The 57,671-nt window shown below is 38.4% G+C and carries 57 protein-coding genes and 1 pseudogene (1 of these 58 running past the window's edge); 49 read left to right on the forward strand and 9 right to left on the reverse strand.

Annotation, left to right across the window (positions count from 1 at the left end; genetic code table 11):
• The first annotated feature begins 87 nt into the window (after positions 1-87).
• From dnaA to FM071_RS00030, 6 genes are all read left to right on the forward strand, one after another.
• Entirely contained in the window at positions 88-1,395 is a 1,308-nt protein-coding gene (dnaA, locus tag FM071_RS00005) for a chromosomal replication initiator protein DnaA (protein WP_193110924.1), read from the forward strand.
• A gap of 180 nt (positions 1,396-1,575) precedes the next feature.
• Complete coding sequence (gene dnaN, locus FM071_RS00010; protein WP_193110925.1) at positions 1,576-2,643, forward strand: DNA polymerase III subunit beta; 1,068 nt, start codon at positions 1,576-1,578, stop codon at positions 2,641-2,643.
• Between the two features lie 112 nt (positions 2,644-2,755).
• Positions 2,756-5,077, forward strand: a complete 2,322-nt coding sequence (gene gyrB, locus FM071_RS00015; protein WP_193110926.1) for a DNA topoisomerase (ATP-hydrolyzing) subunit B — start codon at positions 2,756-2,758, stop codon at positions 5,075-5,077.
• A complete protein-coding gene (locus FM071_RS00020) occupies positions 5,078-6,469 on the forward strand; it encodes an EAL domain-containing protein (protein ID WP_193110927.1) in 1,392 nt (463 codons plus the stop codon).
• A 10-nt stretch (positions 6,470-6,479) separates the two neighbouring features.
• Positions 6,480-6,863 carry a preQ(1) synthase gene (gene queF, locus FM071_RS00025; protein ID WP_193110928.1) on the forward strand — a complete coding sequence of 128 codons (384 nt, stop codon included), beginning with the start codon at positions 6,480-6,482 and terminating at the stop codon, positions 6,861-6,863.
• 12 nt (positions 6,864-6,875) lie between these two features.
• Complete coding sequence (locus FM071_RS00030) at positions 6,876-7,364, forward strand: hypothetical protein (protein WP_193110929.1); 489 nt, start codon at positions 6,876-6,878, stop codon at positions 7,362-7,364.
• On the opposite strand, the gene FM071_RS00035 is transcribed toward FM071_RS00030, so the two are convergent.
• Positions 7,338-8,591: a CCA tRNA nucleotidyltransferase gene (locus FM071_RS00035; protein ID WP_193110930.1), complete on the reverse strand. Its 1,254-nt coding sequence runs from the start codon at positions 8,589-8,591 to the stop codon at positions 7,338-7,340. The genes FM071_RS00030 and FM071_RS00035 overlap by 27 nt on opposite strands.
• Before the next feature lie 158 nt (positions 8,592-8,749).
• Here FM071_RS00035 and typA point away from each other — a divergent pair, with 158 nt between their 5' ends.
• Positions 8,750-10,558 carry a translational GTPase TypA gene (typA, locus tag FM071_RS00040; protein WP_193110931.1) on the forward strand — a complete coding sequence of 603 codons (1,809 nt, stop codon included), beginning with the start codon at positions 8,750-8,752 and terminating at the stop codon, positions 10,556-10,558.
• A gap of 52 nt (positions 10,559-10,610) precedes the next feature.
• Positions 10,611-10,868, forward strand: a complete 258-nt coding sequence (locus tag FM071_RS00045) for a hypothetical protein (RefSeq protein WP_193110932.1) — start codon at positions 10,611-10,613, stop codon at positions 10,866-10,868.
• Here the strand turns inward: FM071_RS00045 and FM071_RS00050 are convergent.
• A complete protein-coding gene (locus FM071_RS00050) occupies positions 10,816-11,808 on the reverse strand; it encodes a hydrolase (RefSeq protein WP_193110933.1) in 993 nt (330 codons plus the stop codon). The two genes, FM071_RS00045 and FM071_RS00050, sit on opposite strands and share 53 nt — an antisense overlap.
• A 72-nt stretch (positions 11,809-11,880) precedes the next feature.
• Here FM071_RS00050 and FM071_RS00055 point away from each other — a divergent pair, with 72 nt between their 5' ends.
• The 8 genes from FM071_RS00055 to FM071_RS00090 are packed head-to-tail and all read left to right on the forward strand — an operon-like array spanning position 11,881 to position 18,247.
• Positions 11,881-12,903, forward strand: a complete 1,023-nt coding sequence (locus FM071_RS00055; RefSeq protein WP_193110934.1) for a ribonucleotide-diphosphate reductase subunit beta — start codon at positions 11,881-11,883, stop codon at positions 12,901-12,903.
• Positions 12,890-13,633: a carbon-nitrogen hydrolase family protein gene (locus tag FM071_RS00060; RefSeq protein ID WP_193110935.1), complete on the forward strand. Its 744-nt coding sequence runs from the start codon at positions 12,890-12,892 to the stop codon at positions 13,631-13,633. Before FM071_RS00055 ends, FM071_RS00060 begins: the two co-directional genes overlap by 14 nt.
• The gene (locus tag FM071_RS00065; RefSeq protein ID WP_193110936.1) at positions 13,626-14,264 is read left to right on the forward strand and encodes a protein-L-isoaspartate(D-aspartate) O-methyltransferase; all 639 of its coding nucleotides are present in this window, start codon (positions 13,626-13,628) and stop codon (positions 14,262-14,264) included. The genes FM071_RS00060 and FM071_RS00065 overlap by 8 nt, the downstream gene beginning before the upstream one ends.
• A gap of 55 nt (positions 14,265-14,319) precedes the next feature.
• Entirely contained in the window at positions 14,320-15,153 is an 834-nt protein-coding gene (locus FM071_RS00070; RefSeq protein WP_193110937.1) for an FAD-dependent thymidylate synthase, read from the forward strand.
• An 8-nt stretch (positions 15,154-15,161) separates the two neighbouring features.
• The gene (locus FM071_RS00075; RefSeq protein ID WP_226960536.1) at positions 15,162-15,389 is read left to right on the forward strand and encodes a hypothetical protein; all 228 of its coding nucleotides are present in this window, start codon (positions 15,162-15,164) and stop codon (positions 15,387-15,389) included.
• Between the two features lie 35 nt (positions 15,390-15,424).
• On the forward strand, positions 15,425-15,955 hold the full coding sequence (locus FM071_RS00080; RefSeq protein ID WP_193110938.1) for a PhnA domain-containing protein: 531 nt from the start codon (positions 15,425-15,427) through the stop codon (positions 15,953-15,955).
• Entirely contained in the window at positions 15,955-17,022 is a 1,068-nt protein-coding gene (locus FM071_RS00085; RefSeq protein ID WP_193110939.1) for a deoxyguanosinetriphosphate triphosphohydrolase family protein, read from the forward strand. Before FM071_RS00080 ends, FM071_RS00085 begins: the two co-directional genes overlap by 1 nt.
• 4 nt (positions 17,023-17,026) lie before the next feature.
• Positions 17,027-18,247: a DUF481 domain-containing protein gene (locus FM071_RS00090; RefSeq protein WP_193110940.1), complete on the forward strand. Its 1,221-nt coding sequence runs from the start codon at positions 17,027-17,029 to the stop codon at positions 18,245-18,247.
• A 5-nt stretch (positions 18,248-18,252) separates the two neighbouring features.
• Here the strand turns inward: FM071_RS00090 and FM071_RS10825 are convergent, their stop codons facing one another.
• The 3 genes from FM071_RS10825 to FM071_RS00105 all read right to left on the reverse strand — a co-directional run bounded on the left by FM071_RS10825 (position 18,253) and on the right by FM071_RS00105 (position 19,945).
• Positions 18,253-19,386, reverse strand: coding sequence for a methyl-accepting chemotaxis protein (locus FM071_RS10825; protein WP_193110941.1), 1,134 nt, complete (start codon positions 19,384-19,386; stop codon positions 18,253-18,255).
• Between the two features lie 113 nt (positions 19,387-19,499).
• The gene (gene rpsU / locus FM071_RS00100) at positions 19,500-19,712 is read right to left on the reverse strand and encodes a 30S ribosomal protein S21 (RefSeq protein WP_151901446.1); all 213 of its coding nucleotides are present in this window, start codon (positions 19,710-19,712) and stop codon (positions 19,500-19,502) included.
• A 44-nt stretch (positions 19,713-19,756) separates the two neighbouring features.
• Complete coding sequence (locus FM071_RS00105) at positions 19,757-19,945, reverse strand: hypothetical protein (protein ID WP_193110942.1); 189 nt, start codon at positions 19,943-19,945, stop codon at positions 19,757-19,759.
• 146 nt (positions 19,946-20,091) lie between these two features.
• On the opposite strand from FM071_RS00105, the gene FM071_RS00110 reads away from it, so the two are divergent.
• The gene (locus tag FM071_RS00110; protein WP_193110943.1) at positions 20,092-20,307 is read left to right on the forward strand and encodes a hypothetical protein; all 216 of its coding nucleotides are present in this window, start codon (positions 20,092-20,094) and stop codon (positions 20,305-20,307) included.
• Here FM071_RS00110 and FM071_RS00115 read toward each other — a convergent pair.
• Complete coding sequence (locus tag FM071_RS00115; protein ID WP_193110944.1) at positions 20,285-20,587, reverse strand: ArsR/SmtB family transcription factor; 303 nt, start codon at positions 20,585-20,587, stop codon at positions 20,285-20,287. The two genes, FM071_RS00110 and FM071_RS00115, sit on opposite strands and share 23 nt — an antisense overlap.
• A gap of 69 nt (positions 20,588-20,656) precedes the next feature.
• On the opposite strand from FM071_RS00115, the gene FM071_RS00120 reads away from it, so the two are divergent.
• From FM071_RS00120 to FM071_RS00175, 12 genes are all read left to right on the forward strand, one after another.
• On the forward strand, positions 20,657-21,235 hold the full coding sequence (locus tag FM071_RS00120; protein ID WP_193110945.1) for a c-type cytochrome: 579 nt from the start codon (positions 20,657-20,659) through the stop codon (positions 21,233-21,235).
• Positions 21,236-21,242: 7 nt separating this feature from the next.
• Positions 21,243-22,388: an SO_0444 family Cu/Zn efflux transporter gene (locus tag FM071_RS00125; protein ID WP_193111976.1), complete on the forward strand. Its 1,146-nt coding sequence runs from the start codon at positions 21,243-21,245 to the stop codon at positions 22,386-22,388.
• 14 nt (positions 22,389-22,402) lie between these two features.
• On the forward strand, positions 22,403-22,714 hold the full coding sequence (locus tag FM071_RS00130; RefSeq protein WP_193110946.1) for a hypothetical protein: 312 nt from the start codon (positions 22,403-22,405) through the stop codon (positions 22,712-22,714).
• 70 nt (positions 22,715-22,784) lie between these two features.
• The gene (locus FM071_RS00135) at positions 22,785-23,165 is read left to right on the forward strand and encodes a DUF302 domain-containing protein (protein WP_193110947.1); all 381 of its coding nucleotides are present in this window, start codon (positions 22,785-22,787) and stop codon (positions 23,163-23,165) included.
• Between the two features lie 9 nt (positions 23,166-23,174).
• A complete protein-coding gene (locus tag FM071_RS00140; protein WP_193110948.1) occupies positions 23,175-24,350 on the forward strand; it encodes a TolC family protein in 1,176 nt (391 codons plus the stop codon).
• Positions 24,343-25,437: an efflux RND transporter periplasmic adaptor subunit gene (locus FM071_RS00145; protein ID WP_193110949.1), complete on the forward strand. Its 1,095-nt coding sequence runs from the start codon at positions 24,343-24,345 to the stop codon at positions 25,435-25,437. The genes FM071_RS00140 and FM071_RS00145 overlap by 8 nt, the downstream gene beginning before the upstream one ends.
• A gap of 9 nt (positions 25,438-25,446) precedes the next feature.
• Positions 25,447-28,503 (forward strand): efflux RND transporter permease subunit, encoded by a 3,057-nt coding sequence (locus FM071_RS00150; RefSeq protein ID WP_193110950.1) that lies wholly within the window; start codon positions 25,447-25,449, stop codon positions 28,501-28,503.
• A 166-nt stretch (positions 28,504-28,669) separates the two neighbouring features.
• Positions 28,670-29,173, forward strand: coding sequence for a hypothetical protein (locus tag FM071_RS00155; protein ID WP_193110951.1), 504 nt, complete (start codon positions 28,670-28,672; stop codon positions 29,171-29,173).
• Positions 29,174-29,250: 77 nt separating this feature from the next.
• On the forward strand, positions 29,251-30,111 hold the full coding sequence (locus tag FM071_RS00160) for a DUF3187 domain-containing protein (RefSeq protein WP_193110952.1): 861 nt from the start codon (positions 29,251-29,253) through the stop codon (positions 30,109-30,111).
• 9 nt (positions 30,112-30,120) lie between these two features.
• Positions 30,121-30,759: a response regulator transcription factor gene (locus FM071_RS00165; protein ID WP_193110953.1), complete on the forward strand. Its 639-nt coding sequence runs from the start codon at positions 30,121-30,123 to the stop codon at positions 30,757-30,759.
• The gene (locus FM071_RS00170; protein ID WP_193110955.1) at positions 30,746-31,795 is read left to right on the forward strand and encodes a sensor histidine kinase; all 1,050 of its coding nucleotides are present in this window, start codon (positions 30,746-30,748) and stop codon (positions 31,793-31,795) included. Before FM071_RS00165 ends, FM071_RS00170 begins: the two co-directional genes overlap by 14 nt.
• Positions 31,796-31,851: 56 nt before the next feature.
• On the forward strand, positions 31,852-32,523 hold the full coding sequence (locus FM071_RS00175; protein ID WP_193110956.1) for a hypothetical protein: 672 nt from the start codon (positions 31,852-31,854) through the stop codon (positions 32,521-32,523).
• Positions 32,524-32,587: 64 nt separating this feature from the next.
• Here the strand turns inward: FM071_RS00175 and FM071_RS00180 are convergent, their stop codons facing one another.
• Positions 32,588-33,385, reverse strand: coding sequence for a hypothetical protein (locus tag FM071_RS00180; RefSeq protein WP_193110958.1), 798 nt, complete (start codon positions 33,383-33,385; stop codon positions 32,588-32,590).
• A 115-nt stretch (positions 33,386-33,500) separates the two neighbouring features.
• Between FM071_RS00180 and FM071_RS10865 the strand changes: the two are divergent.
• The 4 genes and pseudogenes from FM071_RS10865 to FM071_RS00200 all read left to right on the forward strand — a co-directional run.
• Positions 33,501-33,683 (forward strand): annotated as a pseudogene (locus tag FM071_RS10865) (CHC2 zinc finger domain-containing protein); the annotation flags it as partial.
• 486 nt (positions 33,684-34,169) lie between these two features.
• Positions 34,170-36,302 carry a DNA primase gene (dnaG, locus tag FM071_RS10835; protein WP_430738970.1) on the forward strand — a complete coding sequence of 711 codons (2,133 nt, stop codon included), beginning with the start codon at positions 34,170-34,172 and terminating at the stop codon, positions 36,300-36,302.
• Positions 36,299-36,748, forward strand: a complete 450-nt coding sequence (locus FM071_RS00195) for a hypothetical protein (protein WP_193110960.1) — start codon at positions 36,299-36,301, stop codon at positions 36,746-36,748. Before dnaG ends, FM071_RS00195 begins: the two co-directional genes overlap by 4 nt.
• Positions 36,749-36,813: 65 nt before the next feature.
• Positions 36,814-37,233, forward strand: a complete 420-nt coding sequence (locus FM071_RS00200) for a hypothetical protein (protein WP_193110962.1) — start codon at positions 36,814-36,816, stop codon at positions 37,231-37,233.
• Here the strand turns inward: FM071_RS00200 and FM071_RS00205 are convergent.
• Positions 37,230-37,457: a hypothetical protein gene (locus FM071_RS00205; RefSeq protein ID WP_226960537.1), complete on the reverse strand. Its 228-nt coding sequence runs from the start codon at positions 37,455-37,457 to the stop codon at positions 37,230-37,232. The genes FM071_RS00200 and FM071_RS00205 overlap by 4 nt on opposite strands.
• Positions 37,458-37,554: 97 nt before the next feature.
• Here FM071_RS00205 and fliK point away from each other — a divergent pair, with 97 nt between their 5' ends.
• The 9 genes from fliK to FM071_RS00250 all read left to right on the forward strand — a co-directional run bounded on the left by fliK (position 37,555) and on the right by FM071_RS00250 (position 48,176).
• Positions 37,555-39,057 (forward strand): flagellar hook-length control protein FliK, encoded by a 1,503-nt coding sequence (gene fliK, locus FM071_RS00210; RefSeq protein ID WP_193110964.1) that lies wholly within the window; start codon positions 37,555-37,557, stop codon positions 39,055-39,057.
• Positions 39,058-39,067: 10 nt separating this feature from the next.
• Positions 39,068-39,733 (forward strand): FlgD immunoglobulin-like domain containing protein, encoded by a 666-nt coding sequence (locus FM071_RS00215; RefSeq protein ID WP_193110965.1) that lies wholly within the window; start codon positions 39,068-39,070, stop codon positions 39,731-39,733.
• Positions 39,734-39,744: 11 nt separating this feature from the next.
• Complete coding sequence (locus FM071_RS00220; protein WP_193110967.1) at positions 39,745-41,007, forward strand: flagellar hook-basal body complex protein; 1,263 nt, start codon at positions 39,745-39,747, stop codon at positions 41,005-41,007.
• Between the two features lie 82 nt (positions 41,008-41,089).
• Positions 41,090-43,231: a flagellar hook protein FlgE gene (flgE, locus tag FM071_RS00225; protein WP_193110969.1), complete on the forward strand. Its 2,142-nt coding sequence runs from the start codon at positions 41,090-41,092 to the stop codon at positions 43,229-43,231.
• Between the two features lie 53 nt (positions 43,232-43,284).
• Positions 43,285-44,448 carry a formate-dependent phosphoribosylglycinamide formyltransferase gene (gene purT / locus FM071_RS00230; RefSeq protein ID WP_193110970.1) on the forward strand — a complete coding sequence of 388 codons (1,164 nt, stop codon included), beginning with the start codon at positions 43,285-43,287 and terminating at the stop codon, positions 44,446-44,448.
• Positions 44,449-45,372 carry a D-2-hydroxyacid dehydrogenase gene (locus FM071_RS00235; protein WP_193110972.1) on the forward strand — a complete coding sequence of 308 codons (924 nt, stop codon included), beginning with the start codon at positions 44,449-44,451 and terminating at the stop codon, positions 45,370-45,372.
• Between the two features lie 6 nt (positions 45,373-45,378).
• Entirely contained in the window at positions 45,379-45,780 is a 402-nt protein-coding gene (locus FM071_RS00240) for a YqaA family protein (RefSeq protein ID WP_226960538.1), read from the forward strand.
• A 167-nt stretch (positions 45,781-45,947) separates the two neighbouring features.
• On the forward strand, positions 45,948-47,456 hold the full coding sequence (locus tag FM071_RS00245) for an FAD-dependent oxidoreductase (RefSeq protein ID WP_193110973.1): 1,509 nt from the start codon (positions 45,948-45,950) through the stop codon (positions 47,454-47,456).
• A 3-nt stretch (positions 47,457-47,459) separates the two neighbouring features.
• Complete coding sequence (locus tag FM071_RS00250; RefSeq protein ID WP_193110975.1) at positions 47,460-48,176, forward strand: succinate dehydrogenase/fumarate reductase iron-sulfur subunit; 717 nt, start codon at positions 47,460-47,462, stop codon at positions 48,174-48,176.
• A gap of 24 nt (positions 48,177-48,200) precedes the next feature.
• Here FM071_RS00250 and FM071_RS00255 read toward each other — a convergent pair whose 3' ends face one another.
• Positions 48,201-49,916, reverse strand: a complete 1,716-nt coding sequence (locus FM071_RS00255) for a nitrite/sulfite reductase (RefSeq protein WP_193110976.1) — start codon at positions 49,914-49,916, stop codon at positions 48,201-48,203.
• A 199-nt stretch (positions 49,917-50,115) separates the two neighbouring features.
• Between FM071_RS00255 and FM071_RS00260 the strand changes: the two genes are divergently transcribed.
• The 7 genes from FM071_RS00260 to FM071_RS00290 all read left to right on the forward strand — a co-directional run.
• Positions 50,116-52,011: a TonB-dependent receptor plug domain-containing protein gene (locus FM071_RS00260; protein WP_193110978.1), complete on the forward strand. Its 1,896-nt coding sequence runs from the start codon at positions 50,116-50,118 to the stop codon at positions 52,009-52,011.
• Positions 52,011-52,427: a hypothetical protein gene (locus FM071_RS00265; RefSeq protein WP_193110979.1), complete on the forward strand. Its 417-nt coding sequence runs from the start codon at positions 52,011-52,013 to the stop codon at positions 52,425-52,427. The genes FM071_RS00260 and FM071_RS00265 overlap by 1 nt, the downstream gene beginning before the upstream one ends.
• The gene (locus FM071_RS00270) at positions 52,424-54,319 is read left to right on the forward strand and encodes a putative bifunctional diguanylate cyclase/phosphodiesterase (RefSeq protein WP_193110981.1); all 1,896 of its coding nucleotides are present in this window, start codon (positions 52,424-52,426) and stop codon (positions 54,317-54,319) included. Before FM071_RS00265 ends, FM071_RS00270 begins: the two co-directional genes overlap by 4 nt.
• Positions 54,320-54,416: 97 nt before the next feature.
• Positions 54,417-54,914: a YajQ family cyclic di-GMP-binding protein gene (locus FM071_RS00275; RefSeq protein WP_193110983.1), complete on the forward strand. Its 498-nt coding sequence runs from the start codon at positions 54,417-54,419 to the stop codon at positions 54,912-54,914.
• Positions 54,915-54,926: 12 nt separating this feature from the next.
• Positions 54,927-55,565 (forward strand): DNA-binding protein, encoded by a 639-nt coding sequence (locus tag FM071_RS00280; RefSeq protein ID WP_193110984.1) that lies wholly within the window; start codon positions 54,927-54,929, stop codon positions 55,563-55,565.
• Positions 55,566-55,581: 16 nt separating this feature from the next.
• Complete coding sequence (locus FM071_RS00285) at positions 55,582-56,898, forward strand: NAD-binding protein (protein ID WP_193110986.1); 1,317 nt, start codon at positions 55,582-55,584, stop codon at positions 56,896-56,898.
• A protein-coding gene (locus tag FM071_RS00290; RefSeq protein ID WP_193110988.1) for a TrkH family potassium uptake protein crosses the window boundary here: on the forward strand, positions 56,888-57,671 show its 5' portion. 659 nt of this gene lie beyond the right edge of the window; only the first 784 of its 1,443 coding nucleotides appear in the window; it begins with the start codon at positions 56,888-56,890; the stop codon falls past the right edge of the window. Before FM071_RS00285 ends, FM071_RS00290 begins: the two co-directional genes overlap by 11 nt.

Below are 57,671 nucleotides of genomic sequence, written 5' to 3' on the forward strand. Positions count from 1 at the left end.
ACTTTTATAGTTATTCACATAAATTTAACCCTGTTTTATGCAAAACATTAGTATTATTCACATATAAAAGAAAAAATAAGGTTTTATGTGAATATAGGTCAAGAAGTTTTAGAAGCGCTCAAAGATGAGATTACTGAGATAGAATATAAACGTTATATCAGACATCTACAGTATGACAGTAAAAAATCTACAGGTGATTTGGCTCTTTTTTATGCCCCAAATGCACTGGTACTTAACTGGATCAAAAATAAATATACAGAAAAGATCGCCCATCTCTTTGAGATAAAGACAGGTTCAAAGGTCACTGTTCGTATCACACTGAAAAATACGACTGAAAGAAGAAAGAGTAAAAAAGTTGTAGAAGCAAAACAAAACTCTTCGCTTCTCAATCCTTCACACTCTTTTGATAACTTCATGGTAGGCGGCTCGAACCAGTTTGCCTATGCCGCTGTGAAAAGTGCCAGTGAAAACCCTGGGAAAGTATATAATCCTCTCTTTATCTATGGTGGCGTCGGTCTTGGAAAGACTCACCTCATGCAAGCAGCTGGAAACGTACTGCAAAACGAAGGGAAAGTCGTTATCTATACTACAGTCGAGCAGTTCTTAAATGACTTCATTCGTCATGTTCGTAACAAAACAATGGAACGTTTTCAAGAAAAATATAGAAAATGCGATGTCCTGCTTATCGATGATATTCAGTTTCTCTCAAATAAAGAGGGTATACAAGAGGAGTTCTTTCACACTTTTGAAGCACTCAAAGGCGCCGGCAAGCAGATCATACTCACAGCAGACAAACATCCTAAAAAGATAGGCGGTCTTGAAGCACGGCTCCAAAGCCGTTTTGAGTGGGGACTTGTTGCTGATATCCAACCGCCGGAACTTGAGACGAAAATAGCCATCATCAAGAAAAAATGTGAGATTAACAAAGTGAAACTTTCTGAAGATATCGTCAATTATATTGCAACGGTCATTGAGAGCAATGTCCGTGAGATAGAGGGGATACTTTCAAAACTTCATGCCTATTCACAACTGATGCATGTCGATATCGATCTCAAATTCACAAAGAATGTCCTCAAAGATCAAATGAATGAAAATCGTGAAAATCTCACAATGGATAAGATCACTCAGGTCGTTGCAAAGGATCTTAACATCAAACCAAGTGAAATTCGTTCAAAAGGAAGAAGTAAAAATATCGTTTATGCCCGTCGTATATCCATCTATATCTGCCGAGAGCTCACACAAAATACTATGCCCCAACTTGCTCAGTACTTTGGTATGAAAGACCATACAGCTATCAGTCATACTATTAAAAAAATCAATGATCTTATCAAAGATGATGAAGATTTTAGAGTAAAAATTGAAGAATTGAGCAATAAAATAACAGCATCTTCTTAGTTTTTTGTTAAAAAGTTTAAAAAAAAGATATAATTGTATAAGTGAATAGATGTGAAGTAAACCTTCATGCTTCATCACATCACAAAGTATGAGTTTCAAGAGGTTTATAGAGTGTTTTCACATATTCACTTACACCTACTACTACATACTGAAATTATTAAATAATATAGGGATTTTAAAATGAAGATTAATATATCTAAATCTGTCATAGAAAACATATTAGTCCATGCTGGACCTTTTCTAGAAAAAAAAGATACTTCACAAATCACATCACATGTCTATCTCAATGCTTCTCATTCAAAATTGACTGTTAAAGCCACAGATTATGAAATAGGTTTTTGTGTTACAACAGACAATGTCAATATTACCAAAGAAGGAAGTATCACTGCAAACGGTAAAAAATTTCTCGATATAGTCAGAATATTAAAAGAGGGAGATATAACTCTTGAAGTAATCAGAGATACACTTCATATATCTCAAGGAAGTTCCAACTTCAAACTGCCTACATTTTCATATAACGAATTTCCTGAATTTCCAAACTATGAAAATAAAGCACGAATATCTATAGATTCGCATACGCTCATAGAATCACTTAAAAAAATTACACCTGCCATTGATACAAATAACCCTAAATTTGAACTTAACGGTGCATTGATAGACATTAAAACCGATGTTATCAATTTTGCTGCTACAGATACAAGACGCTTAGCTGTAGTAACTGTGCAAAATCAAAGTGACAAAGAACTTTCCATCATCATTCCTAAAAAAGCGATCATTGAAATACAAAAACTTTTCTTTGACAATATCGAACTTTACTATGATGAAACAAATCTTATTATCCACTCTGAGCAATATACATTCTTTACAAAACTCATCAATGGTAAATTTCCTGAATATTCACGAATCATTCCAAAAGAGACAGCGCATAATCTGCTTCTTCCAAAAGCAGTAATGATAGATGCAATTAAACAGATAACGACAATATCTACAGATGTAAAAATCTCATTTTTAAATGACACTATTACTTTTGAAAGTTTAAGTGACGATAATATTGAAGCAAAAACAGAGATAACATTTACAACAAATTTCACAGAAAAATTTTCAATCGCCATCAATTCAAGATATCTCCTAGACTTTTTAAATTCTATTAACACTTCAGAGTTTACAATAGGACTCAATGAAGGGAATCTTCCATTTATTCTTCGTGATGAAAACTTCATTACAGTTGTCATGCCAATAGTCATTTAAGACTGTTGGACCCTCTTTTTTAAACCAATTTTATAAATCAAAACTTATTTTTATATTTATTTAGATAGAATATCTCTAATTATGCCGTGATGGCAATAAATGGAGTCTATTAATGGAACAAAATTACGGTGCTAGTAATATTAAAGTCCTCAAAGGTTTAGAGGCAGTTCGTAAACGTCCTGGTATGTATATTGGAGATACGGGACATCGCGGTCTCCACCACTTAGTTTATGAAGTCATTGACAACTCAATAGATGAAGCGATGGCAGGGTATTGTAATACTATTACAGTAACACTTACAAAACGGGGTACCTGTATTGTAAGTGATAATGGTCGCGGTATTCCTACTGATATGCACCCGACAGAAAACATGAGCGCGGCAACCGTTGTTTTAACCGTTCTTCATGCCGGTGGTAAATTTGATAAAGATACTTATAAAGTTTCCGGAGGACTCCATGGGGTTGGTGTTTCAGTTGTAAATGCACTCTCAGCTGATCTGCATATGACTATTTATCGTGATGGAAAGATCCATGAACAAGATTTCAAGATGGGTATTCCTCAAGGTCCTCTTGAAATAACGGGAACGACTCGTAAAACAGGAACCACTATTGAATTTGCAGCTGATCCTTCCATCTTTACAGAAACAGTAACGTTCGAATATGATTATCTTGCAAAAAGATTTAAAGAACTTGCATATCTTAACCCATTTATAACCATAAAATTCAATGATGAAAGAACGGATAAAAAAGAAGTCTATCACTTTGAAGGCGGAATTGCACAGTATGTAAGCGATATGAATAAAAAACAAACTGTTGCTAATGTTTACAGTTTCAGTGGAAAAGCAGATGATATAGAGTTTGATATAGCACTGATGTATAATGACTCCTATGAAGAAAAACTTGCTTCTTTTGTTAATAATATTCGTACTCCAAACGGTGGAACACATGAAGCAGGTTTTCGTGCCGGATTAACCCGTGTCATCTCAAACTATAATGCTAAAAACGGTGCTGCAAAAGAAAAAGATGTCAAAATCTCCGGTGATGATGTTAAAGAAGGTCTTATTGCCATTGTTTCGGTGCGTGTACCTGAGCCTCAGTTCGAAGGTCAAACAAAAGGAAAACTTGGAAATACTTATGTTCGCCCGTTGATTCAAAAAGCAACAGGTGAAGCTTTAAATAAATATTTTGAAGAAAATCCGTTAGAGGCCAAAGCTGTTGTTCAAAAAGCATTGATGGCAGCCCGTGGCCGTGAAGCGGCGAAAAAAGCGCGTGAGCTTACGCGTAGAAAAGATTCTATGAGTGTTGGAACACTTCCTGGTAAACTTGCCGATTGTCAAAGTAAAGATGCAAGCATCTGTGAACTTTACCTGGTGGAAGGGGATTCTGCAGGCGGTTCTGCAAAAATGGGCCGTGACAGAGTATTCCAGGCAATTCTGCCACTCAAGGGTAAGATTTTAAATGTTGAAAAAGCGCGTTTGGAGAAGATTTTAAAATCTGATGAGATCACGAATATGATTACGGCAATGGGTTGTGGGATAGGTGAAGAGTATAACGAAGAGAAACTCCGTTATCACAAGATTATCATCATGACCGATGCCGATGTCGATGGTAGTCACATTCAGACACTCCTGCTAACGTTCTTTTTTCGTTATTTTAGAGATATCGTTGAAAAAGGGTACCTCTATCTTGCACAACCGCCGCTTTACCGTTATACAAAAGGTAAGAAAAAAGAGATCTATTTTAAAGATGACAGAGCGATGAACGATTATCTTATAGATAATGGTGTAGAATCATTGGAAGTGGATGGAATTGGACATGACGATCTTGTTGCATACTTCAGAATGGTTGATCATTATGCGGCATCACTTGAAGCACTGGAGCGTCGTTATGCTCTTGTAAAACTCATTCGTCATTTTGTTGAAAATCCGGATCTTATCTCTCTTGGAGCGAAAGAGATGTTTGAAGAGATCAAGAAATTTTTGGAATCTATCAATAACAATATTCTTACATACACTATCAATGAAGAGTCAAATGAGATTCATCTTTTTGTTCAAACAGAGGGTGGGATGGAAGAGTTGCTTATAAATGATGAGCTTTTTGCCGCACCGCATTTTGCAGAAGCATCATTTGTCTACAACAAGATCAAAGAGTGGGATATCTCCTTTGATAAAGATTTCATAGAAGTTCTTGAAGATGTCAAAGAGTATGCGAAAAAAGGTGCTTATATCCAACGTTACAAAGGTCTTGGTGAGATGAATCCTGAACAGCTTTGGGAAACAACGATGACACCGGAAAACCGTGTACTTTTACAGATCAATATAGATGATGCCGAAGCTGCATCGGATGCTTTTACACTCTTTATGGGTGATGAAGTTGAACCACGTCGAAATTATATTGAAACACATGCAAAAGATGTAAAACACTTAGACGTTTAGATGTTATTACCTGAAACAAAAGAGAGGGAGTACCGATTTCGATTGGCACTTCGTATCGGCCTTCCTATCTTTGCTCTTATTATCGCTTTTATATCTCATACACTGATAACAAATTATCAAAATTTACACAGCTCTTTTTTTATTGAAGCAACTCTTATTATTTTAGTCAGTATCTATTTTATTTTTTATCTTATTTATAACGGTTTCAGCGTTAAAATTACTGATGATGTGACAAAAACTTTTACACGTGAATATCTTTATGAATATCTTCAAAAGGAGATAAAAGATAAAAAAGAGTACACGCTGATTCTCATCAGTATAGATAATCTCAATGATATCAATAAACTCTATGGAATTAAAAACGGTGACAAGATACTGCGTGAGGTAGCCTTATGGATAGCTGAGTACCTTAAAAAAGAGGGGATAGATAATTTTCCGATGGGTCATATAAAAGGTGGAGATTTTATTTTGGCCCTAGAGGGTCCAAAAGCTAAATATTCCACTATTTTGGAGTTGATGTGTCTTAAATCGAGTGAATTAAAGATAGGAGATATCGAGGTTAAAATATCGGGTGCCATTACTGATACAAGCTACTCACGCGAACTTGATTACCTTATTGAGAATCTTTTTGAACTCGTAGAGAAGAGAAAAAACTCTAAACAAAAAGATAGTGATGATGAAATGAATCCAAATGAATTGGAATCCATTATTATCAATGCACTTCATAACAGAGACCTTATTGTTATGTCACAGGATATTTTTGAAAATGAAGAAGTGGTTTTTCATGAATGTTTTGTCAAACTTAAAGCAAACAACACAAAAGTCATCTATCCCAAAACATATCTCAAAGTGATAAACAAACTGGGACTCGGGAGTGAGTTTGATCTTGCTGTTTTAGAAACAGTTTTACAAAAATGTAAAGATGAAGATAGGTTTTTCGCGCTTAATATTCTGCCGACATCGCTCAGAAACGAAAAGTTCTTATCACGTGCGAAAGAACTTCTTCGTGAGCATAAAACAAAACTCATGTTTGTTTTATATGAAGCGGAGTACTACTCATATACAAGCAGATACAACTCTATTATAAACAGTTTAAAAGATCTTGGTGTCTCTTTTGCGATTGACAGGGTTGCATCGATACATACAAGCTTCTTGTATCTGCGTGAGCTTGACATTGATGTTATCCGTTTTGATACCTACTACTCCAATGCAGAAAAGTTAGAGAAAAATCGTAGTATAATTGAAGGTTTTAATCTTATGGCACATGAAAAAGGAGTAAAATCCTGGATCAAGAACATAGAAGATGAAAAGACTTATGAGTTATGTAAAGAAATAGGCATAGATTATATGCAGGGAAAACAACTTGCCCTGTTGCAAGAGATAAAAAACTAGGAGAGTGAAAATGAAATATGGTGAGAAAATTGTGAGTGAATTTGATGTTGAAAAAGATTTGGAGATATGGCCGAATGAACATGAGAGAGAGTATCTCATAAAGATGACTCTGCCGGAGTTTTCCTGCCTCTGTCCAAGAAGCGGATATCCCGATTATGCGACAATATACCTTGAATATACACCGGATAAATGGGTGGTAGAGTTAAAAGCCATAAAACTTTACATTAATTCATTTCGTGAGAGACATATTTCACATGAGAACTCTGCCAATGAAATTTACGGAGTTTTAGAAAGAAAACTCAAACCAAAATATATGAAAGTAACGGCTGATTTTAATCCACGTGGGAACGTGCATACGGTTATAGAAATAGACAGCTCTAAAATGACAAAATAAAAAGGTATTGTGATGTTTAAGAGTATTTTGGGAAGAAAAAAAGATGATCAAAATGATATAACTGCAGAAGATGCAGCTTTGATTGAAAAAATATCTACAATGAACCTGACTGAAATGCGCTCTTACATCAAGAATAACATCAAAGATTTTGAAGTGAGTGAAGAGGGGCTTAACGCTGTGCTTCATCGTCTGACAACGCAGGATAAAAAGAGTCAATCCTATTATCTAAAACCAGATGATATGGATTCAAAAAAGAAGAAGGCTTTTGATCTTGTTTTAACAATTGCAGAGAATAAAAAAATAACATTTGAAACAGTTGATCTGATGCAAAAGTTTGTGGAGACATATAAAGATATTATTGAAGCCTATGACAAAGAACATAAACAAATATATGATTCACGTTTTGTCGATGCTGTTAATCTTGCACTTGAAAATATTAATAAAAAAGTAGCTTTGAAAAATAAAATGGATATTTTAGGAGAGAACAACTCTTCTGTGTAGCCACTCCAGTGCCTCTTCTTTTGTTTTAAGCTCTTCTTTCATCTGTAGTTCATAGGCTGTTGAGAGTATATTTGAGAACTCTTTAGATGGAGTGAGCCCTGCAGCGATAAGATCTCTTCCTTGTAAAAAAGGTTCGAGTTTTTTTTCTAATATTCCCAATTTTTGAGCCTTTTTTCTTAATCTTACTATCTGTTGCTCTTTTTGCGGATACAGAGCATGAAGATAGTGAAAATAAAGGTTGAGCTTTACTTTGTTTGCCACTTTGTAGAGAGTATAATTTGTCACCTCTTCAAAATCAAACAACGTCTCTGTTAATAAGCCGACAGTGTGAATAAGTTTTTTATCCTGCGTCAATTTTTCTAAAAATGTTTGCCTCTGTTTATGAGTAAACTGTGAACAGAGTACGGCTAATAGAAGTGTGAGTTTATCCGGACACTTCAAGGAGTTAGAAATTTCTTTTGCGTTGTCGAGTGCCGTAAGCATTTGAAGGAACTTCTCTTCATCAAGTGTTGTAAACTCTGAAAAAAAAGTAAAAGCAGAGAGATTTTTAAGAAGTTTGAATGCATGCGATGGATGAGGTGAAAGCAGTAAAATCTTTTCTATCTCTTTAAATATGCGTTCACGAGGCAGTTGCCCAAGAACGCCTTGTTGTATCATCTCTTTTGAAAGAGTAAAGAGGTTTTTCTCTATTGTAAGCTCAAATCTCGAAGCAAAAGTCACACCTCGAAGTACACGAAGTGGATCTTCGCCGAATTTTTCTAGATCGACCGCCTGCAGTACTCTGTTTTGTAGATCACGGATTCCATGATATGGATTGAGTATCTCACGGATGGACACATCATACCCAATGGCATTTATAGTGAAATCTCTTCGTCTTGCAGCACTCTTAAAGTCCATATGTGAATCCACACTGACACTGAAGCCTTTGTGTCCCTGTGCAATTTTTGAATCTTTTCTAGGAAGTGAAAAGTCCAGATCAAGATCATCATAAAGAAGTTTGACAACACCAAAACTTTTGCCGACACTATTGACAGAGCCAAACTCCTGTAAAATTTTTTCTACCTTTTCTAAAGAATCAATATTGTAAAGCTCAATGTCAATATCTTTTGATTTGATGTTTAAAAAGAAATCTCTTACAAATCCACCGACAAGAACAGGCTTAATGCTAAAATTATTTAGTTTATCAAATATAATATTTAATTTATTTGGATATTCAAATTTTTTCATTATTATTATTTTGTTTTCCTATTTAAAACTTTATCAAAAAGAGAGATTTTCCACACATTTTATAAATGTATTGGTCATTATAACACTAATTTAACGGGTATGTAATAGAAATTTAGGTATAATCGCGAAAATTTTTCCCACATAGAAGGAAACTGCAAATGCAAAAAATTAGAAATATTGCCGTTATCGCTCACGTTGACCACGGTAAAACTACACTGGTTGATGGTTTACTGGAGCAATCCGGTACATTCGGTTCACATGAACAACATGATGAAAGAGCTATGGATAGCAATGATTTAGAAAAAGAACGTGGTATTACGATTCTTTCTAAAAATACGGCTATTCGTTACAAAGATTATAAAATTAACATTATTGACACTCCGGGCCACGCCGATTTTGGTGGAGAAGTTGAACGTGTCCTAAAAATGGTTGATGGTGTTTTAGTGCTTGTCGATGCTTATGAAGGTGTTATGCCACAAACTAAGTTTGTTGTTAAGAAAATGCTTGCACTTGGTAAAATGCCGATTGTAGTCATTAATAAAATTGACAAACCTTCAGCAGACCCAGAACGTGTTGTTGATGAAATGTTCGACCTTTTTGCAGCTATGGGTGCAACAGATGAGCAGCAGGATTTCCCTGTTATTTATGCTGCTGCTCGTGATGGTATGGCAAAATTAGATATGAATGATCCTGATGGTAACTTTGAGTGTATCTTTGAAACGATTTTAGAACATGTTCCAGAGCCGGAAGGTGATGCAGCCAATCCGCTTCAAGCACAGGTATTTACACTTGACTATGACAACTACGTTGGAAAAATCGGTATCAGCCGTATCTTTAACGGTACTGTTAGAAAAGGTGACAATGTTATGCTTGCGAAGTCTGACGGTGAACTGGTTAAAGGTAAAATCTCGAAACTTATCGGTTTTCACGGATTGAACCGTATGGAGATCGACGAAGCAGAAGCTGGTGATATCGTTGCATTTGCAGGGATGGAAACAGTAGACGTAGGTGATACGATTGCTGATCCTGAAAACCCTGTGGCCCTAGATCCTATGCACGTTGAAGAGCCTACTCTGACCGTTGTATTTGCAGTTAATGATTCTCCACTTGCCGGTCAAGAAGGAAAACACGTAACATCGAACAAACTTAAAGACAGACTTGAGTTTGAGATGCGTACAAATGTTGCAATGCGTCTTGAAACTATCGGTGAGGGTAAATTCAAAGTCAGCGGACGTGGTGAACTTCAGATCACTGTTCTTGCTGAGAATATGCGTCGTGAGGGTTATGAATTCTCAATCAGCCGTCCGGAAGTTATCGTTAAAGAGATCGAAGGTGTGAAATGTGAACCGTTCGAACATTTGGTTATTGATGTTCCTGAAGATTTAAGCGGTACAGTTATCGAGCGTCTTGGAAAACGTAAAGCAGAGATGAAATCTATGCTTCCAATGGGGCAAGGCTTCCAACGTATTGAGTTTGAAATTCCTGCACGTGCACTTATCGGATTCCGAGGACAGTTCTTGACAGATACAAAAGGTGAAGGTGTAATGAACCACTCTTTCCTTGAGTTCCGTCCGTTTACAGGTGCTGTTGAGTCAAGAAGTTATGGTGCGCTTATCTCTATGGTAGATGGTGAGACATTGGCATTCTCACTTTTTGGTATTCAGGACCGTGGTGTTCTTTTTGTCGGTGTTCAGACAAAAGTATACGAAGGTATGATTATCGGAGAGCATTCACGTTCAAATGACCTCGTAGTCAATCCTATTAAAGGAAAAGCACAGTCAAATGTACGTTCAAGCGGTGCCGATGAAGCGATCAAGCTTGTTCCGCCGCGTGATATGTCACTAGAGCGTGCGTTAGAGTGGATCGAAGATGATGAACTTCTTGAAGTCACACCTGAAAATATCCGTATCCGTAAAAAATACCTTACAGAAAACGAAAGAAAACGCCACTCACGTAAAAACAAATAAGTTTTTACTTCTATGCTATACTTGTAATAATTTTTTACAAGGATAGCACAGTATGTACCTTTTATCACTTCTTATCATTGTAGTTTTAGTCTACTTCTTTTTTCAACACAACAACACACTTCTTTTACTCATTACTCTAGCAATCGGCGGCTATATTGTCTATTCACATGAGACAGGGCATACAGCAACTGAATTTAAAAATGATATGGTTAACTCTATCAATGATGAAGCGCAGGGATTTGAGGGCAGAAAAGGGATTAAGCGTTTTGATCCGCAGAAGATGAAAGAAGAGGTTGAAGGAAATCAATAATCTCCTCTTCAAGCCAGTACTTTGGCCGCAGCAGTGTTCCTGAAATAAAGCCCACATGACCACCATGATCGAGTATTTTCAGTTGTACTGAGGGTGAAACCTCTTGTTTTGTCGGAATGACCTCAGGTGTCATAAAAGGATCATCTTTGGCATGAATAATAAGCGTCGGCGTCTCTATTTTGTTTAAAAACTGTTTTGCACTGCTTTTTTTATAATAATCCTCTGCCGATTCAAAACCGTTAATCTTTGCTGTATAGGCTTCATCGAAAAGCTTGAAATTTTTGAGTTTTTTGATATCTTTTTTTTGGAGGCCTATGAGTTTTTGCATATCATATTTTTCATATTTTTCTTCCAGTGCACTACGGAGATCTTTGAGGAGCAGTTTCTGATAAAATCGTGAAAATCCTCTGTTCATCTGTGCAGAGGATAGTGCAAGCTGCATAGGTGCCGATACACCTACAGCAGCATTGAGTAAAGAGTCTTTTTGCGTCTCTCCAAGATATTTCAGCAGCATATTGGCTCCGAGTGAATAACCAATAGCACCAAGTTTTGCGTGAGGATAGCGATTTTTTACGCTTTGTATAAACTCTGCGGCATCGTGTGTGTCACCACTGTGATAGGAGCGTGCTTTGCGATTGTCCATGCCGGAACATCCTCGAAAATGCATGACAACACAAGATATTTTGGCAGCATGAAGCGCCTGTATCATTCCCTGAATATAGATAGATTTATGCGATCCTGCCAGACCGTGAAAGAGGATAACGACAGGTGTTGTGTTAGTATGATTTGTTAGCGTGTACCAGCAAGCCTCTACAAAATCGCCGTCACTGAGTTCAAATATTTCACTCTTACAGTCAAGCGATGGCAGCTTCCTGAAAAATGAAGCGTATATGGTTTGCAGATGTCTGTTTTTTAACAGGAACGAGGGTTGAAAATTCATACTGCTATCTTATCAAAATTTTATCTACAGATGGCTATAATCATATACTTACTAATAAATCGAGGAAACCACATGAACAGAAAACAGATATACAATCCGGATTCAACAGAAAATGTAAATGACAGAAAAGTTTTCGGTGGTAATCCGACAGGGATCTTTGAACTCAACAACATCAAGTATCAGTGGGCATATAATCTTTGGGAGATGATGTTAAACAACACATGGTTTCCAAAAGAGGTCGATATGACACGTGATGTCAATGACTATAAAAACCTGACAGATGCGGAGAAAACAGCATATGATAAAGCACTCTCACAGCTTATCTTTATGGATTCACTGCAAACGAACAATCTTATAGACAATGTCAATCCTTATGTGACGGCACCGGAAATTAATCTTATTTTAGTGCGTCAATCTTTTGAAGAGGCACTGCATTCACAGAGTTATGCTGTTATGGTTGATTCTATTTCGACAAACTCTGAAGAGATCTACGATCTGTGGCGCAGAGATATGATGCTCAAGCATAAAAATGACGCTATTGCAGCCGTTTACGAAGAACTTTCAGAAAATCCGACAGATACGAACTTCTTAAAAGCCTGTTTTGCAAACCAGATCTTAGAGGGCATCTACTTCTACAGCGGATTTACCTATATCTATACACTTGCACGTGCAGGGAAGATGTTGGGAAGTGCACAGATGATTCGTTTTATTCAGCGTGATGAAGTGACGCACCTCGTTCTCTTTCAAAATCTTATCAATACTCTTAGAAAAGAGCGACCGGATCTTTTTACAGAACAGCTTAAAGCTGATGTCTATGATATGTTCAAAAAAGCGGTAGTGCTTGAGAGTGACTGGGGTAAATATATTACACAGGGACAGATTCTTGGACTTACCAACGAAATAGTTGAGCAGTATATTCAGTATCTTGCAGATGATAGACTTGCTTCTGTTGGTTTTGAAAAACTCTACAATGTCAGCAATCCTATCAAATGGGTTGATGATTTCGCAAAATTCAATGATCAAAAAACAAACTTCTTTGAGGGTAATGTAGCCAACTATTCAAAAGGAAGCCTCTCTTTTGATGACGACTTCTAAAACTTCCGGTGAGTACGCTCTGTGCTCACTTCTTTTTGAGACAACTCCCGATTATGAAAAAAATCTTCAAACATTGCTTGGTCTTATCAGCGAGACAAATGATAAAAGTCTCATTGTTGCACCGGAGGTCTGTTTAACAAGTTATGATTATGAAAATATGGAGGTGATGCTCCGTTTTGCTCCTCACGCAACAGCAGCATTGAAAAAGGCTTCACGCAAGAAGATCATTATACTCACAATGTTGGAAGAGCGTGAGGGTGAAGTTTATAATTTTGCAAAAGTGTTTTATAACGGCGGAGTCGTTTATGAACGTGCCAAGGCAAAGCTCTTTCGTTTTGGAGATGAACATAAGTATATGAAAGAGGGGAGTGTCGATGATTTTGAGATCATTGAAGTTGATGGCATCAAGATAGCGGTTTTTATCTGTTTTGAGCTGCGTTTTAAAGAGCTGTGGTGTCAAAGTGAAGGTGCGGATGTTATCGCTGTGTCATCTTGGTGGGGAGAGCTTAGAAGTGAGCATTTTAAGATTCTCACGCAGGCACTTGCTTTGATGAACCAGTGTTATGTGGTTGCGAGTGATTCAAAGAACAGTGAATGTACGAGGCTCAGCGGTATCATTGACCCGCAGGGAAAAGAACAGAGAAATGGGAATACGCCTTGCTTAACGCAGGCATACAGTAAAAAAGAGATAAGCCTTATGAGGCGATATATGGATGTAGGTATTGGATAGAATAACAGCGACAAAAACAGCACGTATGGCCGATGAGATAGAGAAAAATTTTCCTCTCTCACCTGAAGTAAAAGCGGCAATAGCCAAAACAAACAGAGAAGCCTTTGTTCCTATGGGTTTTAGAAATCAGGCTTACAAGCTCGATGCACTTCCAATCAGTGCCAATCAGTACATTTCATCACCTCTGACGGTTGCCAAGATGACGGAGTATCTTTTTCCGCGCGGCGCAGACAGAGTGCTGGAAGTTGGCTGTGGCAGCGGCTATCAGGCAGCGGTACTCTCTCAGCTCTTTCGTGGTGTTTTTACCATAGAACGCATAGAGCCTTTGATACTTGAAGCAAAAAAACGCTTTCGTGAGCTGGGTATCAATAATGTCCATACACGTACGGATGACGGTCAAAAAGGGTGGATACAGTACGCTCCCTATGATAGAATTCTTTTCTCGGCAACGGCGAAAGAGATACCGCAAAAACTATTTGAACAGCTCGCTGACGGCGGCATTTTAGTCGCACCGATGGAGCGTGACGGCAAACAGGTCATCACCCGTTTTTTAAAAGATGGTGAGCGAATCATCGAAGAGGAACTTGAAGATTGTGATTTTGTTCCTGTTTTGGACGGTGTTGTTAAATAGTTACTATAAGCTTTTTATTGTAAAATAAGAAGAATTATTCACAATAGGGCTGATTATGGAAGAGATGTACGGTATACAATATACAAGACCACAGGTTGTTCTGCTTCAAGAGACGGGCATTGGTGTTGCTGAAACAGCAGCACGAACTTGTTATGACAGTTTTACTAACAGTGAGAATGATGTTATTAAAAACATAGAGCATAAACTCCCTGATGCCGATATGTGCGATACACTCAATGAAATAGAAGATTCCGCACTACTCGAAGATCTTGCTTGGACCTATTTTCACCACTCTATTTTAGAACATGCAAACCTCTCTTATCTTGTACGCGGCACCTCACGCGGCGTATTGCAAGAACATGCCCGTCATCGTATTCAAGCTATCTCGGTTCGTTCTACCCGTTATACAATGAGCGGTATTATCAATGCCTTTGTAGCATCGAAGCATGGAGGGGACAGAGACTTCTTTATTGATAAAGCAGCGGAATTTGATATGTTTGTGACTGCTGATGCTGCATATAACCGTTTAGAGATCGGTGCGATGTATGACAAACTTGATTTTCAATCTCAAAAGATAGAAAATTTTTATGCCACTGCTGTTGCAAAGAGTTCCCTGCCTTATTTAAAAGAGCTCAACGGTAAACCGCAAGAGATGTATGAAGTGCTGCAAAACGGCAAGAAAAAGCGTAATGTCGGGGATGCTTTCAAGCATATTGTCACCGATAACTGGAAAGTGGATATGGTTGTGACTTTCAACCTTCGAAGTCTGAAAAATTACTTCACATTGCGTGAAAGCGGTGCTGCATACTTTCAGATACGCTGGCTCGCTCAGGAGATGATGAAAGTCACTCCAAAAAAATATCTTGATTTGATTATCAAAAAGAAATAGGAAACAAAATGATGAAATATATATTTGCTCTTTTTGTGGTACTTGGTTTAAGTGCCTGCTCACAAGTAAAAATAACCGCTTCTATGTGTGATGAGATAGCCTCAGACCCAAGTCGTCCTCCAATGCCTCAAGAGTGTAGAGACTACAGTAAAAAAGAGGCGGATAAAGCTTTTGACAAAGTGAGTGATGAGAAAAAAGTCTCTGATAAAGACCTAGAGTTTAACAGAGAAAAGTAGTATAATTCGAAAAAATTTTAAAGTAAGGAAAAAATATGGCAAGAAGTGAAGTATGTGAGTTATGCGGCAGCAATGAAGGTGTGGAGCTTATCGAGCTTCCTGTAAGCGATGGGAGTGAAGACCAAAGCATCTATCTCTGTGCAAACTGTAAAGGACAGATAGAGAGCGGTGAACTTGATGAGACACATTTTAACTGCCTCAACGATGCAATGTGGAGCGAAACACCTGCTGTAAAAGTGATGAGCTATATCCTATGGAATAAGCTTGGACGTTCAGATATGACTGATATGATGTATCTTGAAGAAGATGAACAAAAACTTGCAGATGCGGCAATCAATGCAGAAGCGAACAAGGTAGTTTTCCGTGATGCAAACGGTGTTGAGCTTCACGCAGGAGACAGTATTGTCATCTTAAAAGACCTTGATGTAAAAGGTGCCGGCTTTACTGCAAAACGTGGAACGACAGTAACAAAGATAGCACTGCCGAATGATATGGACGATCATGTTGAAGGTCGTGTGAACGGTACGAAGATATATCTTAAAACAGAGTTTATCAAAAAAGCCTAATGCAGCCACAGGAGCGTTTTTATAAGATAGATAAGGATTTTCGTAACCCTTTCGCCCGTGACAGAGACAGAATCATCCATTCAGGCAGCTTTCGAAAGCTTGAGTATAAAACGCAGGTCTTTTTAAACCATGAGGGTGATTTCTTTCGTACACGCCTCACGCACTCTATAGAGGTCTCTCAGATAGCACGCTCCATTACTAATCAGCTTGGGCTTAACGAGTCCCTTGCCGAAGCAATTGCCTTGGCTCATGATCTTGGGCATACCCCGTTTGGACATGTCGGCGGTGATACTTTGGATGAGTGCCTTAAAGCAGATGGCTTTGCAAATGGCTTTGAGCATAATTTTCAAAGCTTCCGTGTTGTGACAAAACTTGAGAAACGTTATAAAGATTTTGACGGACTCAATCTTACTTTTGCAACGTTAGAGGGCATACTCAAGCACTCTTATCCGTACAAGAAACCTTTTTTGCCAAAGATCATAGATAAGCAGTTTGATCTGGACAAACATCCTTCTTTCGAGGCTATGGTCGTTGATCGTGCTGATGAGATAGCCTATATGAGTCATGATATAGACGATGGTGTCAACTCCGGACTTATCTGTTTTGATGATCTCAAATCAAGTGAACTGGCACAGGAAATTTTGGATAAAGTGGCGCAAGAGGGTGTAACGGATGAGAATGACGAGATGTTTCGTTATCGTTTCAGCTCGCATCTGATTAACCATCTTGTCTATTCACTGCTCGCATACTCCAAAGAGCGTGTAGAAGATAAAGAAGCCATGCCAATAGGTTTTGAAAAAGAGCTGGAAACAAAGATAAAAAAGCTGAAAAAACTTCTCTTTAACAAGATGTATCAACACAAAAATATCGTACGGCGCATGTATGCTGGAAAACAGGCTGTTCGAAGTCTCTATAAAGGATTGATGGAAGATGAAAAAATGCTTCCTAGGTTCTATTATGATCAACTGCAAAACCGTGCAAAACATCGTGTCATATCTGATTATATAGCGAGTATGAGTGATAGATATGCCTTGAATTTTCATAATGAAATGAATGGCAAATTCTAGTTGTATGAAATTCATATTTCTCTGTTTATTACTTTATTCTTCTTTGGCGGCACTGCAGAATAGTGATACAAACAGCACTAATAAATTGTCTGTAGATGAAACAAAGCTTATAAAGATCGAAGACACCTCAGGGCTTTCTGAAGATGAGGTGCGACAGGTTGCCAAAAAGATAGATAAAAAAGAGGCGAAAAAGAATAAAGAGATAAAAAAGAGAGTACGCTGGGAAGATCTCTCTCCAACACCAGTGCAGAGTGATTGGGTTGAGACAAAATCGGGAGAGTGGTTTCGCGGAAAGATCAAAGGTTTGTACAATGATAAACTTGAGTTTGACAGTGATGAAGTAGGTGTGTATACCTTTGATCTTGATGATATAAAGGCTATCAAAAGTTATCAGATTCTGAGTGTAAATATAGAAAACTTAGCTTCCATCAGTGGGATACTTCGTCTTGATGGTGATAAACTGACAATCATTCAAGGTGATGAAAAATATCTGTTTCCGAAATCACAAATAGTCTCTTTCGCACCAGATGCAGAGCTTGAGAGAAATCTTTGGTCAGGCAAGATCACTTTCAATCTTGATATCAGAAGTGGTAATACAAAGCAGGCGGATTATGCATCACAGATTGCTTTGAAGCGAAGAACCGCCAGATCAATTCTTGCCTTTGATTATCTTGGTCGTATCTCCTTCAAAGATAATGAAGAGATAGCCAACGATCATCGCATCAATGAAAAATATGATAGATATATAACACGTCATTTTTTCTGGACACCGCTTTTTAGTGAATATTATACAGATAAATATAAAAACATCAAGCATCAGGCAACAGCAGGTTTTGGTCTAGGTTACACACTTATAGATACAAAAAAAACACTCTGGAATCTATCGGGTGGACCGGCGGTAATTTATACACAGTTCTATACAGTTGAAACAGGCCATAATGGCAGCAATTATTCACCGGCAATGGAGCTGAGTACGAAGTTTGAACGGGAACTCTCTGCTATAACAGATTTTACCTATGATTATAAATTGACATTCTCAGACAGAGATGCCGGTGTTTATAAACACCATATGATTATTAAATTTGAAAATGATTTGACAAGCTGGTTTGATCTTGATTTCACTGCAATTTGGGATTATGTTGACAAACCGACTGAAGATGCACAGGGCATCAAACCAAAATCGAGCGATTACCAGTTTTTAGTCGGTCTTGGGATAGAGTTTTAGTCCCCCTAGATTTGAGAGACTTTCGTCACTAGCTCTACTGTAGAGTTTTCAATCTGTTTGACCTTCATTTTAATGGTATCTATGGATTCTTTTGTTGTATTCATCGTTTCAAGTTGTGAAACCGTCAGATTTTTGGAATCGTAAGCTTCTGTTTTAATGATTTCGGAGTTTTCTGTATCGGCAATACTTTTTTGATAGGTGATCTCCACTTCCTGATTGGCTTCGCTCAAACTTGATTGAAGCTCTTTGGATATTGCAACAAGTTCAAGCGCAGATTGGGCATTGGCTTCGACACTGCCGCTGGCATCGGCAATACTTTGGACGATCACATTGACACTTGCATTGATCTCTGAGAGGGATCTTTGCGTATTTTCGGCAAGCTTCCTGACTTCATCGGCAACAACGGCAAATCCACGTCCATGTTCACCTGCCCGTGCAGCTTCGATGGCAGCATTGAGTGCCAGGAGATTGGTTTTGTCCGAGATGTCGGATATGATAGTTAAAATACCTTTGATGTCTTCTGCATTGGCTGTCAGTGATTTGAGATTATCGCTAACGGCAATCTCTCCGTCATGTGTTTGGATAATCTGATCTTCAAGTGTTGACATCTGTGCTACAGAGCCGTTTATCTTGTCTGCAACAAGTTTTAGACTCTCAAGAACCTCTGCAGAAAATTCAAGATTGCTATCGGATTCAGTAGCTATAATGGTGAGTTTATCGAGTAGTTTTTGACTGAATTCTTCTGAAATATTAAAGTTATTTTGCAGTGTTGTCAAAGAGTTGTCAAGTTCATGCAGTTCTTTGTCTAAAACAGTTGAAGCAGCACTGAGGTTTTTAGCTTCATTCACTTTACTTGTAAAATCATTAATAAGTTGAACCATTGTTGCATACTCTTTTGAGAAAGTAAGTTTCATATCGATTTTATCCCCGGCTTTAAAGTCCGAAAGTGTAGAGATGATCTTTTTGGCGGCATCGACACCGTTGATTTTTTCATCGAGATCATGTACAAGTATAACAGCTGCAATAACAACCTGTATAATTTGAGAGATGATATTGTCGGTGAAAACAAAAGCATTTATAAGTAGTAAAACTATACCGACCCAGTGAACAAGACGCATGCGAAGAAAGAGTGAAGTCATGATTGTATCCCCAATATAAACATAGTTAGAGATATTATAACACGTAGTTTTGATTTTTTATTGAAAGTTTGGAAGTTTTTTAAAGAGAGAACGAAAGCCCGAAGGCTTTTCGCTTAGAGTCGTGATTCGTAACGTCTCATCATATAAAGACGTTTAAGCATTTTCTTACGAGATGCAATTTTGAATTTCTTACGTTTTTCAGTCTCTGTTTCGTGGAAACGGCGAGCACGAGCTTCTGTAACGATTAAGTTACGGTCAACTTGTTTTTTGAAACGTCTGTAAGCAGCATCAAAGTTGTCATCTGGGCGTAGAACTATACCTGGCATATCACATCACCCACTTTCTGTTAAAATTTGAAATGGAAGTATACCTAAATATCTTTTTTATTGCAATCTTTTGCGTCGCCAAAGATACATCTTCGGTTTTTAATGAGCCTGTAGATAAAAAAGCCAAAGGGAATAACAGCAATTCCAAAACTCATATAGGCCTGCGTGAGCAGGTTATGCAAATAGAAGTTGTAGCCAGCTGCTAAAATGGCAATAGTTATCAATAGACACATAAAATGACTCCTTAATCTTTTTGTATTGTAGCATAAACAGGCGGTGGCTAAAGCTTTAAGATATTTATTAACAATAAATATGTGCCAATAACTAAGTACAAAAGTAATAGACTTTTTTATAACATAATATCCAAAAGGAGTTTGTTATGAGAAAAACAATAAAGAAATATCTCAACATCTATGTTGTTACAGCTTTGATAGGCGGTTTTTCTGTTTTATATCTTTTCTCATTCGCTTTTGTGCTCAATGATGTTACAGGTGGCTCAAGCAGGGAGATGAAGAAAAAATATTGTAAAAAGAATCCTGATGAATGTAATGTTACTTTGAAAAGGCAAAAACTTAGATCTTCTGACAGGAAATAATTTGCGGAAGCTCTTGAATACTTTTTTGTAGCTCTTTTAAAAAACAGTCGATGGTATTGTTAGGTTTTAGTTTATAGATTACCCACTTTCCACTCTGTGAAGTCTCTACAAGGTCTGCCTCACGCATCTGTTTGAGATGGCGTGAAACAAGTGGCTGCGATAGTTTGAGCGTGTCACAGATCTCACAGACGCAGAGTTCCTTTTCACGCTGCATCAGTCCAAGTATCTTAACACGATTAATGTCTGACAATATTTTGGCTGTTTGAACTAATTTTTCCATCTAATCTCTTTCGAAGCTTTATTATATAACAATTCTGTTATATGAATTATATCATAAAAGGATTGAATTATGAAAAAATTACTACTTGTACTTATTTTAGGCTTTGCATCACTGCAGGCAAACTCTGGGGAGGAAGTCTATAAAGCAAAATGCGTATCGTGTCATGTTATGAAAGGGATGATGGATGAAACTCAGATGAAAGCAATGCGTCAAAAAATGCAAAACGCTTCAAAAGAAGAAAAAATGGCGATGCGCCAGATGATGATGCAAAAAATGCAGAAAAGTGGTATGAAAGCACCTCCGATGCCTATGGTCTCAAAACGTTTAAAAATGATGTTGAAGAGTCGTGCAGAGTTCATTACATTTGTTGAAGATTATATTCAAAATCCTTCAAAAGAGAAAGGTTTTTGTATGCCGATGGCATATAAACGATTTGGAACAATGCCACCAATCGGTAAAAGTTTAAGTAAAGAAGAAAGAACTGCTGTTGCTTCATGGTTATATGATAACTTTAAGGGTTCTTGGGGCGGTTCGATGGACGGTAAAATGTGCGAGATAAAAAATAAAAATATGAAATGCGGTGCAGGAAAATGCGGCGCTAAAAAGGGCAGCATGAAGTGTGGGGCCGTAAAGATACAAACACACTAGGTTTATGATGGAATATATAACACTTTTTTTAGATGCCCTCCTTGATCTTAGCAATGCGATGGCTCCATATATACTCTTTGGTCTGATCTTTGCAGGTTTTTTACATGAACTTGTTCCCGATACCATTGTAAAAAATCATCTTGGCAAGGACTCTATTGTCTCTGTCATCAAAGCGACGATTTTTGGTATTCCTTTGCCTGTTTGTTCCTGTGGAGTTATTCCTCTTGCGACAAGCATCAAAAAAAGTGGTGCAAGTAATGGCTCTACACTTTCATTTTTAATCTCTACCCCGATTACAGGGGTTGATTCTATTTTAGCGACCTATGGAATGTTTGGCTGGGCTTTTACCATTTACAGAGTAGTGACTTCCATGATTATTTCCATAATTGCAGGGATTTTATCTAACATCTATGTTACAAAAGAAGAAGAGAAGCCAAAACCTGCATTTAGTATGGCAGCTCCATCGCAACAAAATTCTGTAATGAACTTCTCAGCTGTGCAAAAAACAAATACCGATGCAGAAGAAGAAACATGCAGTGATGACAGTTGTTGCAGCAGCGGTGAGAGCTGCGATGATAAAAAAAGCTGTATGGTAAAAAGTGCATTTTCATATGCCTTTGGTACACTTTTAAAAGATATAGCATCACCGCTTCTCGTCGGTCTGCTTGTTGGTGCTTTAATAACAGTTGCCGTCCCTGATAACTTGAGTGAGATACTCATCAAGTATAACTGGCTTTCATATATCATCGTTATAGCTATTGCCGTACCAATGTATGTCTGTGCTACAGCATCGTTGCCGATTGCAGCAGGACTGATGCTCGCAGGTGTAAGTCCGGGTGCTGCGTTTGTCTTTTTAAGTGCAGGACCTGCTACAAATACTGTGACAATAGGCGTCGTAAAAAAAATGTTAGGTACACGAACACTTTATATTTATTTGGGAACTATCATTATTGGTTCACTTATCTTTGGACTTGGACTTGATTATCTCTTCCGTGATGTGAATGTAAAAGAGCTGGTACATATGGATGAGCATGCAAGTTTGATTGCCTGGGCTTCGACATTTGTGCTTTGGGGATTTGTGCTTTACTATGTAATAAAATCGTATTTTTTGAAAGAAAAAGAGTGCAGCGACGGCAGTTGCTGCTCGGCTTAGGGTATAATAAAATTATGAAAAATAGACTACTCACACTTTTTTTACTTTTGTCCATGAGCTTCAATATAGCGCATGCCTATGTAATAGAAGTACTTGACACGCACTCGTGTCATGTCAGTGAGTATGTTCATGACTTGAATGATAATAGTGAGACATCAGATAATGATATTTGTCATATGCATCACTTTTTTCATATTGCCATTATTCTTCCCGAAATAATCAATGAACTTTCAGATAAAGGTTTTACTCAAAAACCTTCTTCAAACACAAAAACATATGAATACAATTCATATGACAACTTTCTAAAACCTCCTATTAACGCATAATACTTTTCAACCTATACCTCTGTAAAAAAATAACCTTATAAGCAGATGCTTATATAAAAAGGAAAAAATTATGATTTATAAAATAATAACAGATAAATCTGTTCAAACTATCAAAAAAGAAATGGCAACAAAGGCAAAAGAGAGTGGCTTTGGAGTTCTGGGCTCATATGAATTTAAAAAGATTCTGCAAAGTAAAGGTTTTCCAATCCAAAAGGATATAACAGTTTATGAACTTTGTAATCCTAGTGCGGCGCAAGAAGCGCTTAATGATATGCCTGAAATATCTGTTTTTTTACCATGTAGATTATCAATCTATGAGGAAAATGGAGAGACAGTTTTAGCAACTATCAATATCAAAGATATGGTAAACAGTTTGGATGTAAATGAAGATTTCAAAGCACATATGATAATTGTTTTTGAGTATTTAGAAAAACTTATGAAATCTTGGTAAAGGAAAAAAATGAAAAGATTATTATTGGTTCCGTTTATTGTTTGGAACTTACAGGCGCAGGATTATAAAGGCTTATTAGAAGATGCTCTCCGTACATCACCTTATCTCAAAGCGAATGCCTTAGAAGTGAAACGTGCAGATGAGCAATCAAGCTTGATACAACGATATAAAAATCCGACACTCTCACTTGAAGCGTCACAGTTTAATCCAGATGTCGGAAAAAGTGAAGCAGGGTACAGAGCAGTACTTACACAGCCAATTCGACTATGGGGAGTTGGTGATGACAGAGCAGCTTTAGCCACTGCAACAAAAGAAGAAGCGCAAGGTTTAGTAACATTGAAGCGTGCTGAGTTTGTAAAAGTTTTTTCTCTGCTTTACAATGATTATATAACTCAATCTGCACTGTTTCATCTGGCAGAGAATGAGTTTGCAATCTCAAAAAATATTGCTGCCATAACCAAAGAGAGATATGAAGCAGGGACAATTGCGAAAGTGAAATATCTTCGTGCCAAGGTAGACTTGACAGGTAGTAAAAATGCACTCAATGAAAAAAAGATAATGCAGATACAGAGCTACTATAAACTTTTGGCATTTTCGGGTTTGAGAGATGAAAGAACTTTAGAAGATAACTACGATTTTAAACTCTCAAACAAAGCAGCTAATGCACAGACATATACTTCTGCCAAGCTGCAGTACCTTCAATCACAGCAAAAAAGTACAAATGCCAAAGCGCAACTCAATACAAACAAAATAGAGTGGATGAATCTCTATGCAGAGTATGAGGCTGAGCCAGATCAAGATATTGCCAGAGTCGGTGTAGATATTCCACTTGCTCTTTTTAATACGAAAAAAGAAGAGAAGCGCATCGCAGCACTACAAGCAAAACAGAGTGAGCTTTTAATTCAAAACCAAAAAACAGCACTTGGTTTTACTTTAGAGCGTTTGCAAAAACAATTACACATCTTAGGAGATGTCATCAGCTCTACAAAAGAGCTTTACAATGCTCAAAAAGAGCTCTTAAAAATGTATGAAGAGGGTTATAAAATAGCAACAGTCAACCTTTTGGAGCTGCAAAACATCAAAAATCAAATGATAGAGACAAAAGAAAAAGAGATAAGACTGCAAAGTCTCAAAAATAAAAATATAGTTATGTATAACTATGAAGTAGGAGAATATAATGAATAAAATATTAATAACATTGTTAGGACTCGGATACGCTTTACTCGCAGCAGAAGTTCCAATAGCAAAAACACAGATGCACAGTTTTAAAAAATCGGTAGCGTTAAACGCTAAGGTGATACAACTCTCAAACGCACAGCAGTCTATCACCTCATTAGTAAGCGGGCATTTGGAAAAATATTTTGTAAAGCCTGCCCAAGATGTAAAAAAAGGGGATAGAATCGCTCTTATTGAGTCAATTGAAGTTTCAAAAATGAGTGCAGATTATATTGCACTCAAAAAACAGTATGAAGCGGCACAAAAAAATTATGAAGCAATTAAAAAGCTTTATAAAAAGGGGCTTGCATCAATGCAGGATCTTAATGCAGAGGCAATTAAAATGAGTGAAATTGCAGCAAATTTGACTGCATTAGAGTCACAGTTAGAGACTTTAAATATAAATGTAAAAAAATTAACAAAAGCAACAGCAAATTTTATTTTGTATGCACACAGCAGTGGGCGTGTTTCTGCACTTTTAAAGCCTCTGCACTCTTCTGTATCATCTAATGAGCCGATTGTTTCAATCGTGAAGAATCAAGCCTATTATGTAAAATCATATCTGCCGCTTGAGTATGCTGCAAAAGCACGAATTGGAGACGCAATTGTAGTAGAGTATGCAGGTAAAGAGATAGTTACACATGCGACCCAGATCATGCCAAAAGTGGATGAGACAACACAAAGAGTAGTTGTACTATCAAGTGTTGATCAAAAGGTAGATGATCTTTTTATTGATGTATATGTCAAAGCAACGATCTATTTTGCAGAGGCAAAAAGTTATATTGCAGTGAAAAAATCAGCACTCTCATTTTTTAATAATGAATGGGTTGTGTTTGTTCCAAGTGAAGAAGAAAAAAATGAGGAAAAAGAAGAAAAAGGTGAAGAAAACGAGGAAGAAGCTTCAGTTCCATACGCACCGCAGGTTGTTGAAATAGTTGCACAAGATGATAAATATGTCGGTGTAAAAGGTTTAGAATTAGGACAAGAGTATGTGAGTGGTGAGAGTTATTATGTAAAATCAGCACTGCTAAAATCATCTCTTGGTGATGGGGATTAGGAGTCTTTTATGTTGGATAAACTCATAGAGCTTTCGCTCAAATATAAACTCTTAGTGCTTGTTGCCTTTATTGCTATTGCGGTAACCGGTTACAGGGCATATACACAGATTCCTATAGATGCATTCCCGGACATTACGCCTAAGCAGGTTGTAATTTATACGGAGAGTCCGGGTAATTCCGCTGAAGATATAGAAAAGCTCATCACCTATCCCATAGAGTCGGCAGTATCTGGTATGGCAGGGGTAAAACTCATTATGTCAAACTCTATTTTTGGACTCTCTTATGTTTCAGTCTTCTTTGAAGACGACATGGATATATATTTTTTGAGACAGCTTGTTGCTGAACGTCTCTCAAACGTGGATATTCCAAAAGGATGGGGAAAGCCGGTTTTAGGACCAAACACAACAGGTCTTGGGCAGGTTTTTTGGTATGAAGTTAAAGATAGCACAGGAAAATATTCCCTTCAAAAGCTTAAAGAGATGCAGGAGTATATCGTTAAACCGCTATTTAAAAGTGTCAGCGGTGTTGAAGAGGTCATAGGCTGGGGTGGTGATGAGAAACAGTACAATGTTTTGATTGACACAAAAAAACTCCAGGATTTTGGCATTACTTATGATGATATAGTCAAAGCATTACAAAAGTCAAATCAGGCAGCCGGTGGACAGTACTTAGAATTTAACCGTGAGCAGTACCTCATCCGTGGTGCAGGTCTGTATAAAACACTCGATGATATTAGAAATACGGTAGTAAAACCAACACAGGGACAGGCTATTACTATTGGCGATGTCGCAAATGTTGTTCCAGGCGTTGCTCCAAGATTTGGTGCGGTAAGTATAGATAATAAAGAAGCCGTAATGGGTATGGTGCTCCAGCGTACAGCTACCAATGCTGCAAAAGTTGTTGAGAGAATAAAGGCAAAGATTGCAACGGTCAATACGGCACTCCCAGAAGGTGTAAAAATTTCTACTATATATGATAGAACAGAGATAACACATAAAGCGGTCAATACTATGACATCAGCACTTTTAAGCGGTGTGATTTTGGTTGCCATTGTACTCTTTTTGTTTTTATTTGAACTGCGTAGTGCTTTTATTGTTATTCTATCACTTCCGCTCTCGTTGCTCATCGCATTTTTATTGATGGATTATTACAACCTTTCAGCAAACCTTATGAGTTTAAGTGGTTTGGCTATTGCTGTGGGAATGATAGTTGATGGGACGATTGTTATCGTAGAGAACAGTTTTAGACTACTGCATGATGAACCAGATAAAGATAAATTAACAGTTGTAAGTGAAGCTGCAAAAGGTGTTGCTAAACCGGTAACATTCGCAGTACTCATCATTGCTGCAGTATTTATTCCGCTGCTTTCACTTGACGGACTTGCAGGAAAACTCTATACACCTATGGCGCTTAACATCGTTTTTGTTATGCTTGGCTCTCTTGTAGTTGCTCTTGTTTTAGTGCCTGTTTTGATTTTACTACTTTTAAAGCCGACAAAATCGGCTGAAAATGTTGTAATGAAATCCATTAAAAAATTCTATACCCCTGCTTTGGTGTTTGCTCTTGATAATGCCAAGAAGATATTAGCCGTTGTGAGTGTTGTTTTTATAGTGCTAGCTTATATTCTCACTCAACAAGGACGTGAGTTTTTACCTACACTCAATGAAGAATCCATCATGTATAGAGTCATTGCTATCCCTGGAACAGCACTTACTCAATCGATTGATGTTTCAAAAGAGGTAGAGAGTTATATACTTAAAAAATATCCTGATGATGTTTCATCAGTTTTGGCGATGATAGGACGAAGTGAAAAAGGAGAAACAGCACAGCCAAACTATATGGAAATTCTTCTCACTTTAAAACCAAACATTAAAGATCTGCCATCACTTACAAAAGAGATGAGTGAAGACTTGGAACATAGATTCCCTTTTGTACAGTTTGTACCGACACAGCCCATTGCTATGAGAATAGAAGAGTTGCTTGAGGGTGTAAAAGCTGAACTCGCTATAAAAATTTACGGAGATGATCAAAAAGTACTTGATAAAATTTCCAAAGATATTCAAAGTGCCATTAAGCATGTAGACGGTTTAGAGCGAATGGAAGTGGAAACACAGCTTGGTCAGGCGCAAATCCAAATCATTCCAAATTATCTCTCGCTTGCGCGTTATGGTATCAGTGTTGATGAGGTTATGCAGATTATCCGAAACGGTATCGGAGAAGAGGGCATTACACAAAAGCTAGAGGGTATTAAAAGATTCCCTATTGTTGCTAAAGTTCAAGGAGCGAAGAAAGATATTGATTCTATAAAAAATGTAACGTTACGTTCTCAAAACGGAAATATTGTCAGACTCAAAGATGTGTGTGATATAAAAATCGTTCAGGGAGCCTCTTTTATAAAAAGAGAAAATCTGAGCCGTTATATGGTTGTTTCAATGGATGTAGAAGGCCGTGATATGGCTTCATTTGTCACCGAAGCAGACAAAATCATCAAAGAAAAAGTAAAAATGTCTGCTGGTTATTACATAGGCTGGGCAGGTGACTTTAAAAATATGCAAGAGGCAACACAAAAGCTGATGATTATCATCCCAATTACAATCCTTTTAGTGATTTTACTGCTTTATACGGCATTTAATTCACTTGCAAAATCGATGATTATTCTTTTAAATGTGCCATTTGGTTTTATAGGAGGAATCATCGCTCTGCTTATCAGTGGAATATACCTCTCTGTATCTGCGATAGTAGGATTTTTGGCTATCTTTGCCATCGCTATACTCAACGGTATAGTCCTTGTGAGTTTCATAGATGAACTGCGAGAGAAATTTCCGGATGTTGATTTAAAAACAGTACTGAAAGATGCGACACTACTACGTTTAAGACCTGTTTTAATGACGGCATTTACTACACTTTTTGGAATATTGCCACTACTCTATGCAACGGGTGTAGGTAGTGAAATACAGTATCCTTTGGCAGTTGTCATTACGGGAGGCATTATCAGTTCAACACTCTTGACGCTCTTAATACTTCCGGCGACATATCTGCTTTTTTATAAGAAAGAGGAAAATTAGTGAAGTGCTAACACTTCGCTAACTCTTTTATGTGACAATACCAACATCAAAACAAGGAAACGAACTTTCCGGGTTTGAAAAATTTAATTCACAACATAAAGGATTCAAAATGAAATTTGCAAAAATTACATTATCAGTAGCTCTTCTTGGAGCATTAACATTAGGTATGGCAGACGATGCTGCAACAACAGATACAACAAGTAACAGCAGCACTACAACTACTACTACGAGTACAAGCACATCAACAAGTGTTGATTCACAAATTGCAGCTATTCAAGCAGCCCCGGCTGGGGAGCGTGTTCAAATGATGAATGAGTTTAAACAAAGACTTGCTAACATGAATCAAGAAGATCGCATGGCAGCAATCGCAGCGATGCAAGAAAAAATGCAAGGAAAAGCTTCAGCATTTGGTTCAACTACACGTGAGCAAGCTCAGGGTGCAAAAGATCAAGGTGCAGCTATGGGTCAAGAGACAAGCGCAAGAGCACAGGAAATGGCACAAGAGAAACAAATGCAGGCTAATGAGCAAATGTCACAAATGCAGAATATGAATCAGATGAGAACAGGTAATCAGTTTATGAATATGCCGGCAAATGCACCTGCATCTTCTATGCCGATGAGCGGCGGTGCAACCGGTGGTTCAAACTTTAACATGAATATGGGACAATAAGTCTGTTTACAAAAAAATTCTATAATCTCTTGGACAAGCTCTCGAGTCTTGTCAAGAGATGAAACTAAGGAATATAGATGAAAAAAATTATAACTTTTATGCTTTTAGGCTCGCTATCGACAGCACTTCTTGCTTATTCAGATATGGATATGGACGGAGTAGATGACAGTGTTGACAAATGTCCAAATACACCGTTAACAGACTTAGTAGACATCAATGGATGTACAAAAAAGGTCATTAAAGTCTCAAAAACAACAGCTGCAACTGCTCACTTTGACATTGTCGTCGGTGCCAACTATGCCGGTTCAAATTTTGTGACAACTCCTGCAACAGATACCTACTCAACTTCGCTTCAGCTTGATTATTATTATAAAGACTTTTCACTGCAGGCTTCTACATCTTACTATACGACAGATAGTGACGGCTATAATGAAAATGGAATGAATGACTCTTTTGTCGGCGGAGCGTATAACTTTCATCCTCTTAAAGCACTTACTTTACGTGTTGGTATGGGAGCACTATTGCCAACCTATGACACTTCACTCAATAACAACAATACAGATTATGTAGGATCACTCAATGCAAGCTATATGTTTGGAAAAGCAAATATTTTTGGAGGCTATGTCTTTACAAAAGTCAACGATGATGATGTTGTTTTAAGCCTTCACGGCGGAGCACAAACACAAAATATACTCTATAAGGATACAAACGCATACAGTGCCGGTCTCGGATACTATCTGACAAACAAACTCTACGTGAGTGGTGCATATAACCAGACAGAAAGTATTTATAAAAGTGTAGAGGATGCAAAAACAGTATCTGGGTATGCTTATTACAGTATTGATAAAAACTGGTTTATGAATCTATCGTATGCGTATGGTCTGAGTGATTCTGCCAGTGATCATGCCGCTTCTATAAAATTAGGGTACTATTTTTAAGAGTAGATGATGCAAAAAAAGATCCTGCTTCTCGAAGATGACTATGAACTTGCCGAAACATTGCAGGAACTACTAGAAGCAAGCGATTATGGTGTCGATATGGTGCATACCGGTAATGATGCTATTGATGCATCGTATGAGAACAGTTATGATCTGTATGTTTTTGACATCAATGTCCCTGATATCTCCGGCATTGAACTGCTAGAGAGTCTGCGTGAGGCAGATGACAAAACACCTACGATATTTATCTCTGCTTTAGTAGATCTCAATACCATTGCAAAAGGTTTTGAAGTCGGTGCTGATGATTATATTAAAAAACCGTTCTTTCCTGAAGAGTTGCTCATTCGCGTAAAAGCAAAACTTACTCACGTCAGCAGAGACATCGAATATAAAAATCTTCGCTACTCTCCTCGAAACAAAGAGCTTTTTATTGATGGGCACATAGTTTCTTTGGGTGAAGTACAAGAGTGTCTGTGTGATATCTTTATGCAAAACATCGGCAATGTCATTGATAAGTCAATACTTATGGATTGCCTCACGCAGCCCTCTGACAGTGCATTGCGTGTGGCACTCAATAAGTTTAAACACATAACAGATCTGCCCATAAAAAATGTACGTGGTGTGGGATATATACTTGAAAAAAGTTGAAAAAGAGTCGCTGATCAAGAGTTTTTTACTCTTTTTTATCTCCCAGTCTTTGCTCATTGGTGCTCTCTTCATTATAAACTATGAAAAAGAGGTGCAGACACTTGATGAGCAGATATTCTCACAGATGCGCATCTGCTCTTTTAACCTGCAGTGCAGTGAATATGACATTGACTTTGTTCCAAAAGATAAACACGAACTCTACAAACTTTACAAAAACAGTGAAGATCTCAGTTCTTACTTTACCATTCCAGGCTCTCAGAAGAACTATCTTAAAATTTATTTGCCAAAAAAGCAGTATGATAAAAAAATAGCTAAGCTCCGTGAAAAATCGGCACTGATATTTTTGTCGGTTTTGCTTGTTATTGCTCTGTTATCCGCTCTTTTTGCACTGTATGCGCTTTCACCTTTGAGAAACGCACTGCATCTTACAGAGGAGTTCATCAAAGATATTTTGCATGATTTCAACACGCCGCTCTCAACATTACGACTCAACATCTCCATACTCGCCAATGAGCTCGGAGAGAACAAAAATATAAAAAGAGCACAAAACGCCGTGCAGAATATTTTAAATCTACAGGCTAATCTACGTGCTTATCTGCATTCGCATGCAAGTCAAAAAGAGGAGTTTGCACTTGATGAATTTGTACGTGAGCGTGTAGAGTTGATTGCGATTCCTTTTAGAGACATTACAGTGGAAGTGGATGTGCCTGCGCTTACACTCTTTACCAACAAAGATGCCTTTACCCGTATCTTTGATAATCTTCTCTCCAATGCACTGAAATATAACAAACAAAAGGGCAAGGTCTTTGTTCGTTATGAAAAGGGGCAGCTAATTATTGAAGATACGGGCAAAGGTATAAAAAACCCTTCAAAAGTATTTGAACGTTTTTATAAAGAACAAGCACGTGGCATAGGCATTGGACTGCACATTGTAAAAAAACTGTGTGAAGAGTTGGGCATAGAGATTTCACTTACTAGTAAAATTGACAAAGGAAGCAGTTTTTACTTGAACTTGCAAAAGCTTGAACATCGCTAATACTTCGCTAATGTTTTTATGTGACAATACTTTCACTTAATAAGAAGGACAGAAGAATGAAAAAAACAATTTTGAGCCTATCACTCTTAGCTACACTTATGTTCGGATCTGAATATACAGACTCTTTACAACTCTTAAATGATGATGCGAAAGCTTTAAATAGTTATGCAATGAGCTCGTTAGATACATTGTCAACGAGTCAAACAGCATTGCAGGAGTATAAAAATAAGGTGGATGCCTACGCAGATGCCGTAGCAAATTTTTCACAAAAAAAAGCGGAAGATTTTTCAAGTAAAGAAGATGCACAAAAAGCACTTGATACGCTTGAAGAACTGAGCGCTCAGTCTGTTGTTCTTGCGAAAGATCTGGCTTATCTCTCTTCACATCAGGCGGATAATGCCAGCAAAGATTATGAAGATACTTTGGCTTCTCTTTCGCAAACAACACTGCGTCTCTCGGATGACATCGGAAAAATGTCCGATAGAATTTTAGTGATGGCCGACAAGATCGGCGTGATGGCAGACAGAATAGTTGAAACGCAAAAAATCCAATCCAAAAATCTTAATGCGACAACAATGCTGATTCACAGCAGTGTAAACAATGGCATGAGTATAGCCACTTCAAATACGAAACTGGATATGTCGGCTACAATGCAATCTTCATCAGCACAACAGAACTCAATGGAGCAAAATGGACAAACGCAAAATATGTCAGGTCCATCTCATTAATTGTATATATTAAGTTGAAAAAGGCGGGCGGCAATTTTAAATAGCCGTGCCTTTTTTCCTCTATTTAAAACAGTTTTTGCCAAATGCTTGGCTTTTTTAGTTCTCTGAAATTATCATCTACAATTTTTTTATTTTTTATAGCTTTACAATTCTTTTCATCCACCAAGATATCTATCTTCATATCCGTATCAACTATCTTATCTACTCCAAACTCCGGATGGGTAAATGTATAGATACGAGGATCTCTTTGAAAGTAGCCGCTTCGGTTCACATCATCATCTATCTGCATGGTGCAGTGAAATTGGCTATGACCCTCTCTAACCTTTTCAAGAAGTCTACTATACTTTTTTGGGAACCAAAATGTCTTACACAAAAAAGTACTTTGAGGCGCTATGCGGAAGTATTGTTTGGTGGTTTCGAGGTAAGGTGGGGTGTCAGGAGCACCATGATATGCACTCCCTCCATCAGTTTTATAATAAGTGGGCATTACCTTCTTTTTACTGCTCAGTATAGGATGAATAGAGGCGAGTTTCTCATCATACTTCCTTCGCATAACAAGCTCCAAGCCTGCAAACTCACTGTCACACTCTTCATCTTTACGCTTTTTAACGAGTATCGGGAACTTGATGGTGTAGTTGCCATCGGGTACATCTATGGTTTTTCCAAAGAGTCCGAAGTGTCTTCCTCCTGTTTGAGAGTCTTTAGTAATGCAGTTGACACTTCTGTATGAGGCGATGTAAGTTGCTTCAAGCCGTTTGTCTTTTACTCCGTGTATGGTATAAGTAGCAACTTCATCAGCAGCTAAAATGCTACTTATGAGTAATAAACTCAACAATATCCCTGTTCTTATAATTTTTTTCATCATGCAGCCTCTTTAAAAATTGAAACAATTATATCTTGTTTTTATAATACTAAAATTTGATCTGAACTTGCGCAATATCATTCTATCTTAACTATCTTTTGCGTATAATCCTTTTATGATTTCCCAAGACTCCATAGAGGCCTTAAAGGCGCGACTTGATATTGTTGATGTTGTAGGCTCGTATGTTGAGTTGAAAAAGGCGGGTGGTAACTTTAAAGCGCCGTGCCCTTTTCATGATGAAAAATCACCTTCATTTGTCGTGAGTCCGCAAAAACAGATATATCACTGTTTCGGCTGTTTACCTCCTTATCAAAAGATTATTACTCCAAACGGATACAAAGAGATTAAAGATATAAATGTAGGAGATAAAGTTTTTTCTGCTAATGGAGCACAAACAGAAGTGATTAAAACAGTGCATCATACAAGTGAGTTTGATATACTCTCTTTTATAACTTCACTGAGTGCAAAGCCGTCTTTTTTTACACAAAACCATGATATGTTAGTTGTAAAAAAAGAAACGGCTATTGCTAAACTACCTTATTTGCGGGTTGAAAAAGAGAGACCGTTAAAGTTCTATGGTCGTATTAAAAAAACTCGTCGAAAATATGATTTGGCTATTGAGAGAGAATTTGCAAATAATATAAAAACCGGAGATTATTTTTTATACCCAGTTCATAGAGAATTGCGTCATGATAAATATATAGATGTCTCAAGTTTGTGGAATAAAAATAGTTTTGGGCCAAATGTAGAAAAGATAGAGAGTATTAAAATATCTAAAGACTTTATGTGGTTAGCAGGCTTTTATGTGGCAGAAGGAAGTACCTATCGCGGTGGAATTAGGTTTTCTCTCTCAGCTACAGAAGAGGAATATGCCCAAAAGATCATAAGAGTTATTAAAAAGATTTTTAATAAAGATGCTAAAATTTTCAGAAGAGAAAGTCGAAACACCACTTTAGAAGTGACAATTTCAAGTACAAATTTAGAACATATATTTAAGACTCTTTTCGGACAGGGAGCAGCTAATAAACATTATCCACATTGGTTTAATTATCTTGAAAAGCCTTTGAGAGAAGAACTTTTTAAAGGTTTGATGGATGATGATGGCTGCTATAGCAGACGGACATATGACACTGTAAGCGAAACGTTGGTTGACCAAGTTTTAGACTTGGCATTAAGTCTCAAGCGTATTCCAACCTGTCGTACTGCACAAGCCATGAAAGACAAAAATGGCGTAAATCATAAAAGAAGTTATACGCTTTATTTTAAGCAAAGAGAATCAATAGAAGGTTTTTTTGAGTTTATTGACGGAATAGAGTACTTTTTTACAAAAGTAAAATCAATCACAAACGTTGGATATGAAGAGATAGTTTATGATATAACAGTTCAGGATAAAACACATACTTTTCTAGCTAATAATTTTGCAGTAGGCAACTGTGGAGCCGGCGGTGATGCTGTAAAGTTTGTGATGGAATATGAAAAGCTCAACTACCCTGAAGCGCTTGAAAAACTCGCCCAAAGCTATAACTTCACACTGACATATACCGATAACAAACATAACAAACCGCGCACGCAGGTTATAGAAAAACTTAATGAATGGTATCAGTCACTGCTGACGCATAACCAAACGGCTATGAGCTATTTGCGTGAGCGCGGTATCTATGAGAGCAGTATTGAAAAATTCGGCATTGGTTATGCTCCGGCTTCGCATGAGACACTGAACTTCATTAAGCGTGAACAGTTTCCTATGAAAGAGGCGATCGATGTCGGTGTTGTCGGCTATGAACCATCACGCAATCAGACCTATGCCCGCTTTATTGAGCGCATAACCTTTCCTATCTACTCTGCCAACGGTACGGTTGTCGGTTTTGGAGGTAGAACGATTACCGGTCATCAGGCCAAATATGTCAACTCTCCGGAGACACCGCTTTTTAATAAGTCGCGGCTTTTATATGCTTACAACCTAGCGAAACAGGCACTTTATAAAAAGCAGGAAATCATCATTACCGAGGGTTATCTTGATGTTATTATGCTGCATCAGGCAGGGTTTGACAATGCCGTGGCGACACTCGGGACAGCGCTCACGCAGGAGCATCTGCCCTTGCTTCGAAAAGGAACTCCACGCATTGTGATGGCCTATGACGGTGACAAAGCAGGACGTGCAGCGGCACTCAAAGCCTCAAAACTGCTCAGTGCAAGTGGGTTTAACGGGGGTGTGGTTGTTTTTGAGGGTGGGCTAGATCCGGCAGATATGGTAAAAGAGGGGAGAGTCGAAGAGCTTGGCAATATGTTTCGAGGAGCAAAGCCTTTTATAGAATTTGTACTCGATGAGATACTCTCTCTTTATAATCTGCGTGATCCAAAAGAGAAAGAGTCCTGTATGGCAGAGGGTGTAGCCTATCTCAAAACACTCTCACCGATACTGCAAGAGGAGTACAGAACCTATCTTGCTTCAAGGCTCGGTGGACTGGGTGTTTCTCCTTCGCTTATAAAGCTTAACACCTCACAGCAGAACGTCGGGAAAAATGTACCTCTTGTCCAAAAGAATTCACATCGTGATATGTGGGAACTCTCTTTGGTAAAAACCGTTTTGGAGCATCCAAACTTCATAGACCATATCTTGGATGTCATCGACCCTTCACTGCTGCAGTTTCATGCACGTGAGTTTTCGTTGGCATTGGCAGGAAAAAAAGATACACCGGAGTTGATGGAGATACTGGTGGATGAAGGCATAAAACCGCTAAAAGATATTGAAGCGCTCAATGCAGAGCTCATAACCTTTTTAACGAAATATTATGAGCGTGAACTCAAAAAAGTGAACTTTGCGACCAATATATCATTTGAAGAGAAGGCTTTTTATATTCGTAAATACCGTGACAAGATAAACAAACTCAAACGCGGTGAATTGGTAGGATTATGAGTTATTTGATACATTTTCATCTTTTGGCGGCTATTGCGTGGATCGGTGGATCCATTTTTATGTTTGTTTTGGGTATTACGCTGACTGATAAAGAGAAGCAGCGTGAGGTCTATCCACATGTCGGTCCTATCTTTGGTTATTTTGAACTTGTTTCATTGTCCATTTTACTTGTAAGCGGCATCATTATGATAGATACGGATGGTTTGCTTGATCTGCTGCTGAGTGATGAGACGAATAAAGTCGCAGAACTTTTAAAAATGAAACTTTGGCTTGTCCTTTCTTTGGTTGTTGCAACAGTGATTCATTTCTTTATAGCCTACAGAACAAACAACAAAGAGCGAACAAATCTGCAAAACTTCATCTCACGCGGCTCTTCTTTGTTTATCTTCTTTGTCAATCTTTTTGTGTTACATTATGCAATTATGATTCGGAGTATTTTGGCGTAAAGTATAGTCAATTGCATTGATTTTTGTTATACTATTTGAAATATACTGAACAAAAAGGTTGATCTATGGCAGGAATTCACTTCTCTTTTGATAATTTTGAACAGTTGCTCGCACTTAATATCGGCATCTCTGACAGACTGGATGAGAACAGAGCGGAGAGTTTTACTCTTTTGTATTGTGACTTTTCCGATGTGCCTCAGGATGTTGTAGATGCTGCACTCTTAGAGATTTTGCGCTCATCAGATGCTATTGTCAACCATGAGAACGACTACTTCTTCGTTCTGCCTTACACTGACAAATATGGTGCTGAGATCGTCAAAAAAATGTTTGATGAGTTCTTTGCCAGATTTTTACAATCTTTTTTGCTCTCTTACCCGGCGGACGGTGAAACCCCGAAAGTTCTACTCGAGGGAATGCAGGACAGTGTCGGTACTTTTTTCAAGAACGATTTGCACTGTCTTGATAGATTTACAAGGGATTACTAGAACCCTTTTTTATCGAATCTGTAGTATTTTGAATTTTTGTAAAATGAGACAGCTTCGCTGATTTTTTGCTCTGTGTAAATCTTCTTGTCACATACCCATCGACACTTTATCTTTTTGTTTTCCATCGCGGCACGGTTCTCTTTGGTGAGCTGTGCATCATAGATTCTTTCACAAAACAATAAGGACGGCAGGAGCAAAAAAAGCACTTTTTTCATAAACAACATATCGGCATTATAGATAATTTTTAGAGAAAATGGAACAATAAATGCTATTTCTTATAAAAAATTCTGTGTTTTACACAAAGAATAGAAGGAGCAGAGCATGATCGCATTAGATTTGAAACAAGAGACCGCCTCTCCTGCTGCAGCATCTCTTTTAGGCTCCAAAGATGAGGCAAAAAAAGGCGAGGGGACTCTTTCGTTTTCAGAATTGCTCAAGGGAGTCAAAGAAGAGGGTGAAGGTGTTCAAAACGGAGCCCTTGTTCTCTCTCTGTTAGATGCGAAAGAAGATGCAGTATCGCTAAAAGATTCCAAAAATGCTTCTTTGCTCACTGTTTTAACGGCACAGGAAAAAAACGCAGACAAAAAAGGGCCTTTGGATATAAATCCGGAAATCACATCCACGCTCTCTTCGGCTGATCTAAAGCAGCTTATCAAAGATGCAAAGGCTTTTCTTAAGAATAAAATTATCTCATCTGAAGGTTTTAAACGAGCCGAAATAGAGAAACTGCCAAAAACCCTCAAAGGTTTGGTACAGGTAGCTAAAAAAACTGGTATAGATATAAGCAAGATTACACTTGAAGAGGTTCGCTCACAAGGGAATATTTTATCAAATTCAGCAGTAGACGAAGCAGATATGGCAGAAAAAGTGCCAGGCGGAATAAAAAAAGAGTCGAATTCTACAAAAGAGACAAGCAGCTCTTTTGAGAGCGACACGGCAGAGATAGATACGAAGCACAAAACGAAAAAAACGCTACACACAACAAAAACAGATATAGATGATGCTCCTGTTGATGAACAGATAAAAGCGGATCAAAAAACGCTGCAGAAGATAAAAGAGACACCGCTTTTTAGAGTGCAAAAAAGAGCAGATATCTCAACAGAACAGATTGTAGCCGCAAAAGCTGCGCATGCTAACGACATTGAAGTATTGACACCGAAAAAACGTGCAGATGATACACTAAAACTTTTGCTTCAAGGTGAAAAAACCGCTAAAAAAGAGGGTTCTGTTTTGACACGTGACTTTTCTGTTGCAACAGCGAAAGTAATTGCTCCAAGTGCAAAAAGTGAAGTAACAAAATCGTTAGAATCACTGTTACAATCAGATACAGGTGATGACCAGAGCAGTTCCTCAAAAATAGATGGTCTGCAGGTGGCGAAAGCGGATAGTTTTGAGGTGAAGCTAAATGAAGCAAAACAGATGATCAGATATCTTTCACAAGATGTAAAACAGGCGATAGATAATTATAAAGCACCTTTTACACGAGTGAAAGTTCAGCTCAATCCACAGCAGCTTGGCGATGTAGAGTTGACAGTCGTGCAGCGTGGAAAAAATCTGCATGTCAATCTCAGCTCGAACAATGCGGCTATCAATACACTTTCAATGAACGCCAATGATCTTAAAGTCCAACTGCAAAACAGTGGAATACAAAATGCTACTTTGAACTTTAATAACAACGGCAGTGAGTTTGCCAATGGTGGGCAGGCACAGCAGCACCAGCAGCAAAGACAAAATGCCGAGCAAGAGTATAACTATTTTGAAAATGAAGAGACAAACGAAGAGGTGCTCAACTCTTTGGAGATCATAGTTCCGAACTATGCATAAAGGATAAATAATGGCAATAACTTCAACAGGTTTAAATGCAGCGACAAACCAAGATATACAGACATCATCAGATGTTAAGGACAAAACGAAACTAGGCAAAGATGATTTTATGAAGCTTCTTTTGGTGCAGCTTCAGTATCAAGATCCGACAGAGCCTATGGATACGGAAAAAATTCTCACCCAAACATCACAGCTGGCAACACTTGAAGCATCGGATAACACAAAAAGTGCCCTTGAAAAACTGGCAGCATCTCTTGGAACGGCACAGCAGTTCTCGACGATTGCAGCGATCGGAAAAACTGCTGATCTTGGCAGTGATTCCATCGCACATGACAAAGGAAGCAGTTCTACTTTTGAGGTCTATTTTCCAAATGACGTTCAAAACGGAAGTGTTGAGATAAAAGACAATAACGGAAATCTTGTTAAAACACTGGATGTTGGAACAAATCCAAAGGGTGTCTATCAATTTACCTGGGATGGCTCAGATAATGCCAATGGTAGTGTTGAAAGCGGTATCTACCATGTTAGTGCAACGTATGAAGATAGTAACAACAATGTGCAAAATACGCGCCTTGGTGCTTATCCGATCGAGTCGGTACGCTTTGACAGCGGAAAGACACTTGTCAAACTTGGCTCGAACTATGTTCCTCTTGACAGCGTAAAAGAAGTCTACTAAGGAATGAAGCTATGATGACACAGGCTTTTTATACGGGAATCTCCGGGCTTAAAACAAATTCTGCCGGTATTGACATTATGGCAAATAACCTCGCTAACATCAGCACGGTCGGTTTTAAAGGCAACGGCTATGAATTTGCTTCACTTTTTGAAAATATGATTACCACTCCAAGCTCTGGCAGCTCTGTTAACAGCAGTGTCGGTGTTGGTTCTAAACTGCAGGCTTCACCTTTAATGTTTCAAAAAGGTTCTCCTATACTCTCAGACAAGAGTACCGATCTGGCTCTTTTTGATGACGGTTGGTTTGGTATACAGGGTGACGGACAAACACTCTATACACGCGACGGTAATTTCACGTTTGATCAAAATGATGATCTTGTCACGCAGGATGGTTTTTATGTTTTAGGAAGTATGGGTGGTAATATTAGTGCCGACAATGTGCTCACATCACAGCTTCCGGAAGTAAAGCTAAAAGATGTCGGTGCGCAAGAAAAACTGCGTTTTCCAAAGTTTTTGACCTTTCCTGCAGAGCCGACGAGCAATGCCAAATTCTATGGTAATCTCGGGACAGATCCAGGCATCAAAACGATGAGTGCCGGTGTGGTCGATCCGCAAAGCAACAAAAATGATCTGCGGCTTGAGTTTTCACTTGCTGCCGTACAGACACCACCGGGAACACAGTGGGATGTAACGGCAACGACAAAAAGTCTTGACGGGACAACGATCTATGATACTAAAACTGGGCAGGTAACTTTTGATGCAGCCGGTGCACTTGTATCTTCGACACTTACTTCCATAGACAACAACGGCGCAACGGTTGCCATCGATCTTGGTAGTGCTTTTGGTGGGGTAACGGCCATTTCAAATATTCCGGTAACGGCTTCAAGTTTGGCGGATGGGACAATCGGTGGCGATCTTCGAGGGTATGATATCAATAAAAACGGTGAAGTGGTAGCAACCTTTACAAATGGAATGCAAAGTAGTGTCGGAAAAATCGCAGTGTATCACTTTCAGAATGATCAGGGATTAAACAGAATAAGCGGCAGCCGCTTTGCAGAGAGTAACAACAGTGGTAAACCTATCTTCTTTAAAGATGCCAATGGTGAAAATATCATAGGTACCAATATCGCAAATTTTAAATTAGAGGGCTCGAATATTGAGATGAGTTACGGACTTACAGAGCTCATCACACTGCAACGCGCATATGATGCCAACTCAAAATCTGTCACAACAGCGGATCAGATGATACAAAAAGCTCTCAATATGGATGCATAAAAAGTTTTATTAAAATTGGAACGCTTTATGCTATAAAATCTTTACTAATTCTATCAGATAAGATAGAAGTAAAGGATTTCATATGTTAAAATCACTTTTTTCCGGAGTCTCCGGACTACAATCGCACCAAGTTGCGATGGATGTAGAATCAAATAATATTGCCAATGTAAATACAACCGGCTTTAAATACTCTCGTGCAAATTTTTCAGATCTTTTGGCGCAGACAAAAGCTATCGCAACAGCTCCACAGGGACAGCTTGGCGGTAAAAATCCCGTTCAGGTAGGGCTTGGTTCTTCAGCAAGCTCTATGACACGTATCTTTTCTCAAGGCTCTGTACAAAATTCAGATAAAAATACGGATGTTGCTATTCAGGGAGACGGCTTTTTCATCATCTCTCCAGATGGTGGTAATACCTATAAATATACACGTGCAGGGGATTTTAAGTTCGATGCAGGCGGAAACTTTGTTGATAATAACGGTTTTATTGCACAAGGTTGGCTGCGTGATCCGGTAAGCGGCAAGGTTGACTCTACTGCACCGATTACAGACATCAATATCCCGCCTGGATTGACAACTCCGGCAAGCCCGACTCAAGAAGTTGTTTTAAAAGCAAATCTTAATTCAGGAAGCCAAATTGAGAGCTTTTCACCGGCATATCAAGTGCCTGCTGGACCACCACCGGCAGCACCTACTCCTCCGGCAATAGATGAAAATGGAAACCCAATAGCATCTGGTGACGTTGGTGTTATGTTCAATGAAACCGGTGAAGCATTTTCGTTGCAAAAAGATCAGGGGATATGGGCGTCATTTCAAAATACGGCACTCAATGGTACAACGGCTGTAAGTGGTGGTGCAGGTGAACTTGATGTTACATTTACTTTGGATGATGGCAGTACTAAAAATATTACGACAACAGGTGGTGCCGCTGGGAACACTGCCGCAGATAATGCTAACAGATATGTCTCTGCGATCAATGCACAGAGTGCTGTTACAGGTGTTTCTGCAAGTGTCAGAGTAACAGCCGGGCCAAACTACTATATTGATTTGTTAAATACCAATTCAAATGCATCGGCTTCACATAATATTAACTTTACTGATAATAACGGAAATAGTGGTGTGCCAAGTGCAACAGTAACTACAGCATATAGATATCAATATGATCCAAACTCTTCGGCTACAGCTGCAGGATCTGACAAAAAGTTTACAACACTTGCTGATCTCCGTTATGCCTTGGAGCAGGAAGCACAGGCTGTAGATACGGATGGTGATGGTGTTACGCCGGAAAGTAATATTACTGTTAGTATCAATGATCAAGGAAAATTTGTTATAACCAATCCGGGTGGGGCAGATGATGATTATGATATTTCTTTGAATATTACGGGATTATCGGCTGCAGGAATTTCGGAAAATGAACGTTTTACAAGAAATATGCAAGCACTTAACTCTGTGCTGCCTGCAGGAACGACAGGAAAAGCATTTTCTCAGAGTTTCAATGCTGCGACGCACTCAAGTTCGATAGATATCTTTGACTCACTCGGTTCAAAACATACACTTAGAATGGAGTTTAGAAAAGTTGCAGTCGATACTTCAACAGGAAGTACATGGGCGATGAAAGTCTCTGTACCTTCTCCGGCGACGATTGACACGGTAGCTCCTTTTAATGAAAAAACAGGTTCTATCCGTTTTAATAATGACGGTTCATTGGCAACGTACAATCCACCGAATGTCTCTTTTTCAGGAAATAATGGTTCGGCACCGGATCAGCAGGTAAGCCTATCATTCGGTACAGCGAATAAGTTTGACGGTATGACGTCGTTTGACAGCCGCTCATCTACTTCGGGAATATCTCAAGACGGATATACCGGAGGGGATCTTGTGGGGATAAGAATCGATCAGTCGGGAACACTAGTCGGTTCATTCTCAAATGGCCGCTCTTTTGGTCTTGCACAGATCGCTATGGCAAAATTCACCAACAATGAAGGGCTCTCAACAGAAGGGGGTAATGTTTACATTCAAACTGCCAACTCTGGAGATCCTATCATCGGTACGGCTGCAACTTCGGGACGTGGTTTTATCCAGTCTGCGGCACTTGAAGCATCAAATGTCGACCTTTCCCGTGCGCTTACACAGCTCATCATCATTCAGCGTGGTTTTCAGGCAAACGGAAAAACAATCACGACATCCGATCAACTTCTTCAGACGCTCATAGGATTAAAACAGTAATTTAATCCTAATTTGCTATAATCCTAGTAATAAATTGCAAGGATTATAGCACTATGAGATTTTCAGCCCCTCTTAAATCAAACTCAAAAAAAATCATGTTACTCGGCTCCGGTGAGCTTGGCAAAGAAGTTATCATTGAAGCACAGCGCTTAGGTCTTGAGACTATTGCCGTTGACAGATATGCAGATGCACCGGCACATCAGGTAGCGCATAGAAGTCATGTTGTCAATATGCAGGACAAAGACGCACTTTTAGAGATCATCTACCGTGAAAAACCCGACTATATTCTGCCGGAGATAGAAGCACTCAGCATTGACGCTCTTTTTGAAGCTGAAGACAAAGGCTACAATGTCATTCCTAATGCCAATGCCGTAAGTAAAACAATGAACAGAAAGAACATCCGTACTTTCGCTGCGGAAACACTGGGATTAAAAACAGGTCCGTATGAATTTGTTACAACCGAAGAGGGTTTGCGTGAGACTAGCAAGCGTATGGGGTATCCGTGTGTTATCAAGCCTGTTATGAGTTCATCCGGTCACGGGCAGAGCATTTGTAGAAGTGAAGATGAAGTTGCTCACTCTTGGGAGATTGCTAAAGAGGCCCGTGGAGATGCAAGTGAGCTCATTGTTGAAGCCTTTGTCGATTTTGATTATGAGATTACGATGCTTACAGCTAGAAACGGTAAAGAGACCGTTTTTTGTGAGCCTATCGGGCATGAACAGCGTGACGGTGATTATGTCTTCTCTTGGCAGCCGATGCAGATGAGCGAAGCGGCGAAGAAAAATGCACAGGATATCGCAAAAGCCATCACGGACGGTCTTGGCGGTCAGGGTATCTTTGGAGTTGAGCTTTTTGTAAAAGGTGATGAGGTCTATTTCTCAGAGGTCTCTCCTCGTCCGCACGATACTGGAATGGTGACGCTCATTACACAGAGTCAGAGTGAGTTTGCACTGCATCTAAGAGCCGTTCTTGGTCTGCCGCTTGGGTTTACTTTTTACGGTGATGGTGCATCTGCCGCGTTTAAATCAGAGGTGCATAATTATGCGCCGGTCGTTGATGTAGATGATTCACTCTTTAGTGAGAACTCCTTTGTTCGTGTCTTTGGAAAACCGGAAGCCCATAAGGGACGCCGCTTAGCTGTCGCACTTGTTTTTGACAAGGTTGAAGCGGCACTTGAAAAAGCGCGTGAGCTTATAACGAAAGTAAAAGACGCATAAGTGAAGATCGTCCTTTTAGACAGTATAACATTTGGTAACACTGACCTGAGTTGTTTTGACGCTTTGGGTGAGGTTGAGAATTTTGCGGCAACAGAGCCTTCACTCACGCAGGCAAGAGTTCAAGATGCAGAGGTCATTGTCACAAACAAGGTCGTTATAACGCGTGAGCATATGCAAAAGAGTAAAAATCTCAAGCTTATCTGTGTAGCAGCGACAGGAACGAACAATGTCGATCTCGAATCCGCACGTGAGTTTGGCATAGAGGTGAAAAATGTTGCAGGATATTCAACAGACTCGGTTGTGCAGCATACCTTTTCTATGCTTTTTTACCTCATAGGACATTCACGTTACTACGATGAAGCAGTAAAATCAAAAAAATACTCACGCAGCAGCATCTTTACAGATGTCAGTCATCCGTTTTTTGAGATTAAGGGTAAAAAATGGGGTATCATCGGGCTTGGTGAGATAGGACGGGGTGTAGCAAATGTAGCACAGGCATTTGGCGCGGAAGTCTCTTACTACTCGACAAGCGGTGTTAACAGAAATGAAGCCTTTGCTAGAACGACGCTTGAAGATCTTCTGCGTGAGAGCGATATTGTAACGATCCATGCTCCACTAAATGATAAAACAATGAATATGTTGGACTATGAAAAGCTAGCAAGTTGTAAAGATGGGGCAGTTGTGCTGAATCTGGGTCGTGGCGGTATCATCAATGAAGCAGCCGTTGCCAAACTTGTCGATGAGAAAGATATTCGTTTTGGGCTGGATGTCTTTGCCAAAGAACCGTTGCCTGAAGATAGTCCGCTTTTACAGGTAAAAAACTCTGAACGACTCTACCTCACGCCACATATTGCTTGGACAAGTGTTGAAGCACGTGAGAAGCTTATCGCTTCAGTATGTCAAAATATAAAAGAGAGTCTTTAGTCCGCAATGGCGGAGTTTGCCCTTTTTATCTCTGCCTTTTTGGCGGCGACTATTTTGCCTTTTTCTTCAGAGGTAGCTTTTGTGGCGGCACTCAAAAGTGGTATGCCTTTTTCTCACGCAATGCTTGCTGCTTCAAGCGGAAATATCCTGGCAGTTATCTTGAACTATTATCTTGGATATTTTCTTTATGAAGCGACAAAACGAAAGTTATTTCACTCCCGAGTAGGAAAAAAGGCTTTTTTGCTTGGGCACAGGTATGGTTACTATGCGCTGCTGCTTTCGTGGCTGCCGATTATTGGCGATCCGCTGACGATAGTTGCCGGACTTGTTAGGCTGAAATTTGTCTGGTTTGTTATAATAGCGGGGAGTTTGCGGGTATTGCGATATTTTGCTTTAGGGTATGTATAATATTTTTACTTTTTACAAAGAGTAGCTCTAAAGCGTGTTAGCCAGTTTTATTGAAAAACTTTTGAGAGGACAAATCCTCCCTTTGGTCTGAGCCTCTAAAAAGCTTTCCAATAAAACTTATATAATCCCAATAGTATAAAATAAAATCTTGTAGGAGATGTGTAGAGATGAAAACAGATGTACTCATTATCGGTGCTGGCGGAGCAGGACTTACGGCAGCGATCGCGGCGAAAAAAGCAGGTGTAGATGTAGTGGTGCTTACAAAAGAGTACCCTACTAGAAGTCAAACCTGCATGGCGCAGGGCGGGATCAATGCGGCACTTGGCAATGTTGCAGCTGACAGCATTGAAGATCATATTCAAAATACCTTGAAATCAGCTCACGGTCTGGCCTCTGAGGAAGCAGTGCGCTATATGTGTTCTGAAGCACCGGCGACGATTGCATGGCTCGATAGTATCGGGGTCTGTTTCTCACGCACGGCAGATGCAAAGATAACGCAGAGAAAGCTTGGCGGGGCAAGTGCTCCTCGTGCCTGTTATGCACAGGACTATACCGGATTGAAGATTCTGCACACACTCTACGAAGAGGCTTTGAAACATGATGTAGAGATGAAAAACGAAAAGCTTCTTTTGGAGATTTTAACGGATGAAAATGGTGTTGCTTGCGGTGCTGTGGTGATGGACATTCGCAGCGGATCCAAAGAGAGTTATTTTGCGAAGTCTGTTATTTTGGCAACCGGAGGCTATTCCCGCATCTATGATAAGAACTCGACAAATTCTGTAAAATCCACAGGTGACGGCATTGCCGTGGCTGCACGTGCCGGAGCGAAGCTTTTAGACATGGAGTTTGTGCAGTTTCATCCGACAGGACTTAAAAATTCCTCCATTCTCATCAGCGAATCAGCCCGTGGTGAGGGCGGTTATCTGCTCAACTCCAAAGGGGAGCGTTTCACTAACGAGTTAGCACCGCGTGATGAAGTGAGTCGTGCTATTTATGCCGAGATGAACAAAGGTGAAGATATCTTTTTGGATATTCGCCATTTGGGAGAGGCTTTTATAGATGAAGGCCTACCTCAGGAGAGAAAACTGGCAAAACTGTATGAAAATGTCGATCCCGTTTATGATCTCATACCTATTAAGCCCGTAGCACACTATACAATGGGTGGCATTGAGGTTGACAATAACTCGCAGAGTTCTATTGAAGGGCTGTATGCCTGTGGGGAGTGTTCGAACCACAGGGTTCACGGAGCAAATAGACTCGGTGGCAATTCCCTGCTTGAGATCGTTGTGTTTGGACGTGAAGCAGGAGAGAATGCAGCGAAGCGGGCACAGGAGATAGCATCTCACGCAACGGCTTCAGCAAAAGATGACTTTTTAGCACAGGAGTTTACACAAGAGCTTGATTTTTACACTCTGCGTGAGGAACTTGGTAATCTTTTGTATGCAAAGGTCGGGATTGTCCGGCGTGAAAGTGAATTGCAAGAGGCACTCGGCTTTGTAAAAGAGTGTCAGCAAAACCTGACAAAAATGGGCACACAAGAGAGCTCACTGCGTTATAACACCAATCTCATAGAGTTTTTAGAGTTTCGCAATATGCTCGATGCGAGTGAGGCTGTTATAACAGGTGCACTTGCCAGAAAAGAGAGTGTCGGTGCGCACTTTATGGCTAAGGAGTAGAGCATGAAAGTAACGATCCAAAGAGAATATGATTTCATAGAGTATGATGTCGATATGCAGGATGCCACGCTGCTTGAGCTGCTTGATAAGATAAAAACGCAGCAGGATAACACCCTTGCTTACAGCAGCGGATGCCGCAGTAGTGTTTGTGGAAGCTGTGCGGTTCGCGTCAATGACAAAGAGGTACTTGCTTGCTCATATAAAGTGCAAGAGGGTGACAAGATAGAGCCGCTTAAAAATATGCCGCTGCTTCGTGATCTTGTCGTCGATATGCAAAAATCACTTGAGGCTAACAAACGTGCAAAAACATGGCTTTCGAGTTACAACAGTGAAGCAAAACTCACACATGAAGATGAGAAGATAAACGAGTTACAAAGTGACTGTATCTTATGCGGTTCATGTTACTCGGCCTGTCCTGTTTATGCTGTAAATGAAGAGTTCTTAGGGCCTTTTGCACTGACAGGTGTTTGGAAATATGTTAGTGACAAGCGTGAGGGTGAACCAAAAGAGAAGATAGACACTATTCAGACAAACGGAGTATGGGACTGTACTTTGTGTAATGAGTGTACAGTCGTCTGTCCGCAGGGGATATCGAGCAAAGCAGACATAGAAAAACTCCGTGCAAAATCTTCACAGTTTGGTTATATGGATCCAAATTTTGGAAACTTCGGCGGAGGCTTTGACAGCGGCTTCGGGTTTGATGGAAGCCCTAGCTTTTAAATAGACTTCTTGTAGAAGTCTATTTTATCTAAAGTTTGTTCTCTCGATGGGTGGTTTATAGTGCGGATCTTCTCCGGCTACCGTCCATAACTCTTTCACCATTGTGCTGACGCTTTTTTTCATATCATCTTCTACAAGTGCAAGATCTTCAAAGTGTTCATGTAGCAATGTTGTCTCCTCTTCTTGCGTGAGAGCAGTGCTTTGTTTTGGGAGCGGATGGGATGTTTTGTTTTTTAGATTGTAGAGATGCCAGAGGGCTAAGAAATCTTCTGAATATCTGTTGAGAATATTATGGGCGTAGAGTTGAAAGTTTTGATAGCCGCTTTTTTCAAACAGTTCTATAACAAGTGTAACGGTTGCTTTGAGATGGACAAAGGGCACCATAGAAAAAAGCTGTCTAGCAACACTCTGTCCATTATCATGTTCTGCACCTATGAAAATTCTTGCTCCTCCATCTGTCGCTCCAAAATTGTTTGTTTTAAGACCGATGAGTCCGATGTCGGTATGGCGGTGGCGGCCACATCCTTTAGCACAGCCTGAAAAACCGACCTTGATACGGTTGTTGTAAATTTTCTCAAGCGGAAGATACTCATGTGCTTCATCTTTGATGCTCCAAACGGCATAGGGGCAAAGGTTTCCCGCACAGGCAACGATGGTGGAACTGAGTGCCGGAGAGCTAAAAGGAACAGATCTGTCTTTGAGTCCTAGTATGTAGATATTTTGATCGGTTCCTATGCGTATTTGGGCACTGTTTTGTGTGACGAAATCGCTTAACTCACGCAGTTCATCCGCTTTAATCCTTCCAAAATCACTCTGATAACAAAAACCCCATGAACCGTCACGCAGCTCTTCGAACTCCTTAAAGTCAACATGTTCAAGCTGTAGTTTGCCTGCACTAACAAACTTTTTGTTATAAACACTCTCAATGAGTTCTTTAAGTTTTTCAAGCCCCATGGACTCTATCATATAAAAAAGGCGGGTTTTGGAACGTGAAAAACGTGAGCCGTGTGTATAAAAGGTTTCTACAAAGGCTTTGAAAAAATCAAAGACTTCTTCCTCACGCAAGAAGATGTCCGCATCTTTGGATATTTCAGTGTTTTTACCTCCCATGTAGACATTGAAGCCGTAAACATTGTCTTTTTCAGCTAACGCGAAGTAAAGATCGTTTGCAAAGAAGGAGTTTACATTTGCACTGTTTCCTGAGATACCGATGCTAACGCGACGGGGGAGCATACCGACATATTTTGGATTTTTGATGATGTAATCATTCATCTGTTTGATGATTGGATGTGCCTCGATATGCCCGTATTTGCTGACCCCGTCATAAACATCTGTAACGATATTTCTGATGTTGTCTCCAAAACTCTGCCAGGTTGTGAGATTATTATCATTGAGTTTGTGCCATATTTTGGCTACATCGTCAGAGTAGACATCATGAAGCTGAAAACTTGCACGAGCTGTAATGACAAGTGTAAGGTCGTACTCTTCTACAAGCTCTGCCAAAAATTGAAAATCTTTTGCACTAAAGTGTCCGCCATCACCGTTACGCAGGCGGATAGTGAACTCATCTTCCAGGAAGTCGGTATTGAATATTCCAAAATCCTGTAGATAGTATCGGTCGCCCTCTCCAAGAGAATCGAAATCAATAGTGTCAAATTCCTTAGTGTAGTAATCATAAGGTTTCATACGCGCTTTGTACTGTTCACGCTTGTTTAATTTCTTCTCTAATTCTTCAGACATGACAACTCCATTCTTTGTAGAGAATATTAACAAAAAAAGCTACTAAAATCTTGATATATATCAAGGATATCTATATAAGCCTTATCTCTTAGAGAGAAGAAAAAGACGAGATTGTAAATTTTTTCTTATTTTTACTTACTTTTTAAGTTTCTAGGATTATAATCGGTGAAAATTAATATATAGGATAAAGGATATTTAAATGCCTTTTTTATACTTTTTATTATTTATTTTGTCTTCTATATTACAAGCTGAAGATCTTAGTTCTCTACTCAAAAACTACAAGACTGATTCAGATCTATCAAAGTTTACAAAACATGATTCAGCAGGAATAGTGGAAGTATATACAAGACAGGATCTGGAAAAGATGCAGGTACATAATTTGCAAGATATTTTGCAGACTATACCTGGAATCCATCTACTGCGTGCCACAAATAATTTGACTTTGCTGGCACCATCAAGTACTTCAAAAATGCCACTTACCTATACGCGTCTTTATATCAATGATCACGAGATGAGCTCAAGCTCTTTTGGAAGTGCTTTACTGATTTGGGGTAATATGCCTGTTGAATATATAGACCATATAGAGGTGTATAAAGCTACTTCGTCTTTGGAATTTGGCAATGAAAATGCAGCTTTTATTATACGACTATATACAAAAAATGCCAAGCGTGACAGTGGATCAAAAGTTCGTCTAATGGCAGATAACAAAGGCAGTTATGATACAAACTTCTATACTGCCAGCGAAATTGACAATGATATATCTTATTTTGCTTATGCCAATGTTGCAGATACAAAAAGAAAAAAATATTACAATATTTATAATGGGCAGAGATATACCTATGATAGTGACACTAATAATTATAACCTTTACGGAAGCTTGGAGTATAAAAAATCCCACCTTGAAGTCGGTGCTAATCAAAAAGAGGATAATGATTTCCTCGGTAGAGGGATTCACAGAACTCCTGATGGCGGAGAACTTGATGCCTATCATTACTATATTCATTTCACACAAGAGTTTGAAAATGAGTTAAAATTACAACTTTCATATGATCGACTCTCTTATACCCGTAATTATGAAGATCCAAATGGCATACATATTGCCAATGCACCGCTTATCAATAGCTATACTCTCCGTTTTAATGATGATATTTTTAATATTTGTGTTGAAAAGCATTTAGATTATAAACATAATAAAGTAATGCTGGGGGCATTTTACAAATACAAAGAGTTTGCCGCTAAGGGAGACTTTCATGATACTACTTATAGTTATGCACATAAAAATAATTTTTCAAATGGGTTGAATCTTTATTCTATATATGGCGAAGATGACTATGATATTTCCAATACATTAAGAGTGTTGGCTTCTCTAAAAGGAGACTTTTTTCGCTATAACAAAGATATAAAAACACAAAATGAGTTTGTTGCTCGTGCCGGTATTATTAAAAAGCTTGAAGATCTTCAGTTGAAAGCATTTTACACAAGGGGGTATGTTCCTCTTGGTTTTTATCAGATTTACAATCCTGAAAATCTTCCATATCGTGCTAATCCGCAAATTGATACACCAAAAACAGATATATATACATTAAGTATGAAATATAAGAAGCAAAATTATGAAACATCCTTTGAAGTTGCACAGATGGAAACTTCTAATAATTTAGTTTATGACTATACAACGACAAATGGATGGAAGAATGTATCACAGACAGCTAGACAGACACTATACCAGTTGAACTATACATATTTTTTCAATCTACAGAATAAACTATTGATAAATTTAACATATGGAGAGAATAATACAGACATAAAGCAATCTTCTCCATTTGGTTGTTTGATTCGCAGCTACAATGCATATAAAAAATTTGACTTTTACAATGAGTTCAATTATAAAAACGGTTATAGCTACAGTTCCTACAGCGTAGATGCAAGCTTAGACTGGACTGCTGCTGTTAAATATCATCATACAAAAGACCTCTCCTTTGGACTTCGTGGAGAAAATATACTTGATCAAGGATATGAGCAGGTGTATTCTGGTGTGTCTCAGAAATTTCCTGTACGAGATCAAAAAGTATGGTTAAATATGGAATATTTGTTCTAATGAAACAGTTTTTAATATTCTTTATCCTGTTTTCAGAGCTACTCTTAGCAAACAATCTAAATTATGAGATGAAGATATATGATACTATATTTCATGCCCTTTTTCCAACTAAAAAAAGAGTGAAAGTGTGGAGTGACAATACAGAGAAGTTACAGCAACTTGCAAAGTTAGCAATCATTTCTCCTGTTAAACAGCAAAAAAATGCAGATATACTCCTGTTGACAAACTTATCTGATATACAGAATGAAACTCCTAAATTTGTTTGTGATTATAAACTTCTAAAAAATTATAGAACAAGTGCAATTGGTGGTTTTTATTGGCAAAAAGGACGGCCAAATATTATATTTTTAGAAAAAAATCTTAAAAAGTTTCATATAAAACTTCCAGCATCTATGCAAGAGTATATAGAAGAATGAAGCATTTAGTCAAATTATATATATTGATTTTTATAACTATCGTATTTTCTATTGTTTATCTTTATGTAAAACTTGGAGAGACACAGGATCAATTGACTATAAATATTGATAATATTTTTTTGACACAAACAAAAGAGATAGCACGAAATATTGATGAACATATTCACAATGAAATAGATGCAAACTTGTATGCACAACTAAAAAATAATTTGAAGTTAAGAGAGCGTTTAGAAGAGGAAATGTCACTGTTGCATACCGAAATTTATCAATATATTTATATTTTATATAGAGATAAACATCATAATTTCCGTTATCTACTGGATGGCAGTAAAGAGGACAAAGGTGCATTTGATGAAAAACTTAATGTCAATAAAAAAATTTGGGAAAAGGTTTATAAAAGTAAAACCTCACAATTATACTCACAACAAAATATAGACGCTCTTTCACAAACATATCTTGCTCCAATTATTTATAATGATACTGTAGAAGCTGTTCTGGCAATAGATTTTTCTACCGCACTGCCACGTAACATTACGCAAGCCACTATACCTTTAAAGCATGTTTTTTTCTATATTTTTGCTGCAATATTACTCATGTTGCTCATTCTCTTATACCAGACATTTTTAAATTTGAAAACAAAAAAAGAGAGTATTACGGATCCTCTCACACAGGCATACAATCGTACCTATCTTAGAGAACTGCTTAAAAGAATAGATATTTCAGCCTATCAGATTGCTATGCTTGATATTGACTATTTTAAACAGGTCAATGATACTTATGGACATAAAACAGGTGATAAAATTCTAAGAGATGTTGCTGATATCATAAAACAGGAGATTCGTTCGAATGATATATTTGTCCGTTTTGGAGGAGAAGAGTTTTTGTTGTTTATTTCAAAACAACAAGAAAATAACTATACGGCAAAAAAAGTAGCAGAACGTATTCGAAAACATATAGAAATGACCTCTTTTGTTTATGACAATATCACAATTAAACTTACTCTTTCTATAGGAATAACTTGTGATACCACCCATTTTAAGTCAATCAGTGATGCTATAAAACATGCAGACAAAATGCTTTATATAGCAAAAAGAGAGGGGAGAAATCTTGTTATTACAGATAATAAGCAACAGCAGAAGGAACAAGATAAAAAAGAAACATCTATACACCAACTCTCTATAAATGCTATTAAAGAAGCGATAGAGGACAATAGAGTTTTTGTCTTTTTTCAACCAATTTTTGACGCACATACTTCCAATATAACTAAATATGAAGCACTTATACGTATAAAAGATAAAAATGGCACTATAGTTTTACCAGGTCAATTCTTGCCAACAGTTGCTCATACTAATGTTTACAATGACCTTACAAAAATTGTATTGGAAAATGTCTTTAAGACTATAGAAAAATCAAAGATGTCAATCAGTGTGAATCTTAATTTTTCAGATATTGTCGACAGCAATATCTTTGGAATCATTATTGAAGAGTTAAAGGCGAATAAAGTACTGGCTTCATGGCTTATAATAGAGTTACTTGAAAATGAAATTTTAGAAGCAGATGCTACACTTGTACAGCATATACAAGAGATAAAATCATTTGGTGTCAAAATAGCTATCGATGACTTTGGTACGGGATATGCCAACTATGCTGTTTTTCAAAAATTACCAATAGATATTATTAAAATTGATGGCTCTTTGATAAAAGAGATAGATACTTCTCCTGTTTCGCAACGTATTGTAAAATCAATTATCTATTTAACAGAAGAGTTTAATATTGAAACTATTGCAGAATTTGTACACTCAGAAGAAGTATATACAAAAGTGAAAGAACTTGGTATAACACATCTTCAAGGTTTCTACCTTGCAAAACCACAAGAAGATTTGGCATTATAATGAATATTTTACTAACCAATATTATTACACATGAGATTGTTAGCCTATAACAAACTATGCTATAATTTGGCACACAACAAACAAAAAAAGGTTAGTTATGGCTAAAGAACACTCATTTGACATCTCTGCAAAAATAGATATGCAGTTATTTAAAAATGCGATAAATCTTGTAGAGCGGGAAATTGCAAACCGTTATGATTTCAAAGGAACGACTTTTGAGATAAACTATAAAGAAAAAGAGAATGTTTTGGTGCTTGTTGCATCCTCCGACAACAAACTCGACACACTCAAAGATATTGTCATTGCAAAACTACTCAAGCAGGGACTCTCTTCAAAAGTTCTTGATGAACTGCGTGTAGAAGATGCGAGCGGCGGAACTAGAAAAGCAACGTTTAAAGTGGTTGATTATATTGAATCTAAAGAGGCTAAAAAGATCGTTGCCGACATTAAAAAGATGAAGCTGAAGGTTAATGCCCAGATAGAGTGCGATCATATCCGCGTTAAAGGGGCAAAGCTTGATGACCTGCAAAAGGTGATGAAGATGGTACGTGAAGGCGACTGGGAAGCACCTATTGTCTTTGAAAATATGAGATAAAAGGGAAAATCTATGAAAAAGATGAGCGTAGCAGAGGCAGCAGAGTTTTTTGGAGTATCCAAAGAGGCAATTCATAACAGAATACGCAGAGGTTCTTTGAAAAGTTCTCTGGGCAGTGACGGTGTGAAGATGGTTATGGTCGATGAGACGAGGAGTGTGAAAAAAGCAGTCTCAAAAAGAGCTGTCAAAAACAGTGCAAATGATGATCGTTACTATAAACTGCTCGAAGCACAAAATGCAAAACTTCAAGAGCGCGTGGAAGTGCTTGAAAATGAAACAAGAAGTCTGCGTGACCAAAAAGAGCAGATGCTTATTGAAGAGCGGCAAAAGATAGAGGCAATCTATAAAGAAAAAGATGAGCAGCTTAAAAATATTCTTCAAACACTTTCATCAAAATTTATGCTTGGCGCTCCGCTTGAGACAGAAGAAACTCTTGAAGCAGAAATGGTCGAGCTTGAAGAGGAAGAATTAAAAAGTAATGTGATTTCTCTAAAGAAATATCTAAAATCATCTGGTTTTTCAGAGAAAAAGATGAAAAAAATCAAAAAAAGATTTAAAGAAAAAGCTAAAAATGATGAGAGAATTGTCATTATAGGAACAAAATATTATCTTGATACAGGGAAATATGATTATAGTGATCTCATAAAATAATTTTACAGGAAATATAATGAATATCATAATTGCAGGTGCCGGAAAAGTCGGCTTCAATCTTGCAAAAACTTTGAGTATAGGACATAATGTCACCATTATCGATAAAAACTCAGAAGCACTTCATCGAATTCAGGAGAGTCTTGACATTATGCCTCTGCGCGGAGATGTTGAAGACTCACAGACATACGCAAATTTTACAGATAAAGATATTGACCTCTTTATTGCCGTCACTAACATTGACAACGTCAATCTCATTTCTATTGTAATGGCAGAAGCTGTTTTAAACATTGACAGAAAGTTTGTGCGCCTGCAAAAACAATTCTTTCATAACAGCGACATTAAGAGCAGACTGGGGATAGATACCCTTATTTTTCCTATTCAACTGGCTTCTAAAACAATCTCTTCGCTGCTTGCCTATCCAAAAGCCAACAATGTGAAATTTTTTAAATATACAGACCATAAACTGATATCGGTAATGGTTTCAAGCCGTTTTGTTCCTCAAAGTTTTCAATCACAGCATTTTAGTATTGTGGGTATTGAGCGGAAAAAAGATTTTTTCATTCCTGCTGATGACAGTGTTGAAATTCTTCCAAACGATCTTGTCTATTTTTTCGGACGTGAAGAAGAGATACGGAATATTTGTCAAAAACTTGAACTCGATACGAAAAAAGAGATACAGAAATGTGTTGTTTTTGGAGGCGAAGAGCTTGGCGTGTCGATTGCGGGCGAACTTGTAAAAATTGGACGGGATGTTAAACTGGTAGAGGAAAATTTAGAGCTGTGTGAGCTGGCAGATGAAGCGCTTGGTGGAAAGGTGCCCATTATCAATTCAAAATATCGTACGCACGATGTTTTTGAGGATGAAGACCTTGACAGTGCAGATATCTTTATTGCTGCGACAAACAATGATGAATTCAACATTATCAAATGTCTTGAAGCAAAAGAAAGCGGCATCAAAAAAGTAGTGGCTATCAACAATGAGATGGAGTATTACAACTTGATGCATACACTCGGTATCATTGTCGTGCGCGGTCCAAAGATAAGTGCCTATAACACCATTATAGAAGAGGTCAGCTCTACGGGCATCGTTATCCAAAAAAGTTATTGCGGGGCTAGAGCAGTTGTCTTTATGCGAAAGGTCTTTCGAAGTTCCGGACTTGTCAATAAAAAGGTAAAATCTCTTTCAGTAGCAAAATCAAAACTCTTTTATATGCGTAATGAGCAGCTTTATCTGTTCAATGAAAATATAGTCCTGCAAGAAGATGATCTTGTTGTGGCATTTTGTACCGTGAGAGAGAGTGCAAAAGTGAAGCAGTGGATCTATGAACTATAAAAATATTACCAAGATACTCTCTATTATCGGGGTGACTATCTCTGCTATATTTTTGCTCGATATAGTTGTCGGATTGATCTATAAAGAGGATTATATGAAGTTTTTACTCTATGATGCTCTTTTTTTCTTTGTCAACCTAACGATCTGGCTTTTTTTGCGACAACATGAGCTCAATTTAAAGATAAAAGAGAGTATCTTAGTTGTTAACCTGTTATGGCTGCTTTTAGGTGTTGCCGGTGCGATGCCGATTATTCTCTATACGGATGTCTCCTATGCTTCTGCATTTTTTGAAGCTATCAGCGGATTTACAACAACGGGAGCCACTGTTTATACAGATATAGAATCACTGCCGCATATGATACTTTTTCACAGGAGTCTGATGCACTGGCTTGGAGGGCTTGGGGTCATTGTTTTAGGTGTCGGGCTGCTCTCTATGATAAATCCGACGGGTTCCTTGTCGCTTTTTAAAGCGGAATCGACAGGCGTACAGCTTGAAAAGCTTACGCCAAAGATAAAAGATACAGCGCTGAGCCTGTGGCTTGTCTACTTCGTTCTTACCTTTGTAGATATGCTCTTTTTGAAGTTTTTCGGTATGAGCTGGTTCGATGCGCTCAATCACGCTTTTTCAACGATATCGACAGGCGGTTTTTCAACAAAAAACAGCTCTATGGGTTACTTCACGCAAGATGGCATCATCTGGACGACAACGATTTTTATGCTGCTTGCCGGTATAAATTTTCTGGCACATCTCAAGCTCTATCATAAAGATGTTT

It is taken from the genome of Sulfurimonas paralvinellae (assembly GCF_014905135.1).
In the GTDB taxonomy this organism is placed as follows: domain Bacteria; phylum Campylobacterota; class Campylobacteria; order Campylobacterales; family Sulfurimonadaceae; genus Sulfurimonas; species Sulfurimonas paralvinellae.

Coding starts and splice junctions, on each gene's coding strand:
- FM071_RS00270 (WP_193110981.1), top strand. CDS start 52,424: ATGAAGCATTTAGTCAAATTATATATATTGATTTTTATAACTATCGTA.
- FM071_RS00280 (WP_193110984.1), top strand. CDS start 54,927: ATGAAAAAGATGAGCGTAGCAGAGGCAGCAGAGTTTTTTGGAGTATCC.
- FM071_RS00135 (WP_193110947.1), top strand. CDS start 22,785: ATGATTTATAAAATAATAACAGATAAATCTGTTCAAACTATCAAAAAA.
- FM071_RS00045 (WP_193110932.1), top strand. CDS start 10,611: ATGTACCTTTTATCACTTCTTATCATTGTAGTTTTAGTCTACTTCTTT.
- FM071_RS00265 (WP_193110979.1), top strand. CDS start 52,011: ATGAAACAGTTTTTAATATTCTTTATCCTGTTTTCAGAGCTACTCTTA.
- FM071_RS00205 (WP_226960537.1), bottom strand. CDS start 37,457: ATGTTGTTTATGAAAAAAGTGCTTTTTTTGCTCCTGCCGTCCTTATTG.
- FM071_RS00115 (WP_193110944.1), bottom strand. CDS start 20,587: ATGGAAAAATTAGTTCAAACAGCCAAAATATTGTCAGACATTAATCGT.
- FM071_RS00240 (WP_226960538.1), top strand. CDS start 45,379: ATGGCGGAGTTTGCCCTTTTTATCTCTGCCTTTTTGGCGGCGACTATT.
- FM071_RS00255 (WP_193110976.1), bottom strand. CDS start 49,916: ATGTCTGAAGAATTAGAGAAGAAATTAAACAAGCGTGAACAGTACAAA.
- FM071_RS00195 (WP_193110960.1), top strand. CDS start 36,299: ATGAGTTATTTGATACATTTTCATCTTTTGGCGGCTATTGCGTGGATC.
- FM071_RS00085 (WP_193110939.1), top strand. CDS start 15,955: ATGCAGCCACAGGAGCGTTTTTATAAGATAGATAAGGATTTTCGTAAC.
- FM071_RS00050 (WP_193110933.1), bottom strand. CDS start 11,808: ATGAATTTTCAACCCTCGTTCCTGTTAAAAAACAGACATCTGCAAACC.
- fliK (WP_193110964.1), top strand. CDS start 37,555: ATGATCGCATTAGATTTGAAACAAGAGACCGCCTCTCCTGCTGCAGCA.
- FM071_RS00150 (WP_193110950.1), top strand. CDS start 25,447: ATGTTGGATAAACTCATAGAGCTTTCGCTCAAATATAAACTCTTAGTG.
- FM071_RS00130 (WP_193110946.1), top strand. CDS start 22,403: ATGAAAAATAGACTACTCACACTTTTTTTACTTTTGTCCATGAGCTTC.
- FM071_RS00250 (WP_193110975.1), top strand. CDS start 47,460: ATGAAAGTAACGATCCAAAGAGAATATGATTTCATAGAGTATGATGTC.
- FM071_RS00140 (WP_193110948.1), top strand. CDS start 23,175: ATGAAAAGATTATTATTGGTTCCGTTTATTGTTTGGAACTTACAGGCG.
- typA (WP_193110931.1), top strand. CDS start 8,750: ATGCAAAAAATTAGAAATATTGCCGTTATCGCTCACGTTGACCACGGT.
- dnaG (WP_430738970.1), top strand. CDS start 34,170: ATGTGGTTAGCAGGCTTTTATGTGGCAGAAGGAAGTACCTATCGCGGT.
- gyrB (WP_193110926.1), top strand. CDS start 2,756: ATGGAACAAAATTACGGTGCTAGTAATATTAAAGTCCTCAAAGGTTTA.
- FM071_RS00075 (WP_226960536.1), top strand. CDS start 15,162: ATGATGAAATATATATTTGCTCTTTTTGTGGTACTTGGTTTAAGTGCC.
- FM071_RS00155 (WP_193110951.1), top strand. CDS start 28,670: ATGGCAGACGATGCTGCAACAACAGATACAACAAGTAACAGCAGCACT.
- FM071_RS00165 (WP_193110953.1), top strand. CDS start 30,121: ATGCAAAAAAAGATCCTGCTTCTCGAAGATGACTATGAACTTGCCGAA.
- FM071_RS00020 (WP_193110927.1), top strand. CDS start 5,078: ATGTTATTACCTGAAACAAAAGAGAGGGAGTACCGATTTCGATTGGCA.
- FM071_RS00120 (WP_193110945.1), top strand. CDS start 20,657: ATGAAAAAATTACTACTTGTACTTATTTTAGGCTTTGCATCACTGCAG.
- queF (WP_193110928.1), top strand. CDS start 6,480: ATGAAATATGGTGAGAAAATTGTGAGTGAATTTGATGTTGAAAAAGAT.
- dnaN (WP_193110925.1), top strand. CDS start 1,576: ATGAAGATTAATATATCTAAATCTGTCATAGAAAACATATTAGTCCAT.
- FM071_RS00160 (WP_193110952.1), top strand. CDS start 29,251: ATGAAAAAAATTATAACTTTTATGCTTTTAGGCTCGCTATCGACAGCA.
- FM071_RS00055 (WP_193110934.1), top strand. CDS start 11,881: ATGAACAGAAAACAGATATACAATCCGGATTCAACAGAAAATGTAAAT.
- FM071_RS10825 (WP_193110941.1), bottom strand. CDS start 19,386: ATGACTTCACTCTTTCTTCGCATGCGTCTTGTTCACTGGGTCGGTATA.
- FM071_RS00285 (WP_193110986.1), top strand. CDS start 55,582: ATGAATATCATAATTGCAGGTGCCGGAAAAGTCGGCTTCAATCTTGCA.
- FM071_RS00090 (WP_193110940.1), top strand. CDS start 17,027: ATGAAATTCATATTTCTCTGTTTATTACTTTATTCTTCTTTGGCGGCA.
- FM071_RS00145 (WP_193110949.1), top strand. CDS start 24,343: ATGAATAAAATATTAATAACATTGTTAGGACTCGGATACGCTTTACTC.
- FM071_RS00175 (WP_193110956.1), top strand. CDS start 31,852: ATGAAAAAAACAATTTTGAGCCTATCACTCTTAGCTACACTTATGTTC.
- FM071_RS00030 (WP_193110929.1), top strand. CDS start 6,876: ATGTTTAAGAGTATTTTGGGAAGAAAAAAAGATGATCAAAATGATATA.
- FM071_RS00060 (WP_193110935.1), top strand. CDS start 12,890: ATGACGACTTCTAAAACTTCCGGTGAGTACGCTCTGTGCTCACTTCTT.
- purT (WP_193110970.1), top strand. CDS start 43,285: ATGAGATTTTCAGCCCCTCTTAAATCAAACTCAAAAAAAATCATGTTA.
- FM071_RS00215 (WP_193110965.1), top strand. CDS start 39,068: ATGGCAATAACTTCAACAGGTTTAAATGCAGCGACAAACCAAGATATA.
- FM071_RS00180 (WP_193110958.1), bottom strand. CDS start 33,385: ATGAAAAAAATTATAAGAACAGGGATATTGTTGAGTTTATTACTCATA.
- FM071_RS00105 (WP_193110942.1), bottom strand. CDS start 19,945: ATGTGTCTATTGATAACTATTGCCATTTTAGCAGCTGGCTACAACTTC.
- FM071_RS00080 (WP_193110938.1), top strand. CDS start 15,425: ATGGCAAGAAGTGAAGTATGTGAGTTATGCGGCAGCAATGAAGGTGTG.
- FM071_RS00260 (WP_193110978.1), top strand. CDS start 50,116: ATGCCTTTTTTATACTTTTTATTATTTATTTTGTCTTCTATATTACAA.
- FM071_RS00035 (WP_193110930.1), bottom strand. CDS start 8,591: ATGAAAAAATTTGAATATCCAAATAAATTAAATATTATATTTGATAAA.
- flgE (WP_193110969.1), top strand. CDS start 41,090: ATGTTAAAATCACTTTTTTCCGGAGTCTCCGGACTACAATCGCACCAA.
- FM071_RS00070 (WP_193110937.1), top strand. CDS start 14,320: ATGGAAGAGATGTACGGTATACAATATACAAGACCACAGGTTGTTCTG.
- FM071_RS00125 (WP_193111976.1), top strand. CDS start 21,243: ATGGAATATATAACACTTTTTTTAGATGCCCTCCTTGATCTTAGCAAT.
- FM071_RS00220 (WP_193110967.1), top strand. CDS start 39,745: ATGATGACACAGGCTTTTTATACGGGAATCTCCGGGCTTAAAACAAAT.
- FM071_RS00275 (WP_193110983.1), top strand. CDS start 54,417: ATGGCTAAAGAACACTCATTTGACATCTCTGCAAAAATAGATATGCAG.
- rpsU (WP_151901446.1), bottom strand. CDS start 19,712: ATGCCAGGTATAGTTCTACGCCCAGATGACAACTTTGATGCTGCTTAC.
- FM071_RS00200 (WP_193110962.1), top strand. CDS start 36,814: ATGGCAGGAATTCACTTCTCTTTTGATAATTTTGAACAGTTGCTCGCA.
- FM071_RS00245 (WP_193110973.1), top strand. CDS start 45,948: ATGAAAACAGATGTACTCATTATCGGTGCTGGCGGAGCAGGACTTACG.
- FM071_RS00110 (WP_193110943.1), top strand. CDS start 20,092: ATGAGAAAAACAATAAAGAAATATCTCAACATCTATGTTGTTACAGCT.